Origin of the sequence: Tenacibaculum sp. SDUM215027 (assembly GCF_050566205.1) — a bacterium.
Taxonomy (GTDB): Bacteria; Bacteroidota; Bacteroidia; order Flavobacteriales; family Flavobacteriaceae; genus Polaribacter.
In genome coordinates this window covers 1-57,671 of sequence record NZ_JBNXUE010000007.1, presented here as the reverse complement: position 1 = coordinate 57,671, position 57,671 = coordinate 1, and the positions used below count along the sequence as shown (strand labels likewise).

The 57,671-nt window shown below is 32.1% G+C and carries 56 protein-coding genes and 1 riboswitch (1 of these 57 running past the window's edge); of the genes, 35 read left to right on the top strand and 21 right to left on the bottom strand.

The window, feature by feature from the left end; translation table 11 throughout:
• On the top strand, nucleotides 1-1,496 hold the 3' portion of the coding sequence (locus ACQYZ7_RS14995; protein ID WP_430730530.1) for an AAA domain-containing protein. 1,480 nt of this gene lie to the left of the window's left edge; 1,496 of the gene's 2,976 nt are visible here — the last part of the coding sequence; its start codon lies off the left edge, out of view; its stop codon occupies nucleotides 1,494-1,496.
• A 51-nt stretch (nucleotides 1,497-1,547) separates the two neighbouring features.
• Here the strand turns inward: ACQYZ7_RS14995 and rocD are convergent, their stop codons facing one another.
• Nucleotides 1,548-2,792: an ornithine--oxo-acid transaminase gene (gene rocD, locus ACQYZ7_RS14990; protein ID WP_430730529.1), complete on the bottom strand. Its 1,245-nt coding sequence runs from the start codon at nucleotides 2,790-2,792 to the stop codon at nucleotides 1,548-1,550.
• Nucleotides 2,793-3,043: 251 nt separating this feature from the next.
• On the opposite strand from rocD, the gene ACQYZ7_RS14985 reads away from it, so the two are divergent.
• Nucleotides 3,044-3,520, top strand: a complete 477-nt coding sequence (locus tag ACQYZ7_RS14985) for a hypothetical protein (protein WP_430730528.1) — start codon at nucleotides 3,044-3,046, stop codon at nucleotides 3,518-3,520.
• Between the two features lie 14 nt (nucleotides 3,521-3,534).
• Nucleotides 3,535-4,230, top strand: coding sequence for an OmpA family protein (locus ACQYZ7_RS14980; protein WP_430730527.1), 696 nt, complete (start codon nucleotides 3,535-3,537; stop codon nucleotides 4,228-4,230).
• A gap of 72 nt (nucleotides 4,231-4,302) precedes the next feature.
• Here the strand turns inward: ACQYZ7_RS14980 and ACQYZ7_RS14975 are convergent, their stop codons facing one another.
• Nucleotides 4,303-4,680: a DUF6768 family protein gene (locus ACQYZ7_RS14975; RefSeq protein WP_430730526.1), complete on the bottom strand. Its 378-nt coding sequence runs from the start codon at nucleotides 4,678-4,680 to the stop codon at nucleotides 4,303-4,305.
• Nucleotides 4,681-4,685: 5 nt separating this feature from the next.
• Nucleotides 4,686-5,231, bottom strand: coding sequence for an RNA polymerase sigma factor (locus ACQYZ7_RS14970; RefSeq protein WP_430730525.1), 546 nt, complete (start codon nucleotides 5,229-5,231; stop codon nucleotides 4,686-4,688).
• A gap of 136 nt (nucleotides 5,232-5,367) precedes the next feature.
• On the opposite strand from ACQYZ7_RS14970, the gene rlmD reads away from it, so the two are divergent.
• The 9 genes from rlmD (at nucleotide 5,368) to ACQYZ7_RS14925 (ending at nucleotide 12,359) form a co-directional block, all read left to right on the top strand.
• Nucleotides 5,368-6,819, top strand: coding sequence for a 23S rRNA (uracil(1939)-C(5))-methyltransferase RlmD (gene rlmD / locus ACQYZ7_RS14965; RefSeq protein WP_430730524.1), 1,452 nt, complete (start codon nucleotides 5,368-5,370; stop codon nucleotides 6,817-6,819).
• 6 nt (nucleotides 6,820-6,825) lie between these two features.
• On the top strand, nucleotides 6,826-7,302 hold the full coding sequence (locus ACQYZ7_RS14960; RefSeq protein WP_430730523.1) for a DUF6452 family protein: 477 nt from the start codon (nucleotides 6,826-6,828) through the stop codon (nucleotides 7,300-7,302).
• Entirely contained in the window at nucleotides 7,283-8,008 is a 726-nt protein-coding gene (locus ACQYZ7_RS14955) for a DUF6048 family protein (protein ID WP_430730522.1), read from the top strand. The genes ACQYZ7_RS14960 and ACQYZ7_RS14955 overlap by 20 nt, the downstream gene beginning before the upstream one ends.
• A gap of 60 nt (nucleotides 8,009-8,068) precedes the next feature.
• Nucleotides 8,069-9,016 (top strand): isopenicillin N synthase family dioxygenase, encoded by a 948-nt coding sequence (locus ACQYZ7_RS14950; RefSeq protein ID WP_430730521.1) that lies wholly within the window; start codon nucleotides 8,069-8,071, stop codon nucleotides 9,014-9,016.
• A gap of 5 nt (nucleotides 9,017-9,021) precedes the next feature.
• Nucleotides 9,022-9,345, top strand: a complete 324-nt coding sequence (locus tag ACQYZ7_RS14945) for a translation initiation factor (protein WP_430730520.1) — start codon at nucleotides 9,022-9,024, stop codon at nucleotides 9,343-9,345.
• Between the two features lie 147 nt (nucleotides 9,346-9,492).
• Nucleotides 9,493-10,437 carry a DUF1835 domain-containing protein gene (locus ACQYZ7_RS14940; protein WP_430730519.1) on the top strand — a complete coding sequence of 315 codons (945 nt, stop codon included), beginning with the start codon at nucleotides 9,493-9,495 and terminating at the stop codon, nucleotides 10,435-10,437.
• Nucleotides 10,438-11,307 carry a nucleoside phosphorylase gene (locus tag ACQYZ7_RS14935; protein WP_430730518.1) on the top strand — a complete coding sequence of 290 codons (870 nt, stop codon included), beginning with the start codon at nucleotides 10,438-10,440 and terminating at the stop codon, nucleotides 11,305-11,307.
• A complete protein-coding gene (locus ACQYZ7_RS14930) occupies nucleotides 11,308-12,168 on the top strand; it encodes a substrate-binding domain-containing protein (RefSeq protein WP_430730517.1) in 861 nt (286 codons plus the stop codon).
• 20 nt (nucleotides 12,169-12,188) lie between these two features.
• Entirely contained in the window at nucleotides 12,189-12,359 is a 171-nt protein-coding gene (locus ACQYZ7_RS14925) for a hypothetical protein (protein WP_170141643.1), read from the top strand.
• 267 nt (nucleotides 12,360-12,626) lie between these two features.
• Here ACQYZ7_RS14925 and ACQYZ7_RS14920 read toward each other — a convergent pair whose 3' ends face one another.
• Nucleotides 12,627-13,268, bottom strand: coding sequence for a protein-L-isoaspartate(D-aspartate) O-methyltransferase (locus ACQYZ7_RS14920; RefSeq protein ID WP_430730516.1), 642 nt, complete (start codon nucleotides 13,266-13,268; stop codon nucleotides 12,627-12,629).
• 219 nt (nucleotides 13,269-13,487) lie between these two features.
• Between ACQYZ7_RS14920 and ACQYZ7_RS14915 the strand changes: the two genes are divergently transcribed.
• On the top strand, nucleotides 13,488-14,453 hold the full coding sequence (locus tag ACQYZ7_RS14915; protein ID WP_430730515.1) for a Gfo/Idh/MocA family protein: 966 nt from the start codon (nucleotides 13,488-13,490) through the stop codon (nucleotides 14,451-14,453).
• A 145-nt stretch (nucleotides 14,454-14,598) separates the two neighbouring features.
• Nucleotides 14,599-15,486, top strand: coding sequence for a 3-hydroxybutyryl-CoA dehydrogenase (locus ACQYZ7_RS14910; protein ID WP_430730514.1), 888 nt, complete (start codon nucleotides 14,599-14,601; stop codon nucleotides 15,484-15,486).
• A 55-nt stretch (nucleotides 15,487-15,541) separates the two neighbouring features.
• Here ACQYZ7_RS14910 and ACQYZ7_RS14905 read toward each other — a convergent pair whose 3' ends face one another.
• A complete protein-coding gene (locus ACQYZ7_RS14905) occupies nucleotides 15,542-16,405 on the bottom strand; it encodes an MBL fold metallo-hydrolase (RefSeq protein ID WP_430730513.1) in 864 nt (287 codons plus the stop codon).
• Between the two features lie 133 nt (nucleotides 16,406-16,538).
• Between ACQYZ7_RS14905 and ACQYZ7_RS14900 the strand changes: the two genes are divergently transcribed.
• On the top strand, nucleotides 16,539-16,913 hold the full coding sequence (locus tag ACQYZ7_RS14900; protein WP_430730512.1) for a winged helix-turn-helix transcriptional regulator: 375 nt from the start codon (nucleotides 16,539-16,541) through the stop codon (nucleotides 16,911-16,913).
• Nucleotides 16,914-16,960: 47 nt separating this feature from the next.
• Here ACQYZ7_RS14900 and ACQYZ7_RS14895 read toward each other — a convergent pair whose 3' ends face one another.
• The 6 genes from ACQYZ7_RS14895 to ACQYZ7_RS14870 all read right to left on the bottom strand — a co-directional run bounded on the left by ACQYZ7_RS14895 (nucleotide 16,961) and on the right by ACQYZ7_RS14870 (nucleotide 22,559).
• The gene (locus tag ACQYZ7_RS14895; RefSeq protein WP_430730511.1) at nucleotides 16,961-17,407 is read right to left on the bottom strand and encodes a YybH family protein; all 447 of its coding nucleotides are present in this window, start codon (nucleotides 17,405-17,407) and stop codon (nucleotides 16,961-16,963) included.
• Nucleotide 17,408: 1 nt separating this feature from the next.
• Entirely contained in the window at nucleotides 17,409-18,362 is a 954-nt protein-coding gene (locus tag ACQYZ7_RS14890; RefSeq protein WP_430730510.1) for an AAA family ATPase, read from the bottom strand.
• Nucleotides 18,363-18,463: 101 nt separating this feature from the next.
• The gene (locus tag ACQYZ7_RS14885) at nucleotides 18,464-19,840 is read right to left on the bottom strand and encodes a peptidylprolyl isomerase (RefSeq protein ID WP_430730509.1); all 1,377 of its coding nucleotides are present in this window, start codon (nucleotides 19,838-19,840) and stop codon (nucleotides 18,464-18,466) included.
• The gene (locus ACQYZ7_RS14880) at nucleotides 19,803-20,663 is read right to left on the bottom strand and encodes a hypothetical protein (protein WP_430730508.1); all 861 of its coding nucleotides are present in this window, start codon (nucleotides 20,661-20,663) and stop codon (nucleotides 19,803-19,805) included. The genes ACQYZ7_RS14885 and ACQYZ7_RS14880 overlap by 38 nt, the downstream gene beginning before the upstream one ends.
• Nucleotides 20,664-20,669: 6 nt before the next feature.
• Entirely contained in the window at nucleotides 20,670-22,268 is a 1,599-nt protein-coding gene (locus ACQYZ7_RS14875) for a peptidylprolyl isomerase (RefSeq protein ID WP_430730507.1), read from the bottom strand.
• 9 nt (nucleotides 22,269-22,277) lie between these two features.
• Entirely contained in the window at nucleotides 22,278-22,559 is a 282-nt protein-coding gene (locus ACQYZ7_RS14870; protein ID WP_430730506.1) for a DUF493 family protein, read from the bottom strand.
• 116 nt (nucleotides 22,560-22,675) lie between these two features.
• Between ACQYZ7_RS14870 and ACQYZ7_RS14865 the strand changes: the two genes are divergently transcribed.
• From ACQYZ7_RS14865 to ACQYZ7_RS14845, 5 genes are all read left to right on the top strand, one after another.
• Entirely contained in the window at nucleotides 22,676-23,218 is a 543-nt protein-coding gene (locus ACQYZ7_RS14865; RefSeq protein WP_430730505.1) for an AAA family ATPase, read from the top strand.
• Complete coding sequence (locus tag ACQYZ7_RS14860) at nucleotides 23,211-25,097, top strand: RecQ family ATP-dependent DNA helicase (protein ID WP_430730504.1); 1,887 nt, start codon at nucleotides 23,211-23,213, stop codon at nucleotides 25,095-25,097. The genes ACQYZ7_RS14865 and ACQYZ7_RS14860 overlap by 8 nt, the downstream gene beginning before the upstream one ends.
• Nucleotides 25,098-26,042 (top strand): methionyl-tRNA formyltransferase, encoded by a 945-nt coding sequence (fmt, locus tag ACQYZ7_RS14855; RefSeq protein ID WP_430730503.1) that lies wholly within the window; start codon nucleotides 25,098-25,100, stop codon nucleotides 26,040-26,042. It begins immediately after the preceding gene.
• 187 nt (nucleotides 26,043-26,229) lie between these two features.
• Nucleotides 26,230-26,502, top strand: coding sequence for an HU family DNA-binding protein (locus tag ACQYZ7_RS14850; protein WP_430730502.1), 273 nt, complete (start codon nucleotides 26,230-26,232; stop codon nucleotides 26,500-26,502).
• 120 nt (nucleotides 26,503-26,622) lie between these two features.
• Complete coding sequence (locus tag ACQYZ7_RS14845; protein ID WP_430730501.1) at nucleotides 26,623-27,393, top strand: pentapeptide repeat-containing protein; 771 nt, start codon at nucleotides 26,623-26,625, stop codon at nucleotides 27,391-27,393.
• A gap of 72 nt (nucleotides 27,394-27,465) precedes the next feature.
• On the opposite strand, the gene ACQYZ7_RS14840 is transcribed toward ACQYZ7_RS14845, so the two are convergent.
• Nucleotides 27,466-27,642: a hypothetical protein gene (locus ACQYZ7_RS14840; RefSeq protein ID WP_164505156.1), complete on the bottom strand. Its 177-nt coding sequence runs from the start codon at nucleotides 27,640-27,642 to the stop codon at nucleotides 27,466-27,468.
• A gap of 145 nt (nucleotides 27,643-27,787) precedes the next feature.
• Between ACQYZ7_RS14840 and fumC the strand changes: the two genes are divergently transcribed.
• Entirely contained in the window at nucleotides 27,788-29,188 is a 1,401-nt protein-coding gene (gene fumC / locus ACQYZ7_RS14835) for a class II fumarate hydratase (protein ID WP_430730500.1), read from the top strand.
• A gap of 77 nt (nucleotides 29,189-29,265) precedes the next feature.
• On the opposite strand, the gene ACQYZ7_RS14830 is transcribed toward fumC, so the two are convergent.
• Nucleotides 29,266-29,514, bottom strand: a complete 249-nt coding sequence (locus ACQYZ7_RS14830) for a hypothetical protein (protein ID WP_430730499.1) — start codon at nucleotides 29,512-29,514, stop codon at nucleotides 29,266-29,268.
• Nucleotides 29,515-29,938: 424 nt separating this feature from the next.
• Between ACQYZ7_RS14830 and ACQYZ7_RS14825 the strand changes: the two genes are divergently transcribed.
• Together ACQYZ7_RS14825 and ACQYZ7_RS14820 are read left to right on the top strand one after the other, a co-directional pair.
• Complete coding sequence (locus ACQYZ7_RS14825) at nucleotides 29,939-33,127, top strand: LodA/GoxA family CTQ-dependent oxidase (protein WP_430730498.1); 3,189 nt, start codon at nucleotides 29,939-29,941, stop codon at nucleotides 33,125-33,127.
• An 8-nt stretch (nucleotides 33,128-33,135) separates the two neighbouring features.
• On the top strand, nucleotides 33,136-34,272 hold the full coding sequence (locus ACQYZ7_RS14820; RefSeq protein ID WP_430730497.1) for an NAD(P)/FAD-dependent oxidoreductase: 1,137 nt from the start codon (nucleotides 33,136-33,138) through the stop codon (nucleotides 34,270-34,272).
• A gap of 214 nt (nucleotides 34,273-34,486) precedes the next feature.
• Here the strand turns inward: ACQYZ7_RS14820 and ACQYZ7_RS14815 are convergent, their stop codons facing one another.
• Nucleotides 34,487-35,992 carry a hypothetical protein gene (locus ACQYZ7_RS14815; protein WP_430730496.1) on the bottom strand — a complete coding sequence of 502 codons (1,506 nt, stop codon included), beginning with the start codon at nucleotides 35,990-35,992 and terminating at the stop codon, nucleotides 34,487-34,489.
• Between the two features lie 217 nt (nucleotides 35,993-36,209).
• Between ACQYZ7_RS14815 and ACQYZ7_RS14810 the strand changes: the two genes are divergently transcribed.
• Complete coding sequence (locus ACQYZ7_RS14810) at nucleotides 36,210-36,683, top strand: nucleoside deaminase (protein ID WP_159616026.1); 474 nt, start codon at nucleotides 36,210-36,212, stop codon at nucleotides 36,681-36,683.
• An 86-nt stretch (nucleotides 36,684-36,769) separates the two neighbouring features.
• On the opposite strand, the gene ACQYZ7_RS14805 is transcribed toward ACQYZ7_RS14810, so the two are convergent.
• Nucleotides 36,770-36,979: an SHOCT domain-containing protein gene (locus ACQYZ7_RS14805; protein WP_430730495.1), complete on the bottom strand. Its 210-nt coding sequence runs from the start codon at nucleotides 36,977-36,979 to the stop codon at nucleotides 36,770-36,772.
• Between the two features lie 310 nt (nucleotides 36,980-37,289).
• On the opposite strand from ACQYZ7_RS14805, the gene ACQYZ7_RS14800 reads away from it, so the two are divergent.
• The 6 genes from ACQYZ7_RS14800 (at nucleotide 37,290) to ACQYZ7_RS14775 (ending at nucleotide 42,878) form a co-directional block, all read left to right on the top strand.
• A complete protein-coding gene (locus tag ACQYZ7_RS14800) occupies nucleotides 37,290-37,940 on the top strand; it encodes a class I SAM-dependent methyltransferase (protein ID WP_430730494.1) in 651 nt (216 codons plus the stop codon).
• 25 nt (nucleotides 37,941-37,965) lie between these two features.
• The gene (locus ACQYZ7_RS14795) at nucleotides 37,966-38,547 is read left to right on the top strand and encodes a Crp/Fnr family transcriptional regulator (RefSeq protein WP_430730493.1); all 582 of its coding nucleotides are present in this window, start codon (nucleotides 37,966-37,968) and stop codon (nucleotides 38,545-38,547) included.
• Between the two features lie 66 nt (nucleotides 38,548-38,613).
• Complete coding sequence (locus ACQYZ7_RS14790; RefSeq protein WP_430730492.1) at nucleotides 38,614-39,237, top strand: FMN-dependent NADH-azoreductase; 624 nt, start codon at nucleotides 38,614-38,616, stop codon at nucleotides 39,235-39,237.
• 364 nt (nucleotides 39,238-39,601) lie between these two features.
• On the top strand, nucleotides 39,602-40,771 hold the full coding sequence (locus tag ACQYZ7_RS14785) for an AlbA family DNA-binding domain-containing protein (RefSeq protein ID WP_430730491.1): 1,170 nt from the start codon (nucleotides 39,602-39,604) through the stop codon (nucleotides 40,769-40,771).
• 830 nt (nucleotides 40,772-41,601) lie between these two features.
• Nucleotides 41,602-41,808 (top strand): hypothetical protein, encoded by a 207-nt coding sequence (locus ACQYZ7_RS14780; protein WP_430730490.1) that lies wholly within the window; start codon nucleotides 41,602-41,604, stop codon nucleotides 41,806-41,808.
• A gap of 386 nt (nucleotides 41,809-42,194) precedes the next feature.
• Nucleotides 42,195-42,878 carry a sterol desaturase family protein gene (locus ACQYZ7_RS14775; protein ID WP_430730489.1) on the top strand — a complete coding sequence of 228 codons (684 nt, stop codon included), beginning with the start codon at nucleotides 42,195-42,197 and terminating at the stop codon, nucleotides 42,876-42,878.
• Between the two features lie 267 nt (nucleotides 42,879-43,145).
• Here the strand turns inward: ACQYZ7_RS14775 and ACQYZ7_RS14770 are convergent, their stop codons facing one another.
• Nucleotides 43,146-44,552: a glycosyl hydrolase family 18 protein gene (locus ACQYZ7_RS14770; protein ID WP_430730488.1), complete on the bottom strand. Its 1,407-nt coding sequence runs from the start codon at nucleotides 44,550-44,552 to the stop codon at nucleotides 43,146-43,148.
• A gap of 551 nt (nucleotides 44,553-45,103) precedes the next feature.
• Between ACQYZ7_RS14770 and ACQYZ7_RS14765 the strand changes: the two genes are divergently transcribed.
• Nucleotides 45,104-46,381 (top strand): pentapeptide repeat-containing protein, encoded by a 1,278-nt coding sequence (locus tag ACQYZ7_RS14765; protein WP_430730487.1) that lies wholly within the window; start codon nucleotides 45,104-45,106, stop codon nucleotides 46,379-46,381.
• 104 nt (nucleotides 46,382-46,485) lie between these two features.
• Here ACQYZ7_RS14765 and ACQYZ7_RS14760 read toward each other — a convergent pair whose 3' ends face one another.
• A complete protein-coding gene (locus ACQYZ7_RS14760; RefSeq protein WP_430730486.1) occupies nucleotides 46,486-46,911 on the bottom strand; it encodes a DUF3995 domain-containing protein in 426 nt (141 codons plus the stop codon).
• Nucleotides 46,912-46,960: 49 nt separating this feature from the next.
• On the opposite strand from ACQYZ7_RS14760, the gene hutI reads away from it, so the two are divergent.
• The 3 genes from hutI to ACQYZ7_RS14745 all read left to right on the top strand — a co-directional run bounded on the left by hutI (nucleotide 46,961) and on the right by ACQYZ7_RS14745 (nucleotide 49,714).
• Nucleotides 46,961-48,193, top strand: a complete 1,233-nt coding sequence (gene hutI, locus ACQYZ7_RS14755) for an imidazolonepropionase (protein WP_430730485.1) — start codon at nucleotides 46,961-46,963, stop codon at nucleotides 48,191-48,193.
• Between the two features lie 169 nt (nucleotides 48,194-48,362).
• Nucleotides 48,363-48,665: a GIY-YIG nuclease family protein gene (locus ACQYZ7_RS14750; protein ID WP_430730484.1), complete on the top strand. Its 303-nt coding sequence runs from the start codon at nucleotides 48,363-48,365 to the stop codon at nucleotides 48,663-48,665.
• Between the two features lie 41 nt (nucleotides 48,666-48,706).
• Complete coding sequence (locus ACQYZ7_RS14745) at nucleotides 48,707-49,714, top strand: formimidoylglutamase (RefSeq protein WP_430730483.1); 1,008 nt, start codon at nucleotides 48,707-48,709, stop codon at nucleotides 49,712-49,714.
• Nucleotides 49,715-49,850: 136 nt separating this feature from the next.
• Here the strand turns inward: ACQYZ7_RS14745 and ACQYZ7_RS14740 are convergent, their stop codons facing one another.
• From ACQYZ7_RS14740 to ACQYZ7_RS14725, 4 genes are all read right to left on the bottom strand, one after another.
• Complete coding sequence (locus tag ACQYZ7_RS14740) at nucleotides 49,851-50,639, bottom strand: PhzF family phenazine biosynthesis protein (RefSeq protein ID WP_430730482.1); 789 nt, start codon at nucleotides 50,637-50,639, stop codon at nucleotides 49,851-49,853.
• Nucleotides 50,640-50,901: 262 nt separating this feature from the next.
• Nucleotides 50,902-51,858: a methylenetetrahydrofolate reductase [NAD(P)H] gene (metF, locus tag ACQYZ7_RS14735; protein ID WP_430730481.1), complete on the bottom strand. Its 957-nt coding sequence runs from the start codon at nucleotides 51,856-51,858 to the stop codon at nucleotides 50,902-50,904.
• Nucleotides 51,859-52,096: 238 nt separating this feature from the next.
• On the bottom strand, nucleotides 52,097-54,772 hold the full coding sequence (metH, locus tag ACQYZ7_RS14730) for a methionine synthase (protein ID WP_430730480.1): 2,676 nt from the start codon (nucleotides 54,770-54,772) through the stop codon (nucleotides 52,097-52,099).
• Nucleotides 54,773-54,775: 3 nt separating this feature from the next.
• Nucleotides 54,776-55,795: a homocysteine S-methyltransferase family protein gene (locus tag ACQYZ7_RS14725; protein WP_430730479.1), complete on the bottom strand. Its 1,020-nt coding sequence runs from the start codon at nucleotides 55,793-55,795 to the stop codon at nucleotides 54,776-54,778.
• A gap of 50 nt (nucleotides 55,796-55,845) precedes the next feature.
• A riboswitch (SAM riboswitch) is annotated at nucleotides 55,846-55,950 on the bottom strand.
• 337 nt (nucleotides 55,951-56,287) lie between these two features.
• On the opposite strand from ACQYZ7_RS14725, the gene ACQYZ7_RS14720 reads away from it, so the two are divergent.
• Nucleotides 56,288-57,358, top strand: a complete 1,071-nt coding sequence (locus ACQYZ7_RS14720; protein WP_430730478.1) for a hypothetical protein — start codon at nucleotides 56,288-56,290, stop codon at nucleotides 57,356-57,358.
• The last annotated feature ends 313 nt before the right edge of the window (nucleotides 57,359-57,671 follow it).

Here is a 57,671-nt window from a genome sequence, read left to right as displayed (position 1 = left end):
TAAAAACAGCTGCAAAAGACACTGATTTTATTGATAAAGTAAAACACTATTTTATTGATGAAGCTGCGTTTGAAACAAAAAATGCTGAACATATTTTTAAGACTACTGCAGAAACATTATTAGATGCTAAAAAAGCAGCTGCATACATAAAAGAATGTACAAATAATGTAAACCTGTTATTGCAATCACATTTAAGTCTAAAAAACTGGAAGTATGAAAACAACATTAAAGGATTTCCTTTTGTTTCTGAAGAACAAATGTGGGCATACGAATATGAAAAAATAAACTCTAACGATGCAACACAACGTTTCTTTTATGATGAATTAGATATCGATTTACGTCACAAAGCATTCTTATTAGCAACCCATTATTGGGAAGCTCGCTGGTTACTAGAAACCAGAGAAATGTTAGAAGAGAACACCGAAAAAGGAACAGGAGAATATGCTATTAAAGCAAAATGGAAACGAAGAGCCATGCTTACTCCTTGCTTTGTAGCTACCTTTTACACAGCACCAAGTCACTTTTTATACAGTCAATTTCAAGGAGAAAACGAAAACGGGAAACCTATTTTTGAATATTTACCTTTATTCAACTTTTTAGATTTGTTAATTATTGATGAAGCAGGTCAGGTTACGCCAGAGGTAAGTATTCCAATATTTTCATTAACCCAAAAAGCCTTTGTAGTAGGTGATTTACAACAAATTGAGCCTATTTGGTCTATTCCTAAAAAAATTGATCAGGGAAACTTAACAAGCCTTGATATTATTGAAAATCAAAATGATGCACATTTAGACGAATTAGGTTTTTTAGCTTCTAGCGGAAGTATTATGAAAATGGCTCAAAATGCCTGCGAATTTGAAACACCATTACCCGCAAAAAAAGAACAAGGATTAGTTTTATTGGAACACAGACGATGCAATGATGAAATTATTAGTTTTTGCAACGAATTGGCGTACGATGGTATTTTAAAACCTATGAAAGGAAAAGCAAGAGAAAATCAGGCATTCCCATCAATGATGGCATATCATATAGAAGGAGTTAGTGAACGTAAATACAACAGTCGTCAAAATAGTAGTGAAGTAAAAGCCATAATTTCTTGGTTACAACAAAATAAAGAAACCATTCAAGAAGCATACGATGTAGACGCTATTGAACCTGTTTTAGGAATTATTACCCCTTTTGCAAGCCAAAAAGGAGAACTATCAAAAGCCTTAACCGATGCAGGTTATAAAGTAAGCGATATAAAACTAGGTACGGTGCATGCTTTACAAGGTGCAGAACGAAACATCATTTTGTTCAGTTCCGTATATTCTAATAACGATGAAGGAACTCTTTTCTTTGAAAGAGACAACAAGCCTAACATGTTAAATGTAGCAGTGTCAAGAGCTAAAGAAAGTTTTATTCTTTTTGGTGACACCCGAATATTTGACGAAACAAAAAACACGCCATCTGGAATTTTAAAAAGGCATTTAAACATTTATGAAATGGCCAACTAGCAAAAAAAAAGGAGCGATAAATCGCTCCTCTTTTTATTCTTATACTGAGTTTTACTTTTTAAACTCAGTAATTGTTTTCTTAATAATTTCAACACAATCTCTTAATTGCTCTTCGTTCATCACTAAAGGCGGAGCAAAACGAATAATGTTTCCGTGTGTTGGTTTTGCTAACAATCCGTTATCACGTAATTTTAAGCAAATATTCCAAGCAGTATCACTTTCTTCTGAATCATTTATTACAACTGCGTTCAACAACCCTTTTCCTCTAACTAGGTTTACCAAATCATTCTCTTTAGCAAACTCAGCTAATTCTTCTCTAAAAATCTTTCCTAAACGCTCAGCATTTTCAGCTAACTTCTCTTCTTTAACTACTTCTAAAGCAGCAATTGCAACTGCTGCTGCAACTGGATTCCCTCCAAAAGTAGAACCGTGGTTTCCAGGTCTAATAACATTCATAATGCTATCGTTTGCTAACACCGCAGATACTGGATATGCTCCTCCACTTAACGCTTTTCCTAAAATTAAAATATCTGGTTGAACATCTTCATGGTTTACCGCTAATAACTTACCAGTACGCGCAATTCCTGTTTGTACTTCATCAGCAATAAATAACACATTATGCTTTTCACACAATGCTTTAGCTGCTGCTAAATATCCCTCAGAAGGCACATATACTCCTGCTTCTCCTTGAATTGGTTCAGCCATGAAACCAGCAATATTATCGTTGTTCTCTAATGCTTCTTCTAATGCTTGTAAATTATCGTATTCAATTTTAATAAACCCTTCAGTAAACGGACCAAAGTTTTTACGAGCTACAGGATCGTTTGAAAAAGAAATAATTGTAGTTGTTCTTCCGTGGAAGTTATTTTTACAAACAATAATTTGTGCTTCGTTTTCATTAATTCCTTTTACTTCATACGCCCATTTTCTACAGATTTTCAAAGCAGTTTCTACAGCTTCAGCACCCGTATTCATTGGTAATAATTTATCAAAACCAAAGTATTCAGTTGCAAACTTTTCATACTTCCCTAACATATCGTTATAAAAAGCACGAGAAGTTAACGTTAATGTTTGTGCTTGGTTTACCATTGCACCAACAATTTTTGGATGACAATGCCCCTGGTTTACTGCAGAGTAAGCTGATAAAAAATCATAATATTTTTTTCCTTCAACATCCCATACATATACTCCTTCTCCTTTACTCAATACTACTGGTAATGGATGGTAGTTATGGGCTCCGTATTTGTTTTCTAAGTCAATCGCTTGTTGCGAAGTTAATTGGTCTAAAACAGCCATTTTTCTTAATTTTTTAAAATTTATAAAATAACCATTCCTTATCTACCTTTATCCTTTCGAAAAAGAAGTTTCGAAAATTCAGCGTGGGAAAGAAATCATCCCTAACTACAAAAATATTAAATTTAGGTGACTTTCTTAGATTTTAGTGGGTCTAAAAAAATAAACTACTTTAACTTTTTATATGGTTCACAATAAAACTTGAGTTAATTAGTTTTTTTTATCTTTAAAAGAAATTAACTAAATATCATTTTATGAAAAAAATCTTTTTTTTATTACTGCTTTCTTTAGCTGTAATCGGATGTAAATCCACATCTGTAACTAACACTAAACTTGACAACAAAACTGAACGAATGCTAAAGGGTAACTGGACCATTACTGCTGTAAATTTCCCAGGTTCTAACTACCTAAAGGTAAATTCTTTTAATTTAGAAGATTCAAACTGCTTTATTGGCAGTGATTGGAGCTTTATTTCAAACAATAACAAAGGGCAAATGAGCTTAAACAATCCAAGTACAGATTGTAAAGATTTTAGCTCTCCTATTACTTGGTACGTTAATAAAGATGGAAACTTTGTGTTAAAAATTATTAATGACTACAAAGCTAAAAACGTTAATAGCGGGTACATTTTAAGATTAAATAACGTTACTGAAACTAGTTTTGACTTAATTGACAAAGTTAACGTTGCAGGACAAGTAAAAGAAATTACATATTCATTTCAAAGACAATAATTAATAAAAGCATTATGAAAAAATCAATTATTTATAGTTTATCAATTTTATTTTTAGCCGGTACTATTTTCACCTCTTGTAAATCTATCCAAAACGCTAATAACACTCAAAAAGGTGCTGTTATTGGTACCACAGCAGGGGCTGTTATTGGAGCTGTTATAGGCAACAATGTAGGTAGCGGAAACAACTCAGAACTTGGGGCCATTTTAGGCGGTGTTGTAGGTGGTGTTGCTGGTGGTGTAATTGGTAACCAAATGGACAAACAAGCTCGTGAGATTGAAGAAGCTTTACCTGGAGCAGAAGTTGAAAGAGTTGGTGAAGGTATTAAACTTACTTTAGGCGAAAATGCTGTTCGATTTGCTACTAACAAAGCTACTTTAACATCTACTGCTAAAGCTAACTTAGATAAATTAGTACCTGTTTTTAAAGACTATGAAGATACTAACATTGTAATTTACGGTTATACAGATAGTACAGGTAGAGTTGAATACAACCAAACTCTTTCTGAAAAAAGAGCTAACTCTGTAAGAAACTACTTAGCTAGTAAAGGATTAAACAACAGTCGTTTTGAAACTAAAGGGCTTGGTGTTAAAGATCCTATAGCAACAAACGATACTGCTGAAGGAAGAAGTAAAAACAGACGTGTTGAGTTTGCTATTGTTGCAAACCAACAAATGATAAAAGAAGCTAAAAAAGAAGCAGGCCAATAAAAAAGCCTTCACAACAAGATAAAAGACTACTCAAATTGAGTAGTCTTTTTTTATTTATAAAACTACCTCCTTTTATACTTTACCTGATAAAGAAGACACTTGTAATTCTAATCTTTTTATTTCTCTAATAATTGCTTTTTTATCCATTTGCATCCAAGCAAAAACCTTTAGCATACTTACTCCTACTAAAAAAACTACAGTTCCTGTAGCCCACTTAATTAACTCTTTAGTTTCTTCTGCCTGAAAAAAATGTACAATACAATAAATAAACAGCCCAAAAAACACCAAGGTAACAACATTCATCAGGTACATAATCCATTTATTTTTTCCTTTAAACAACCCTCCTACCATTTCTAAAACATTTTGCTCTTCTAGTTCATCATAAAATTTTGCTTCTTCTTCTGATAATGTTTCTTTTATTAATGCATCAATATCTTCTAATTTACTCATGGTTTCTATTTTTTAATAATTAGTTTTAATTTCTCTCTTGCATGAAACAACCTTGATTTTGCCGTTCCTACTGATATGTTTAACAACTCAGCTATCTCTTTTAAAGAATAACATTGTTTGTAAAAAAGCTCGATAACTATTTTTTGATTCTTAGGAAGCGATGCTATTGCCTCTTTTAGCTTTTCCTTATAAAAAGGAACATCACTATCATCTTCACTAATGTTTGTACTAAATTGCTCTTGATGATATTTTTTTAAGTTTTTAGCCCTTCTTTGATTTAACCGCAAATAATCTATCGATTTTCTATTTACAATGCTTATTGCCCAAGATTTAAACTTTGTTGGGTCTTTTAAATCGGTAAGATTATCGAAAATAACCTTCCAACTTTCTTGTGCAATATCTTTAGCAACATCAGCATCTTTTACCATCCAAAAAGCAAATTTGCAAAACTGTAAATGCCATTTTTTCACCAAAGTATTAAGTACTTTTTTGTTTCCTGATTGATATGCTAAAACCAATTTTGTATCGGCTATATTCTCCAAGTTTTTCATAATTGATTACACCTCATAGACGTAGAAAAAATAAAAAGGTTCAATTTTCTCTTAAAAATAAGAATTAATGTTTGAGTTTAAAGTTACACAAACCATATCTTTTCCTAATTTTGCACACTATAAATCATAGTATAGAATGCCAAGAAGAGAGCGAAATAAATTTGTAAAAAGAGGACAAGTAATTGAAATATTAATTGAAGATTATGCCTTTGGCGGAAAAGGAATTGGAAGAATACGTTCTGAGGAAGGTGTTTTTGTTGTTTTTGTTCCTAACACATTACCAGGACAATTGGTAAAAGCACGTGTAGATAAATCAAAAAAGAAATATGCTGAGTGTAAGTTAATTGATGTTTTAAAACATTCTGATGATGAAGTAACTGTTCCATATCAAGATATTCCTGGAGCACCTTACATTCAATTACCAATTGAGTTACAACATCAATACAAGCAAGAAAGTACTTTATCTTTATTTAAACGCATTGGTAAAGTTGAAAATATTGAAGATTTGTTTGATGAATTTATCGCTTCTCCTAATGTATTTCACTACCGAAATAAAATGGAATACGGTTTTTCTGCTATTGGTTATGACCGTGAAAACAAAACTGATATTGACGAGTTTACTTTAGGCTTTAAACGTCGTGGCGTTTGGTGGATGGGTGATAACCTTGAAAAAGACTCTGGTTTATTTGACAAACATGTTGAAGATAACATCAAAAATATTAGAGAGTACTGTGTAAACACAGGGTTAGCACCTTGGCACGGACCTAAAAAAGAAGGTTTTTTCAGATATTTTGTAGTACGTAAATCATACAAAACTGATGAGTTACTATTTAATTTAGTAACCACTTCTCACGATTTACCTAAATTCGATTTAGAAAAATTTGCTAACTATTTAGTAGAGTTATTTGGTGATAGAGTGGCCGGTTTACTGCACACTATTAATGATGAAACTGGTGATAGAACTATCGCAACTTCAGGAAGCATTGACTTAGTTTACGGAAAAGATAAAATTGTTGAAGAATTATTAGGCTTAAACTTTGAAATTAGTATGAAAAGCTTTTTTCAAACCAACCCTAAATCTGCCGAAAAACTATATACCAAAGTAGTTGATTATGCGTTAGAAAACAAAGAAGCTATAGATAATACTGTAGTAATGGATTTATTCTGTGGAACGGGAACCATTGGCCAAATTATTGCTTCAAAGTCGAGTAACACAAAGATTGTTGGTGTAGATATTGTAGCTTCTGCTATTGAAGATGCTAAGAAAAATGCAGAACGAAACAACATTGATGGGTTACAATTTTACGCTGCTGATGTAGGTAAGTTTTTAAACGAACACCCGCAGTATAAAAACAAAATAAGAACTATTATTTTAGATCCAGCTCGTGCGGGAATTGCGCCAAAAACACTTAAGAAAATCATAAACTTAAACGCTGATAGAATGGTTTATGTATCTTGTAACCCAGCAACACAAGCTCGTGACACGGAAGAATTGATGAACAACGGATATCAATTAAAAAAGATTAGTTTAGTAGATCAATTTCCACATACATCACATATAGAAACGGTTGTTTTATTTGAAAAATAAATATTGATGAAAAAATATATTGCTCTATTCATACTCATAGCGGGTTTAACTGCCTGTGAAAAAGATGATTTCTGTACACAAAACCCTGTAACACCTAACTTAATACTTCGCTTTTATGACAAAGATGAAAACAATGAATTAAAAAAAGCTGAACGTCTTTCCATCATTGCAGAAGGTAAAACCGATAGTCTTTTTACAAATATAACTAATGATAGCATTGCTATTCCTTTAAATAGTTTATCACAGAAAACAGTCTATACCTTAAAGATGAATGATGTAGATGGTAACATAGCAAACAATCAAGTTGCTACACTTACTATTGAATACAACCCTGAAGAGGAGTATGTGTCTCGCTCATGTGGTTTCAGAATATTTTTTGAAAATGTAACTCTAAACCATACAGGGTGGATAGATAGCTTATCAACTACAGAAATTCCTTTAATCAATAATCAAATAAGCGCCCATGTACAAGTATTTCATTAGTCTATGTTTCGTTTTTGTATTTGTGAACGGATATTCACAAGTAAATACATCTAAAGAAGAAACCAAAGAAAAAAAAGATACCGTTACATATAAAACAGGATATGGCTTACGTATCGGCTTAGATATTAGCAAACCTGGTCTTGCTATTATTGATAAAAGTTACAGCGGTCTCGAATTAGTGGGTGATTATAGAGTATCTAAAAAATGGTATATCGCTACAGAATTAGGGTATGAAGATGAAACCACTTATGAAGATTTTTCTTCTTCTACCTCAAAAGGAAGCTATATTAGACTTGGTGCTAATTATAATGCTTACGAGAATTGGTTAGACATGAATAACGAAATTTTTGTTGGTATGCGTTACGGTTTTGCTATGTTTGATCATACATTAAACAGCTATCACCCTAATGTATCTTCAGGTACTGAAAACATCCCTCCTTACTTTCCTTCAAACCCTGTAACAACACCTATGTCTGATAGTGGACTTACCGCTCATTGGACTGAATTACAACTAGGTATAAAAGCCGAAACTTTTAAGAACTTGTTTATAGGTTTTAGTTTTTCGTATAAAATAATGCTAAGTGTTGACGATCAAACTGGCTTTAAAACGTTATATACCCCTGGTTTTAATCGCATTTTTGAAAGTAGTACAGGATTCGGATTTAATTATACAATATCGTACTTAATCCCTTTTGTTAATAAATAAATTATCAGCATACGCTTGATTTCACTAACTTTACTACCTGAATAATAAAACTTATTAACAATGAATAAAATTCCAAGCGTAAACTTAGCAGATTTTTTATCGGACGATACTGAAAGAAAGCAAAAATTCATCAATCAAATTGGTGACGCTTACGAGAATATAGGATTTGTAGCATTAAAAGGACACTTTTTAGACGATGAACTAGTAGGCAACTTATATGCTGAAATCAAAAAGTTTTTTGATTTACCTACAGATGTAAAAGAGAAGTATGAAATTCCAGGCATTGGAGGTCAAAGAGGATATGTTTCATTTGGTAAAGAAAGTGCTAAAGGAAAAAAAGAAGGAGATTTAAAAGAGTTTTGGCACTTTGGACAGTATGTTGATGCAGACTCAAAATACGCAAAAGAATACCCAGAAAACGTAGTTGTAGAAGAACTTGCTAACTTTAACAAAGTTGGGAAAAAAGCTTACCAAATGTTAGAAAAAACTGCAAAATACGTTTTACGCTCATTAGCATTACATTTAGGATTAGAAGAAACATATTTTGATAATTACATCAAAAACGGAAATAGTATTTTACGCCCAATTCACTACCCTCCTATTACTACTGAACCTAAAGGAGCTGTAAGAGCAGCTGCTCATGGTGACATTAACTTAATTACTTTGTTAATGGGAGCTCAAGGAAAAGGATTACAAGTACAAAACCATAAAGGAGAATGGATTGATGCTATAGCCGAAGATGATGAATTAATGATTAATGTTGGCGATATGTTATCTCGTCATAGTAACAACAAATTAAAATCAACAATTCACCGTGTAACCAACCCTCCAAAAGAATTTTGGGGAACATCACGTTATTCAATTCCGTTTTTTATGCACCCAGTTTCTGATATGAAATTAGATGTTTTAGATAACTGTATTGATAAAAACAACCCTAAACAGTTTGAAGATATTACTGCAGGTGAGTTTTTAGATGAACGTTTACGCGAGTTAGGATTGAAAAAATAAATCTAATGGATTTACAAGATCAATTAAAAAATTTATTTCCAGAGCATCAGTTTGAAGAAAAACCTGAAGAAAAAAAACCTGATGTCTGGCTACAAGAAGAACCAATTCTTTGTAAGTATGAAAAACGAAAAGGGAAGCCAGTTACCATTATAGATGGGTATAATGGGGCTACTCAAGATTTTAAAAAGCTTGCTAAAGAAATAAAAACTAAACTAAGTGTTGGCGGTAGTTTTAAAGACAATAAAATCATAATTCAAGGAGATTATAGAGATACTATAATGCAACTTCTAAAAGATAAAGGATTCAACGTAAAACGCGTTGGTGGATAAGTAAAAATGTCGAGAATTTTATTCTTCGACATTTTTTTTATATTTACATCTTTTGCAAAGTGTTAAATATCAACCAATAAATAATAACGTATAAAATAAACCGTTTATTTTATATAAATAAAGAAATCACCAATTCCCTAAAAAATCATGAAACATTCTTTATTACACATAACTAATGGAGACGCTACAACTCAAAGGCTTCAAAAATTAAACATTGAAGGCGATATTATTACATGGCGTGAAATGTTGTGTGAAGGAAAAACGTCTGTAGATGTAGGTAGCGAAGCCTTTTGGAAAACACGTTTTGACTTTTTAAAAACTACGTATAAAGTTACCAAAAGGAAGTTTATAGACTATACTCTTAAAGAATATCGTAACCTTTGTAACCAAAAACAACAAGACGAAATTATTTTATGGTTTGAATATGATTTGTTTTGTCAAATAAACATGCTCGCTGTAATAAGTTGGTTAAAAAGATATCGTAAAAACCATAAAGTATCTTTAGTTACTAGTGGCAAAATAGACAACTCTGGAAAATTATTTGGTCTAGGTGAATTATCTGACACGCAATTAACAGAACACTTTAATAATAAAATTGAACTTTCTCAAGACGATATAGAATATGCCGATTATATTTGGCAACTATACTGTTCTGATAGTCCATTACCTCTTGAAAACGCACATAAATTCAATACAGAATCTCCATTTGTGTATTTAGAAAATGCTATAAAAGCACATTTACTACGTTTTCCTTCTATTGAAAATGGATTGAATCACATTGAAAATAATATTTTAAAAATAGCTAACGAACATACTTTTGCCAACCAAAATGAATTCGTAGCTAATCTTTTAACTCACCAAGAAAATTACGGATTCGGTGACATTCAATACATTAACAAACTTGAAAGCCTTAAAAAGCTATTTACCTCTTTTGATCCTGTAAAACTTAGCAAAACAGGAAAGAAAGTATTGCAAAACCAAACTAATTATTATGCAAAAATTCGTTCTGATTTTTCGTATCTTGGTGGCGCAAAAAAATACAGCTATCTCTATGTAAACTCTACTGATAAGCTGTTAAAAATTACATCGTAAATGAGTATACAACATTCTGAACTCATCTTAAATCCAGATGGTAGTATTTACCATTTGAACTTAAGACCTGAACACATTGCTACCGATATCATTTTTGTTGGAGATCAATATCGTGTTGATAAAGTTACCAAACACTTTGATACCATAGAGTTTAGCACCCAAAAGAGAGAATTTAAAACCACTACCGGTACATATAAAGGAAAAAGAATTTCTGTAATTTCTACAGGAATAGGTCCTGATAATATTGATATTGTTTTAAATGAGTTAGACGCTTTAGTCAATATCGACTTAAATACACGTCAAGCAAAAGAAAAACATACTCAATTAAACATTACAAGAATTGGAACTTCTGGTTCTTTACATGTTGATATTCCTGTTGATAGCTTTTTATTAAGCTCTCATGCGTTGGATTTAAACGGAATGCTACAATCCTATCAAGTAGATGAAATTTCACATCCTGATATTGAAGAAGCTTTCATAAAACACACTAATTGGAGTACAAAAAAATCATATCCATTAATTATAGCTAACGGAAAATCTTTAGAAGATAAATTATTATCTGATGAAGTATATAAAGGAATTACTGCTACTGCTGGTGGATTTTACGGGCCTCAAGGACGTGTTTTACGCTTACCTTTGCAAGACCCAGATTTAAATACAAAAATAGATAGTTTTAACTATAACAACAATCGAATTACTAACCTAGAAATGGAAACCTCCGCTATTTACGGATTGGCTAAATTACTAGGCCACAATGCTGCTTCAATGAATGCTATTATTGCTAATAGAGCAAATGGAACATTCAGTGAAGATCCATATAAAGTAGTAGGTGATTTAATTGTATATACTCTTGACAAATTAGTTGAATAAATGCTGAAGTTAAAAATAGGTGGTGTTCCAGAACACTTTAATTATCCATGGTACATCACTCTAAAAAATAAAGAATACACCAAAGAAGGAATAAACCTACGTTGGAAAGATTACCCTGGAGGTACAGGAGCCATGTCTAAAGCTTTACGTTCTGGTGAAGTAGATATTGCTTTAGTGCTTACTGAAGGAATTATAAAAGATATTATTAACGGAAACCCTTCAAAAATTACGCAAACCTTCGTTAAAAGTCCACTTGTTTGGGGAATTCATGTAGCTGCCAATTCTAAATTTAAAACTATTGACGATTTAGAACACGCAACTGTAGCTATTAGTCGCTTTGGTTCAGGTTCTCAACTTATGGCAATTGTAAATGCTCATAACAATGGTTGGGACATTAATAAATTACAATTTAAAGTAGTTGGAGATTTGCAAGGAGGAATTGATGCTTTAACTAACGGTGAAGCTGATTATTTTATGTGGGAACACTTTACTACTAAACCATTAGTTGATAAAGGTACTTTTAGAAGAGTTGGTAACTGCCCTACTCCATGGCCATGTTTTGTAATTGCTGTTCGTGATGAAATATTAGAAAATCATTTTGAAGAAGTAAAAAAAGTGCACAATATTATTAATGATTGTACACAAGATTTTAAAGACTTTGATAATATTGATGAAATTCTTGCCAACAGATACGAACAACAAATAGAAGACATTCAAGAATGGTTATCTATTACTGAATGGAATGATGGTGAAGCTATTTCCGAAAATTTAATTACGGATATACAAAATAAAATGGTAGAGTTTAACGTTATTGAAAAGAAGGAAAATTCTGGTGACTTAATCAGAAATATGTATATTTGATTTTTATAAAACTGAAAATGATGAAAAAAGTAGTATTTATTGCAATTTGTACTGTTAGTTTATTAGGTTTTTCTTCTTGCGGAAGTACTAGTCCTTGCGGTTTAGCAAAAACTAATCAAAACAAACAAAAACAACATCAACAACAAGAAATAGTGGTTGCAGATGCAACTGAAGTAGCTATTGCTGAATAAGTTGATGTTTCTTTATTCAAATTCAATAAATCCGCTTTTTTAGGCGGATTTTTTATTTTGAATAATTTTCACAAAAAAATCCTTTTCTATTTAGAAAAGGACTTGAAATTGTATTTATATAATCTTTTACTTTGCTATAATTTCTCCCAGTAACTCTCCTTTTTCAAAAGCAAACACCATTACCAATGATAATATGATTGCTGCACCTGTAATAACATAATACATTGTTTTATTTTCTTTTTTCATAATATAGTTTAGTTTTAATAATTAATTTTTCTTTTTTAACATAGGTACAAATCTAAAATCTCCCAATTCGTGTTTTTCAAATTCTTTAGGAGATTTTCTAATAAAAAGTGTCATCACTTGTTCTTGATCTCCCACAGGAATCAACAACCTACCTCCTACTTTAATTTGTCCTAATAATGCTTTTGGTACATAAGGAGCTCCAGCTGTGACAATAATTTTATCAAAAGGAGCCTCCTCTGGCAACCCTTTATAGCCATCTCCAAAAATAAATCTTTTTGGCTTATATCCTAACTTTGGCAAAAACATCGAAGTTTTTTTAAACAATTCATGCTGTCGTTCTATTGAATACACCTCTGCATCCAACTCTAACAATACTGCTGTTTGATAACCAGACCCTGTTCCAATCTCTAATACTTTATCGCCTGGTTTTATTTCTAATACTTGTGATTGAAATGCCACAGTATAAGGCTGAGATATTGTTTGTTCAGCAGCAATAGGAAAAGCTTTGTCTTGATATGCATGTGCTTCAAAACTACTATCCATGAACAAATGTCTTGGAATTTTTCTAATAGCCTTTAACACTTTTTCATCGTTAATTCCTTTTGCTTCTAAAACGTTTGCTAATTGATTTCTAAGTCCTTGATGTTTGGTTGTATCCTTCATTCTTACATTAATCTACCAATAGGTATTACTAGCTAAATTACTATAAAACCTATAATTTCTTATTTAAAACACCCATTATGGGGCTCACTAATTATAAAATTTCGGCAGGATAAAAGTAGTAATAAATCTGTATAAAAGTGTATCTTTGTTTGCGTTGATTTTTTGTAGAAATGAATTCTTTTTCAACAAACCAATCAAATAACTAATAATCTTTCACTTATGTTAAAAGCTGGAGTTTTAGGCGCAGGTCACTTAGGAAAAATCCATTTGCGTTTGTTACAACAATCAAAAAAATATGAATTAGTAGGGTTTTATGACCCTTTTACAGAAAATGCACAAAAAGTAGCTGATGAACTTGGCTATAAATTATTCGATTCAGTAGAAGCATTAATTGATGCTGTTGAAGTAGTTGACATTGTTACACCTACTCTTTCTCATTTTGATTGTGCTAAACAAGCTATTGAAAAAGGAAAACATATTTTTATTGAAAAGCCTATCACCAACACAGTGTTAGAGGCTGAGGCTATAAGAACCTTGGCTAGTCAATACCATGTTCGTGGTCAAGTTGGGCATGTAGAGCGTTTTAACCCTGCTTTTATGGCTGTAAAAGACTTGATTGACACTCCTATGTTTATTGAAACACACCGTTTAGCTGAATTTAACCCTAGAGGAACAGATGTTCCTGTAGTTTTAGATTTAATGATTCATGATATTGATATTATTTTATCAGTTGTAGATTCAAAAGTAAAGAGTGTTCATGCAAGTGGAGTATCAGTTATTTCAGAAACTCCTGATATTGCCAATGCTCGTATTGAATTTGAAAATGGATGTGTTGCCAACCTAACGGCAAGTAGAATTTCTATGAAAAACATGCGTAAGAGTCGTTTTTTCCAAAGAGATGCATATATCTCAGTAAACTTCTTAGAAAAAAACTCGGAAGTTGTTAGAATGAAAGACGTACCTGAAAAACCTGATGAGTTTGCGATGATTTTACAAAATGCAGAGGGAGTTAAAAAGCAAATTTATTACGACAATCCTGAAGTAGTAGCCAACAACGCTATTTTAGATGAATTAGAGTCGTTTGCAGATGCTATTAAGAATAACACTACTCCTATTGTTTCATTACGCCAAGGCACTGAAGCTTTACGTGTAGCACATCAAATTATAGACTGTTTTAACGTATAAAGTAAACAATTAATAACCGCGTTAGGGATTGCAGTGAAAATCCTTTTTTGTTATTCTGAGTGAATCGAAGAATACAACAAAAAAGATAGTAACGGAAAGTCCGACCCACAGGGGAACGCCCATATAAATACCAAAACACAACAACATGAAAAATATCGCCGTAATTGGAGCAGGAACAATGGGGAACGGAATTGCGCATACGTTTGCTCAATTTGGATACAATGTTCAACTTATCGACATTTCGCAAGCTGCCTTAGATAGAGGGCTAGCAACCATTACTAAAAACTTAGACAGAATGGTAGCGAAAGAAAAAATTACTGAAGACGATAAAAATAATACCTTAAATAATATTACTACACATACCTCTATTAAAGAAGGTGTTCAAAATACTAGTTTAGTTGTTGAGGCAGCTACTGAAAATATAGATTTAAAACTTAAGATTTTTAAAGATTTAGATGAAGCTTGTGCTGAGGATACTATTTTAGCTACCAACACTTCATCAATCTCAATTACTCAAATTGCTGCGGCTACAAATCGTCCAGAGAAAGTAATTGGAATGCACTTTATGAATCCTGTGCCAATTATGAAATTGGTTGAAATTATTAGAGGCTACAACACTTCTGATGAAGTAATGGACTTTACCGTTGATTTAACTAAAAAGATTAACAAAGTTCCTGTTGAAGTAAACGATTATCCTGGTTTTGTTGCCAACCGTATTTTAATGCCAATGATTAACGAAAGTATTGAAACATTATATAATGGCGTTGCTGGTGTTGCAGAAATTGATACCGTAATGAAATTAGGAATGGCACATCCAATGGGACCATTACAATTAGCAGATTTTATTGGACTAGATGTTTGTTTATCTATCTTAAACGTAATGTACGACGGATTTAAAAACCCTAAGTATGCTCCATGTCCGTTATTAGTAAACATGGTTACTGCAGGTAAATTAGGAATTAAATCTGGTGAAGGCTTTTACGATTATTCAGAAAGTAGAAAAGCTGAAAAAGTAGCGAAGATGTTTTCTTAAAAGCTACCATAGTTATATATAAAAAAGAAGCCTAAAATAGGCTTCTTTTTTATTTTTATAATTTTAATACATCTCCTTCATTAGGTACTAAAATTTTATCTTGAATAAGTTTTTCTTTCTCTTGTAAAAATAAACGAAATTGATCTTTTGTTAATCCGCAGTGATTTATTGCGTCCATGTGAATTGCAACTACTATGGCTTCATTATTGGTAGCTATACTCAATAATTCTTCTTTAGTTAAAGTCATATATTTACCTGGTTCTAAAACAGGATTTGGTTTACTAAAAGTACATTCTCCTGTATTTGCAATTATATGGGTAGGTTTTTCACTCTTCAAAGCCTTCTTTAAAAGGTTATCTAATACAGCATCACCTGTTATAAAAATCGTTTCTTCTTTAAATCTTAAAGAAAAAGAAGATGACTCACCAAAAGGCATTGCTCCTGTTGCTCCTTCATGATGATGTGCCTCATAACGTTTTATCGATATACCAGACCAAGTTACAACCTCTTCTATGCTTTGTAAGTTTGTAAAACCTTTTGATTTTAATTTTTCTACATCGAAAGGCTGGCAAAAAATAAGTATATCTTTAGGAAGTAATTTTTCAGCGTCGGCATCAAAATGATCTGGATGATAATGTGTTATCAAAACAGCATCTGCTTGTTGTATAATTCTATTTTTTGATATCGGTAAATCATTCATCGGAATCCGTTTTTCGTTAGAGAAAGGAATTGGGTCTTGTCTTCCTTTATCTGACAAAACAGGATCTATTACTATTTTTTTTGAATTCACTTCTAAAAGCACAGTAGCTTGTCTTATATATTGTAGTTTCGTTACTGTCTCTTTTATAGCATTATTCGTTGTTTTACATGAACTAATTACAGTTAAAATTACTATTAATAGTTGATTAAATTTCTTCATTTTTTTATATCTATTTTCTTATTTAACTACGAAACTAAAGCACTTTTTTACAGGAAACAATACGTTACATTTTTGTACCTTACGCACCTTTTGGTTAGTTTTTTTAGTACCAAAAAGATAGAATTGAAAAAAAATGAAAAAATTTTCACCTTATTATTGCCCATTAACTTACGCTACAAAAGTTATAAGTGGAAAATGGAAGTTATTCATCATTTCTAGACTTGTTGAAAAGCCACTCAGATATGGGCAAATTAAGACTGCGTGTGAAACGATTTCAGAAAAAATGTTAACTAGCCAATTAAAAGAGTTAGAAGCTGATGGAATTATTACTAGGAAAATATATGCTGAAGTACCTCCAAGAGTTGAGTATTCTCTTACTCCATTTGGTAATAATTTAGTTGATGCTTTAGCCCCACTACATACTTGGGGAATTGATTATATGGCACATAAGAAAATTCCTTTTCCTGAACATAACCAAAAAGATGATTACAAAACATCATCAAAGTAAACTAAAGGTTATGTTCCTAATTATAGATTTATTTTAAAAAAATTAGGTTAACACGAAGTATCAGCGATGATTTTCCATTCGCCCTGTATCTTCTTGAAAAGAATCATAAAAACTCCGTTAGCGTCTCCTACAGTTCTTTTTAAGTGATATTTTCCCATCACAGAGTATGCTCCTTTGGTAATTTTAGAAATATCATTAATCTTAAAAGTTAACGTTCCTGAGTGTTCTTTTGTTGGATAGCCTTTTTTATAATTATCTAAGGTTTTTTGCCAACCAAAAGTAATTCCGTTACGTCCATAAAACTTTAATGAATCACTCTTCCAATACCCTTGCATAAAACCTTCTAAATCATGGTTAGACCAAGCTTCTTCTTGCGCTTTCATGACTGATAAGATTTCTTGTTTTTCAGTGTCTTCTGATACAACTTTAGTAGCTTCTTGTTTACACGAAATGAGTAGTATAGCTAAAAAAACAATACTTAATAACTTTTTCATTTTAGAATAATGAGTTTATAATTTCTTTTACAGTAACTCCTTCTGCTTCTGCTTTATAATTTTTCACAATTCTATGTGATAAAATGGGAATAGCTACTGCTTGAACATCTTCAATATCTGGTGAATATTTTCCATGTACAGCTGCGTGTGCTTTAGCCGCTAAGATTAAGTTTTGTGAAGCTCTAGGTCCTGCTCCCCAATCGATATATTTTTTGATTAACTCAGTTGCTTTATCAGAATTAGGCCGTGTTTTACCTACCAATTTAACCGCATATTCAACTACATTATCTGCTACAGGAATTTTACGAATTAGTTTTTGAATAGCTATAATCTCTTCCGAAGAAAAAATAGCGTTTACTTTTTGATCAATTATTGAGGTAGTATTTTTTACTACTTGTACTTCTTCTTCAAAACTTGGATATTCTAAATTAATTGAGAACATAAAACGGTCTAATTGAGCTTCTGGTAACGGGTAAGTTCCTTCTTGCTCAATTGGGTTTTGTGTAGCTAACACAAAAAATGGCAATTCTAACTTATAATGATGTCCTGCAATAGTTACCGATTTTTCTTGCATTGCTTCTAACAGCGCTGCTTGTGTTTTAGGCGGTGTACGGTTAATTTCATCCGCTAAAATAATATTCGAAAAAATAGGACCTTTTATAAATTTAAAATGACGTGTCTCATCTAGTATTTCACTACCTAAAATATCAGAAGGCATTAAATCAGGTGTAAACTGAATTCTATTAAAGTTAAGGCCTAATGCGCTAGAAATTGTATTTACTAACAAGGTTTTTGCTAATCCTGGTACTCCAATTAACAACGAATGTCCACCACAAAAAACTGACAGTAATGTATAATTTACAGCTTCTTGCTGTCCTATTATAACCTTACCTATTTCTTGTTGTAGTTGACTATATTTTTCTACAAGTGTGTTTACTGCTGTTACGTCAGACATAAATCAAAGTTTTTCTTTGTTCAATAAATTTAATTACAAACTTTTATAAAAATGAAATTCCCGCTTTCGCGGGAATGACAATATACTAATTTTATTATTTCTTATTTGTTTTCTTTTTTCCAATCTTTCTTAAAAGTACACTTCTTATAATCGTTACTTAACTTTAAGTAAGTTTCTTGGATTTTTTCTTTCGTCCATTTTGTAATTTCTTCTTCTTTTTTCTTGGCTAAAGCATACTGCTGCATTCTTACATAATCTTGAACTAAATCTGCTGTATGATTATCCGTTTTATCTTTCATCAAGATTACTCCATACATTTTTTCACCTTCACGTGTTTCATCATAAAATATCTCTGATAAATCACCTTTATTTAATTCACTAATTCTTGGATATAATTCTGGAGGCATTCTTGTTAATTCAAAAGTAGGTTCCTGTGTATAGGGATTCATAATTATACCTGCACTATTTTTTGTTTCTTCATCCTCAGAATACTTCTTAACTGCTTCTTCAAAAGTTATCTTTCCTTCTTTTATATCAGCAACTATCTTTTCAATTTGTTCTTTAGTTTCGTTTAATTTTTCGTCAGAAACTTCTGGTTGCATTAAAATATGTGATACTTCTCGTTGGTTACCTTTTACTTTATGTAACTGAATTATATGATATCCAAAAGCAGATTTAATTGGCTCTGAAATTTGATCTACATCCAATGAAAAAGCAGTTTCTTTAAATTCTTTAATAAATGGACTATCTTTTGTTATAACATATTTTCCTCCATTTTGAGCTACTCCTGGATCTTCTGAATTAATAATTGCTTTTAGCTTAAAACTCGCACCGTTTTCAATCTCTTTTTTGATTTCTTTTAACTTGTTAACAACACGTTCTTCCTCTTCTTTGGTTGGCTCTGCTTTTACTATTAATTGTTGCAATTGAACTTCGGCTGGTATTTCAGGTAATTCTTTTTTATCTTGTAAGCCTTTGAAATAGATACGAATCTCTTCTGGAGTAACATCAATATTTTCTGTGATTTTTTGTTGCTCTTTTTCTATTAATAGATTCTCTCTTTGAACTCTTCCTAACTCTTTCTTTAAATCTTCAATATCATTAAACCCATAAGCCTCAACTACTTTTTCTTCACTTCCATATTCTTGTGAAAAGAAAGCAATACTTCTATCTACTCTACTATCTATTTCTGATTGAGATACTGTAGCACTATCAATTACTGCATGGTGAGCTAATAATTTTTGCTGCATTAATTCTTCTAACATTTCACAGTCAGAAATCTTTACTTTTCCTTCACTTCTTAACTCTACTTCTTGCTTAAACTTATCTATATCAGAATCTAAAACAATGTTTTTACCCACCACAACAGCAACACCATCAATCTTTTTACTCTGTGCGTTTAATGTTGTTAAGCCTGCTAAAAACAACGTAAATACTATACTAATATTCTTTAAAGTTCTTGTTTTCAATTGCATCATTTATCAGCGTTTTTTCAATATCTCGTATTAATTCTAATTTTCTTTTATGTAAAATAATTTGTTTTATCCTAGGGCCTACATAGCTTAATGGAGCCGTAGCATTTTGTGGTAACATATTTTTTACAGCGACCAAATATACTCCTAAACTATCTTCTTTTTGTATGAATTTTGATATTTTTAACAAATTCTCCTTGGTTTCAGTACGTAAAGGCGGTATTTTTTTCTTTAAATAATCAAAAGTTACCCAAGTTGAATCTTGCAAGCGATATGATTTAAAATTTAACAAATGTCTTTCTAAATCTTCTTTGTCTTCTTCTTTTTCTGATTTAAATTGCTTTATTGTTTCTTTTTTATCCAAATAGTTTTCACCAAAATGTACATATTCAAACTGTACAAGCTCTTCACTTACCTTAAAATTATCTTTGTTTTCGTTATAATACAAGGCTATTTCTTCTTCAGTAACAACAGTATCTAATTGTTGCTTAATCAGGCGCTCTTTGTAGCCGTTAATGTATAAACTTTTTTTATAGTCATTAACTAGACTTTGTATTTCTTCACTGTTTACTTCTGATATGTTTTCTTCAGCCTTTACATACAATAACTCTTGTTTTGCCCACGAGTAAATTAACCCTTTAACTATAACTAAACTGTCTTTAGGTGAAAGATTCTTAGGTAACAACCCAGCAATATCTTTCTTATACAAATGTTTATTGTATACTGTAGCTATCGGTCTTTCATTTGTTACCTTTTTAGTTTTTAAACTTATAAGGTCGCATGAAACTACTACTAATAATGATGTTATTAAAAAAATATTTTTTCTCACTTTATACTATTGGTTATACGTATTCTTTAATTTTCTTAATGCCCCTTTTCTTACTCTAACCATATTGTTGTTTCGTAGCTTTTTAACCCATTCTTTTTCAAGTTCGTCTTGATAATCACTTATTACTTGTCCCCTTATATCATCAAGTTCTTTGCCATATTTTACTTTGTTTGCAATATAAAAAGATTTTAAACCTAAGGTGTCTTTTGAAGCCTTATTCCATATCTTTTTTTGCATTAAGTCAAACAATAGCAAACCTTCTTTATACTCTAACAATGTATTTCTATACTCTAGATTTGTATGAAACAAATTTTCTTTAAAATAATTTAGTAGTTCTTTCTTTTTAAAGTCGTTAAAATTTTCTGTTATTGTTTTGTTTTTAAATTTTATAAACTTTAAAAAATCTTTTTGAGTAAACTTTTTCTTATTTACAGAAAGTATGATAGCATTTAACTCATTTACTTTTAACTCCTCTTTTTTCTTTTTCGCAAAAACTGTCAATGCCTCAGGATATTCTTTAACTTGATATTTAGCTATTAGTTTACTCAATAATGCCTTATCTGATATCTTAATCCTTTTAGATTTCTTTACTCTTCTAGTTAACTCGTTTTTCATTTCTGAAAAAGATGATACTGGATAGTTTTTTATAAGTTCAACTATATGCCAACCATATGCTGTTTTAAAAGGCTTACTATAATTTCCTGGTTCTTTTAAGTTTCTTACATTATTTTCAAACTCATCTACCATTTTTCCTGTTCCAAATTTTGGTAGTCTGCCTCCTATCTTGGCTGTATTAGCATCTTCTGAATGCTCTTTCGCTACTTCTTTAAACGGTTTTCCTTGTTCTAAGAGTTTATATAGCAAATTAACCTTTAACTCGCTCTTTGGTGAATTCCTAACCAATATATGGGCTGTTTCAAACTCTCCTTTAGAAGGTCTTACGTCTGTTACTTTTACAATATGCCAACCAAATTTTGTTTTAAAAGGCTTAGAAACTTCTCCTTTTTTTGTTTGGTATACAGCAGTTTCAAAAGGATACACCATTTGAAATGCTTTAAAATAACCTAAATCTCCTCCATTAGTTTTAGCAGAAGGATCTTCAGAAACTTCTTTAGCTACTTTTGTAAAATCTTCTCCTTGTAAAATACGATTTCTATATCCCTCAATCTTGTTTTTTAAAAACAACGTATCTACAGCTAATCTATCACTTGGAAATTTTACTAAAATATGACTAGCCTTAATTTCATTTTTAGTGCGATAATAGGCTTCTTTTACTAGCTTATTTAGCGTTTTTGTATCATACAAATAAGGTGCTAGTAATTGTTTTTTGTAACTTTCAAGCTCTTCCTTGTAAGACTTTACAGTATCTAACCTCAAATTATAAGCTTCTTTTACTTTTAACTTATAATTAATAAACAGTTCTAAATAACTCTCAATATTGTTAGCCTCTTTATCTTCTGCAATGGTTAAGTTCTTTTCATACATCTGCTTAAACTCCGACACCATTATTGGAGTATTGTTAATACGGAATAACTCCGAATCTTTTTGACTAAAAGACGGTAGTATACCGTAAAAAACAGCAGCTATGAAAAATATTTTTTTCATGCTATAAATTTACAAAGAAATAATTCCTTTTATAGCTTCTGCCTTTTTATAATATGAAATAACTTCATCTGAACTTTTAACAGTTATATGTATTGATACACTTACATACTTTCCTGTTTTAGATTTTTTTGTTTCAATAACTGCTCCTCCATTATCAAATAAATCTTGTACTTCCTGTACCTGATTGCCATCAGTAGGAACAATAAATTTATATAAATACTTAGCAGGAAACGTTGTGGTATCTTCTAACTGTGATTTTAATTTTGCGTAAAAAGCTTCTCTATCTTGCATAACTCAAAAATTACTATTTTTATTAAAATTCATCAAAAAATATAGAGTATATAATGATGAAGCACAAAATTACACTATTTATTATATTTATAACTTGAAACTTTTATTTTTGCCCCATGCAACAAAAAATAGTTTTAATAGGTGGTCCTGGGACGGGTAAATCCTCTATTTTAAGAGAATTTATTAAACGAGGATATGAATGTATGCCAGAGATTTCAAGAGAGGTTATACTAAAAGCTCAAAAAGATGGGATTGACCAACTTTTCTTAGAGCAACCTTTATTATTTAGCCAACTATTATTAGAAGGAAGAGAGCAACAGTACTTAGAAGCTCATCAAAGCGATGCAGAAGTCATCTTTTTTGATAGAGGAATTCCTGATGTACATGCTTATATGAATTATTTAGGATCTGACTACCCAGAGGTTTTTATTGAAAAAAGTAATAAATACTTATACAGTAAAGTATTTATGTGTTCGCCTTGGGAAGACATTTATAAATCTGATAACGAGCGTTATGAAACTTTCGAACAATCAGTAAAAATAGATACCTTTTTAAAAGAAGCTTACAAGGAAGTAGGCTATAATATTATTGACGTTCCTTTTGGTTCGGTACGAGAACGCTGTGATTTTATTTTACATTCGTTAAAATACGATGTATGATGAATCGTTAGAAATATTAAAACATTATTGGGGCTATAATTCATTTAGAAAGCCTCAACAAGAAATAATTACTGACGTTTTAGCAGGAAACAATGTTGTTTCTTTACTTCCTACAGGGGGCGGGAAATCTATATGCTTTCAAATACCTGCATTAGTTAAAGAAGGGGTTTGTATAGTGGTTTCTCCTTTAATTGCCTTAATGCAAGACCAAGTTTCAAACCTTACAGATAAAGGTATAAAAGCAACTTTAATACCTTCGGGAAGCACGCAAGATGAAATTATTACACTTTTTGATAATATTAGGTTTGGTAACACCAAGTTTTTATACATTTCTCCTGAGAGATTACAATCTCGTTTCATTCAAGAAAAAATTAAACAGTTAAATGTAAACTTAATTGCTATTGATGAAGCACATTGTATTTCTGAATGGGGACACGATTTTCGTCCGTCCTATCAAAATATTACTATTTTAAAAGAACTACAACCGACTGTTCCGATAATTGCTTTAACAGCTACAGCTACTCAAAAAGTAATTTCAGATATTATTTCTTCTCTTGAGTTAGAAAAACCTACTGTATTTAAAAAATCTTTTTTTAGAAAAAACTTAGCCTATCAAATTTTTAAAACCGAAGACAAACTTGGTAAACTCATTCAGATTTTTACTAAAACAAAAGCTTCAGCAATTATATATGTAAATACTCGTAGTAAAACGAAAGAAATTAGTAGCTATTTAAATGCACAAGGTTTTAAAAGTTCTTTTTACCATGGTGGTCTTTCTTCTATAGAAAAAAAACTTGCTTTTGAAAATTGGATGTCGGAGAAAACTCCAATTATTGTTGCTACCAACGCTTTTGGTATGGGCATTGACAAGCCCAATGTTCGGGTAGTTGTTCATCTTAGCTTACCTTCTTCTATTGAAAATTACATCCAAGAAGCTGGTCGTGGTGGACGTGATGGGATTAAATCTTTCTCTGTAGTATTAACAAATAATAGTGATGTTTCTTTAAGCAGTGAATTACTCGAAAAGTCATTGCCAACAATTGAAGAAATAAAAATTGTTCATCAAAAACTGTATCAACACTTTCAAATCGTTAAAGGAGAATTGATAGAAACTGCTTTTGATTTCAATTTTTTAGGTTTTTGTAGTAAGTACAATTTTATTCCTAATAAAACATTTAATACACTTCAAATACTTAACAATAATGGTGTAATAGAGCTAAATCATAATTTTCAACAAAACTCTACTATTCAATTTTTAGTTTCAAGTAAACAAGTTATATCACATGCTAATCAAAACTCTCAAGTAAAAAACTTTATTCAGCAAGTTTTACGTATGTATGGTGGTGTATTTGAAAACCCAGTAAAAATTGATGAGTTTTATATCGCTAAAAAACTAGGAACAACTTCTTGGTTTGTAATTGACACTTTAGAAAAATTAGCTCAAAAAGAATTGATTGCTTATACCAAAGCAACAAACAATGCAGAACTTTTTTTTCTATATCCAAGAGAGGATGATAAAACCATCAACCGAATTGCTGTAAACATTCAACAATACATCAAACAAAAAAAACAGAAGAATAGAGATTTACTTCAGTTTATAGAAAACAATTCAGTTTGTAGAAGTGTACAACTCCTCTCCTATTTTGGTGAACATCACACTCATAATTGTGAAATTTGTGATGTATGTTTACATAAAAAGAAAGCTCCTACAGTAACCTTGAAAGAAGTTTTTTCATTATTCAGAAACGAAGAAAGCTTTACAGTTACTGAAATCTGCTCGCTATTAAATGAAAAAGAAGCTAACATTTTAATACTTTTGCGAGAACTTCTTGCTGAAGAAAAAATACACACAAAAAACAATAAATACTTTTTAAGATAAATGAGAGATTTACGCGTCGTTTTTATGGGAACTCCTGATTTTGCTGCTACTATTTTACAGCATTTAGTGGAGAATGATTATAATGTAGTAGGAGTTATCACCGCAGCAGACAAACCTGCTGGTAGGGGTCGTAAGCTTAATCAGTCTGCAGTTAAAAAATATGCTTTATCTCAAAACTTACCTATCCTTCAACCTAAAAATTTAAAAAGCGAGGAATTTCAAGAAGATTTAAAAAAATGGAATGCCAACTTACAAGTTGTAGTAGCTTTTAGAATGTTACCAAAATCGGTTTGGGCAATGCCAGAATATGGTACATTTAACTTACACGCATCATTATTACCAGAATATCGTGGTGCTGCTCCTATTAACTGGGCTATTATTAATGGAGAATCAAAAACTGGTGTAACCACTTTTTTTATTGATGATAAAATTGATACAGGAGAAATCATTTTACAAAGTGAAGTACCTATTAAAGAAGATGAAATTGTTGGAGAATTACACGACAGATTAATGCGCTTAGGAGCTAAATTAGTTGCTAAAACCTTAGACTTAATAGCAAAGGGTGATGTTATAACCACTAAACAACCTGAACTAGAAGAAAAATCTGCTCCAAAATTATTTCCGCATAACTGTAAAATAGATTGGTCTAATCCTTTAGATGATATTTATAATCATATCCGTGGATTAAACCCATATCCTGCAGCTTGGACAACCATTTTAAATGGAGATGAAGAAGTATCAGCCAAAATATATGGAGTTAGTAAAGAACTTTCTTCACATAGCTTTGATATTGGTAGTATTATCACCTCTAAAAAAGAGTTAAAAATAGCTGTTACAGATGGTTACTTAAATATCCATCAAATTAAAATTTCTGGTAAAAAATTAATGGATGCTCAAAGTCTATTAAATGGTTATCAGTTTAAAAAAGAAGCAAAAGTGCTGTAGCCCTTTGTTTATAAGGTTTTAGCGTTTTAAACAAAAAACAACTAGTGGTTATTAACAATTCATAGCAACTTATTAACAAAAGAGTATTTTTTTTGAGTCAAATCTTGCACAATCCCGCATTCCGTCTATATTTGTTGAGCTATTGAAGCAAAAAAAACATTAATTAATTTTAAAATCTATTTAAATTATGAACAAATCAGATTTAATCGATGCGATGGCTGCTGATGCAGGAATTTCAAAAGCTGCTGCTAAAGCTGCATTAGACTCTTTAACTGCTAACGTAACTAACACTTTAAAGAAAGGTGATAAAGTTGCTTTAGTTGGATGGGGAACTTGGTCTGTTTCTAAGAGAGCTGCTAGAACTGGTAGAAACCCTCAAACAGGAAAAGAAATCAAAATTGCTGCTAAAAATGTAGTTAAGTTTAAAGCTGGTGCTGGTTTAAGCAATTCAGTGAACTAATATTTTCCACGAAACATATTAAAAGCAGCATTTAGGCAACTAAATGCTGCTTTTTTATATATAAGTGTCACAAAAAACAAATACTGGTTGTCTATTATATAGAACTTAAAACCATTCAAAATGAAAAATATAGTTACTGTTATCGGACTTTTATTCTGCCTTTCAACTGCTTTTGCACAAAAAACTATAAATGCATCTGATATTATGAAAGATGTTAAAAACGGAAAAGCAATACAGATTTCAAACGCTACTATTAAAGGTGTATTAGACTTTACTTTTATGGATGAAGCCTTACCTAAATTACCTAAAAGGAAAAGTTGGTGGAATAATGGCGGATCCAATACTGTTGAAAAACAAATTACCAATAATGTTTCTTTTGTTAACTGTGTTTTTGAGGATGATGTATTAGCTTACATTCCTCATGAAAAAAGCGGATACACTTTTGTTGCTAACTTTGAAGATGTAGTTGTATTTAAAGACTGTACTTTTGAACAAAAAGCTATGTTCAAGTATTCTGATTTTGAAAAAGATTCTAATTTTTCTAACACTAAATTCAAAGGAGATTCTACCTTCAAATATGCGAAGTTTAATAGAGATATTACTTTTGAAAACACTTCTTTTGAAGAACCAGCTACTTTTAAATATGCAGACTTTAAGCGTTTTGTTAGTTTTAAAAACTCTGTTTTTAATGAAAGTGCTATTTTTAAATATACTGAGTTTAAAGATGGTGTATCATTTAGAAATGTAAAATTTGAAGAAGACTTAAATATTAAATATACTAAAGTATCTGGTGAGTTTGATATTACTGGTATGGAAGTAGCTTTTGATATAGACTCAAAATACACTAAAATAAACGGAAAAAACTTTAATAAGCATTTACTAAAGAAATAAATGTTGTCCTAATTGTATACATAAAAAAGGCTCGCAATAATTGCGAGCCTTTTTATTTTATTTTATAAAAAACTACTTACCTTCCTCAGCAGCTTTCTTTGCTTCTCTCTTTAATTTCATGTTTTCCCAGATGGTTCCACCAATCCAGTAAGGAACTACAAATGTTAATAAGAAAATTAACAACCAAAATCCAGCTGTAAAAATAAACATGAATAATACCAATCCTGAAAATTCTGAAAAATCTAACATTTGTTTCTTATTAATAATTGTTATGCGACAAAATTATAACTATTTTTCTTTTCCTCCAATAAAATCTGATAAAAATCACTATTAAAAACTATAAGAATTTGTAATTTTGAACATCAATAATTTTTAGCCTTTTAAATCATTTAAAATGACAAAATACAGAATCGAAAAAGATACAATGGGACAAGTAGAAGTTCCTGCTGATAAATATTGGGGAGCACAAACAGAACGTTCTCGTAACAACTTTAAAATTGGTCCTGCTGCCTCTATGCCTTTAGAAATAGTACACGGATTTGCATACTTAAAAAAAGCAGCAGCTTACACTAACGCAGAGTTAGATGTTTTAGCTCCTGAAAAACGTGATTTAATTGCACAAGTATGTGATGAGATTTTAGCAGGAAAGCACGACGATCAATTCCCCTTAGTAATCTGGCAAACAGGTTCTGGTACACAGTCTAACATGAATGTAAATGAGGTAATTTCGAACCGTGCACACGAAATTGCAGGAAATGTAATTGGTGAAGGAGATAAAACCATTCAACCAAATGACGATGTAAACAAATCACAATCGTCTAACGATACTTTCCCTACCGGAATGCACATTGCAGCTTATAAAAAGATTGTGGAAGTAACGATTCCTGGTGTTGAACAATTACGTGATACGTTACAAGCAAAATCAGAAGCATTTAAAGACGTGGTAAAAATAGGTCGTACACACTTAATGGATGCTACTCCCCTAACCTTAGGACAAGAGTTTTCTGGATATGTAGCGCAGTTAAACTTCGGATTAAAAGCCTTAAAAAACACCTTAGCACACTTAGCTCAATTAGCTTTAGGAGGAACTGCTGTTGGAACAGGATTAAACACTCCTGCTGGTTACGATGTATTAGTTGCTAAGTATATCGCTGAGTTTACAGGATTACCATTTGTAACTGCTGAAAATAAATTTGAAGCTTTGGCTGCCCACGATGCCTTAGTTGAAACACACGGAGCTTTAAAGCAATTAGCTGTTTCGTTAAATAAAATCGCCAACGATATTCGTTTAATGGCATCAGGACCACGTTCTGGAATTGGTGAAATCATTATTCCTGCAAACGAACCAGGTTCTTCTATCATGCCTGGAAAAGTAAATCCAACCCAAGCAGAAGCTATTACAATGGTATGTGCACAGGTAATGGGTAACGATGTTGCTGTAACTGTTGGTGGAACACAAGGTCACTATGAGTTAAACGTATTCAAACCTATGATGGCTGCTAATGTATTACAATCAGCTCAATTAATTGGAGATGCTTGTGTATCGTTTGATGTAAACTGTGCAGCAGGTATAGAGCCTAACCAAACAAGAATTACTGAGTTATTAAACAACTCATTAATGTTAGTTACTGCCTTAAATACCAAAATAGGCTATTACAAAGCTGCTGAAATAGCAAACACAGCACATGCTAACGGAACTACTTTAAAAGAAGAAGCGGTACGTTTAGGCTATGTAACTCCAGAACAATATGACGAATGGGTAAAGCCAGAAGATATGACAGGAAGTTTAAAGTAATTACTTCTTTCACATAAACATAAAAAACCACAACAAAATGTTGTGGTTTTTTATTTAACGAACTTTTATAAATTATATTATATTTCTTGATATGTGTATGTTTTAGCTATTTTTTTTATTCTTTCAGGAGTAACAATTCCTTTTTGAACTTCATAATCTTCAGCAGTTTTTCTTGGTATATGAATTGCACCGTTAGATAACTTTACGGTGTATCCAAAATGTTCATTTATAAAATGCTCTTTATACGAACCAATATTCTTATCTATTAAACTTGCTTGTTTGGTAATACCTATTACTCCTTTCTTATTTTTCTCTGTCCTTGTCATAATTATTTATTTAAATTTTTAATAGTTTCTTTTTACAATTATTATTTGTGTTTTAAAAACACATAAATCACGATAATACACCATTACGCTTATACGTAGTGTATTCTTAATTCAATCAAAAAATTAAAAGGAATATAGTAAGGATTACTTTTGCTTTTTCAAAGTTTGAAGGTACGGATAACTAATAGCACTACAAAAAGATATACGTTATAATATAAAAAAGATTTCTATTTCTTATAATAGTATAAAGCTATCAGCACCTGTCATTTCTAGTTATCGTGAATTTTTATGAGGATTCTCTCAAGTCAAAATACCAACAATTAATACCCAAAAACTAAACACTTAAGAATTTCTTAAAACCAACTCTAACTTATATTCCTTATTTTTAAAGGTATATAATATCAAACTTAAACTAACCAAAAAAATGACAAACCCCTCACAAGACAAATCTTCATCATGCTGGAACTGCGATGGAGACATTACCCAAGTTACACAACGTTTAAAAGAAATGTTTGTGGAAATGGGGCAAAAAACACGCATTGAAAACGGACAACAGCCTGCCGAAAGAGCTGTATTTAGAAAACAACACGGTATTGCTTACGGTCGTTTTGTTGTAAACAAAGACATCGAAGAAAAATTCAAAATCGGAATTTTTGCTGGTGATACTTACGAATGTGCTGTTCGTTTTTCAAGCGATACTGGGCCAACTTCTCCCGATTTACATTCTACCTTAGGGGTCGGCTTAAAACTCTTTGGTGTGGAAGGTCCTAAGTTATTAGGAGACGGTACCAATGCCGATTTTATCTTTCAAAACATCGACCGTTTCTTTGCTCGTGATGCACAACAGATGTGTAGCTTTACCACTGCTGGTGTTATTGACCGTGATTACGATTCGTACATAGCCAAACATCCTGAATTAGCTAGTATTTTACAGGCGATGACCAAAGAAGAAGCTAGTGTATTAAGTGCTAGCTACTGGGCAATTCTTCCCTTTAAACTAGGCGACTCTCAAATTGTAAAATATCGTTTGGTTCCTGAAGACACCTATAAAGGAACGCCTTTTAACGATAACAATTACTTAGGTATTGATTTGCAACAACGTTTATTAACCAAAGAAACTACTTTCCGTTTCGAAATACAATTACGTACCAATGATGCTACTATGCCGTTAGATGACGCTCAAGTAGTATGGAGCACGGAAGAAAGTCCGTATATCTGCATTGCTAAATTACACTTACCTCAACAAGATGTGGCTAGTATTGGGCAAGCCGAATTTGGGAGTAACTTAGCCTTTAATATTTGGAGAACCTTACCTCAACACGAACCATTAGGATCTATTGCACAAGCAAGAAAAGTAGTATATGCTGCTAGTGCCGAAGCACGTCATCAAGCTAACGGGCAACAATTACAAGAACCTAAAGAAATCAATCCGCAGTTTGAAGGAAATACTGATGAAAACAGCGATTGTATCGTAAAAGCAGGCATCTACCCTCCTATTGGCGTAATGCGTGTAGGAAATAGTGAACACGAATACTTTATCGGTCCGTTAGTTGACAATCCTGAACCACAAACCGATCCGTATGCCTATCGAGATAAAACAGGTGCCTTAAAAAGACAAGCGGCACAGTTTAGAGTCTACGGATTCAATGCTGCAGGAAAAGCGGTAAAAGAATTAACTACTGAAAATGCAAAAATTACATGGCATAGCCATTTAGCCAATCAAAAATCGTCTTGGTATCAGTTTAACATAGCCTTAGATATTCCTGAAGCGGCCGATATGCCACCTTCTATGTTACGTAATATTGATGTAAAAGATCGTAACTCTTTATTAATTGATGGTGGAGCAAAGTCTATTACTGGTACCAATGTTACCGAAGGGCCTTTCTTTGAAGGTGAATTTCTTTCTAAAAAAGTGTACTTAGGTGAAATGCGTACCGATGAAAAAGGACGCTTGGTGATGTTAGGTGGACACGGAAAATCTGAAAATATCAACGGTGATATTGCCATTACCTTTGCGAATAACGAAGGTTGGTACGACGATATTTCAGATGGACCTGTTACTGCTGAAGTTGAACATGAAGGTGTAAAATTAAAAGTAGACCCAGCTTGGGTTATTTGTGCACCGCCAGATTATGCCCCTATGCAAAAATCGGTACGTACAATGTGGGATTTAATGCGAGATGTAGCCGTAAAATCTAAAATGTTAGTACGTCCATCAAGACCTTCTTTTACCAAAGATATTTTACCTATTTTTCAACGTATGACCGATTTACAGTGGGTAAATGCAGGTTTTGCAGGAGCTTTTGGTTTTGGTGGTCAGTTTGATTATACTACCAACGAATGGATAAAGCGATTAGGAAATCCATCGCCTGCTTATATGGAAATGCGAAGAACGATTTCTAACAACTTCCGTCGTTTTGATGTGTCTGGAGCAGAAGCACCACAATTATGGCCTTGGTTGTATGGTGATGCGATTAGTATCCCTGCCACAGGTTCTGTACGCCAACACGCTACTTTATCAGACTTACAATTGGAATTTTTAGATCAATGGGTTGAAGGTGATTTTGAGGGTGATTATGTAGACATGACAGGATGTCCTCATATTCCAAAACCACCTACGATAGATGAACTTCCTGTTTCAGAACAACCAGATATGTTGACTAAAGCTTCTATGGAATTTTGTTTGGCTGATGCTTTTCACCCAGGTTGTGAAATGACATGGCCTATGCGTTCATCAGGAATGTACATGGCTCCATTTAGAATTAAACATGCACCTAAAACACCGCCTGTTAATACTACATATTATGGACCGATGATGAATAATGATATATTACCATTAGCGAAAGGTCCTATTTTGGGCGGACAAGTAGCTGGGGGAATTACACGTTGGATGGCAATACCTTGGCAAACTGATACGGCAAGTTGTAGAGATGGATACACTAGTGAATATGATCCGTATTTACCAACGTTTTGGCCTGCGAGAGTACCTAATAATGTCTTAAATGAAGAACGCTATAAGGAAACAATAGATCCTAATTTATCAGAAGAAACAAGGATTCAAGCCTTTAATTTCCGTTCCGATTGGTTAGACAACCTTCCTTTAGATGGTGAAGCACCAACTTATACGAATCAAATTAATAGCATGATTAAGTATTTTGATAAGTTAGCGGTGGTTCAAAAGCGTCCAGGAGTTCAGCATGACCCAAATTTCCCTGAAGAAATGCAAGTGGGTATTACTCCTACTCCAGAACAAGAAGCTGCATTATTAAAAGCTACGATACAAGATTTACAAGGTGTTTTAACAGCTAAACGTACACTAAAGAAAGGAGTTCAAAATACAATAGATACAGCTGTAGAAAAACTATCACACGATAATTTATTAAACGAGCAATTTGTATTGGAAGATGCTCAGCGTAGTTTATTAAGCTTAACGGAAGATGAACTAGAAAAAGACTTTAAAGCAACACCAAATGTTATTAAAACCATACATTTAATTGCTTCTAAGTTACATCACATGAAACAGTCTGATTCACATCAAGAAGCAGCTCCTAAAAGAGTTGAAGTTGGTATTCCTGAGAAGATGACACGTTTTTCAAGATATATTCCTAAATAATATACGAATTGAAAGAATATAATAGTACTACTGACATACTAATTATAGGTGGTGGCATTGCAGGTTGCATTGCCGCCATTTCTTTAGTTAATTATTATAATGTTACCATAGTAGATAAACAGCTTGAACCTGTTGATAGAATTGGGGAATCGTTAGCTCCTGCTTCACAACGGATTTTAAAAGAGTTAAATCTATTAGAAAACGAATCAGATGTTATAAAACAAACAATATTCCGCAACAATTTAGGAATGCAATCGTATTGGGAAAGTAACCAACTTCAAATTGTTGATTATTTAAGAAATCCCGATGGCTTCTCTAGAAGTTTAAATAGAAAGAACTTTGAAAGTTATCTAAGAAAAGTTGCTACTGAAAGAGGTGTTAATTGTATTTGGGGAACACGTCTTTCTAATACTTCATACGAAGATAACTACTGGAAAGTAATAACAAAGTCTGATGATTTAAAAAACAGAACTACACATACCATTCATGCTAAGTTTGTAATTGATGCTACTGGTAGGCAATCTCATTTCACAAAGAGCTTAGGTATTCAACGTACATCGTATGATAAGTTAATATCTTGCTGGGTGAGCTTACCTAATACACAAGAAAATACCATGAGTACCATTGTTGCTGATGAATTAGGTTGGTGGTATAGTGCAATCGTTCCCAATAATAAAAGAGTGATCGCTTTTCAAACAGATGCTGATTTAGTAGATAGGAATACGTTTAAACATCTAGATACTTTTCTAGCTTTTACCAAACAGCGCAAACTCATTCAGTCTTTGGTTGAAGGTAACGAAGCTAACATTAACTTTCATGGTACGGTAAGTGCTAATTCTACTCGTTTAGAACAGGTAGCTGGCAAACAATGGATTGCTTTAGGCGATGCTGCTATGAGTTTTGATCCGCTTTCTTCTCAAGGTATGTTTAATGCTATGGCAAATGCGGTGCAACTCCAAAAGTTACTTATAAATGTTGATTTTATTAAGGATTTACACCCTGATAAGATGGAACAATTCAATATGTTGTATAGTCAGCAAATACAACAAATTTGGAATCATTATCTAAAACATAAAAACTTTTTTTATAGTACTGAAACTAGATGGAAAGAGTCTCCTTTTTGGAAAAGGCGTAGTAGTCATTAACTGTTGATTTCCTAGCTTTTAGAACCAAGAAAAAAGACCGCTTTGCTGTTTGTTTTTAGCTCCGCTACACCTTTTGGTTTCCAATCATTGCCTTCTTCGGAGTGACTATGATTTCAGATAAAACATGTCAACAACTAACAACTAGTAAAAATAAAACCTCCCCAGTCATAAAACAAACTAGAGAGGCTTCTTAGTAAAGTCAATCTTAAAAACTCTACTTTAAGCTATTTTTCATAAAGTCTTCAACTTCTTGCTTGGCTTTTAAAGCTTCAACTTCATTAAATGTTTTTCCTTCTCCTCTTAATAAGTATGCGTTAAATATATGACTTATATATAGTGGTGATTTCTTATTAGTTGAAAAGTTTACAGCGTTATGACAACTAAAACAGTTTGCTAAATTCGCTGCATTAATATCTTTTAAGCTACTTTTAAAAGTTTGTGTATACGTTTCCATAGTAACATTAGCACAGTTTACTGATCCTCTCGCTACCGAAGTACTATCAGGTGTTGCCTTTCCTATATTTCCACCTAAACTATTTATTGTTGCTGTTTGTTCTTCAGGAGTCAATCCATCCGTATCAATCCAAAGAGAACCATTGTAAAAATAATTCTTCCATACATCAGTTAAATTTTCTTTTACACAGGTATTAAGATTCTCTATGTTATTAAAGTTGATAGGTTCTGATTGACTTGTTTTCATAAAGTTCCCTACGCTGTCTCTTGGAATTCCAAATTTAAATAAATCATATGCTTTGTATGGTAACTTCGCGCTACCATTGCTCCATGTAATTCCGTCAATTCCTGTAGTAGTACCCTCAGCAAATAATAATTTATTGGTAGTTGAAGTCGCTTTGTTTTCTTTCCAATTATAGTTTGGTGCTAAATCGTCATGCTCAAAAGTAGCCCAAATAAACTCTGGATGATTCTCTACAATCCCTACAACATGCATTCCTAACAATGCTACTTCTGTATTAGTGTACGTTGTCCCATCTGTACTCAATGCCGCTACCGTTGTATAGTAGTTGTCAATTTCTTCTTCAGCAATAGCCGTAACAGGTGTCCATGATACTTTTAACTCTAACGAACCTACAGGGAAAGATGCTTGATTATCTTGACTCAAAGTTCCGTTAACTATAGAATCTCTATACTTTCTTGATGCCTCTCTCATTGTAGAGCTTATGTGAATTGAATAAAATACCGTTTCTGATACCCCTTCTTTGTTATACCCTGGATTTGTTTTTAATATTCCTCCTGAACCTGCTTGGGCTGTGTCTTCTAATACTACAGCAGCTCCTTGTTTAGGAACTACATCTTGCATATGAGCTGTTACTTGGTGCATTTTCTTAGGATTTAAAAATAACGGTAACATTTCTCCCACATACAGAGGAACTTCCTTTCCTTCTTGTTTTACTAATAATTTTTCTATTTGATATTCTGGTTTGGTTAGCCATAAAAACTTTTGCCAAGACCATTGGTGAAAAATTGCATTGGTTGTACTCGATACATCAAACGGACTTCCTTTTCCTTCGGATGGTGCTGGGGTTTGTGTGTGAGGGAACCAATCACTTTCACATAAACTTTGGGTTGCTGTTTTGTTGTAAGCTACTTCTTCTACTTGCTCTACAGCATCATTTTCTTTTTTCTTCTTTTTACAAGAATTAAAAAACACAACACTCATTACAAGCATTGTATTTAAAATAAGTTTGGTTGTTAATTTCATGATTGATTAGTTTTTGATAATAGTTACAAATTAGCGAATATTTTAGTAGCTTGTTAAAAAAGAAGGCATAAACTCTTAAATTATAGTTATAAAAAGCTGTTTTTTGATGCCAAGTGTATATACCCTTTATGCCCTTACTTTAAAAAGTGTTTTATTTCGTAAATTGAATCAAAGAAAAGACTTAGTTTTGTAACCCTTTTTTATTAAAAACTAAACAATGAATACACACGAAGAATATATGAGTGAAGCTGTAAAAGCAGCTTTAAAAGGAATGCAAAATAACGAAGGAGGTCCTTTTGGATGCATTGTAGTAAAAGATGGAGAAATCATTGGACGAGGAAACAACAAAGTTACCTCTACCAACGACCCTACAGCCCACGCAGAAGTAACTGCTATTCGTGATGCTTGTAAAAATATTGGCTCTTTTCAGTTAGACGGTTGCGTTGTATATACCTCTTGTGAACCATGCCCTATGTGTTTAGGTGCTATTTACTGGGCGCGTCCTGATAAAGTTTTTTACGGTAGTAACCAACAAGATGCTGCTAACATTGGTTTTGATGATGAATTTATTTATAAAGAAATTCCGTTACCATACGAAAAGAGAAGTATTCCGTTTGAGCAAATAGGACGTGATATTGCCTTAGAGCCTTTCCAGAAATGGTCTGAGAAAGAAGATAAAATTGAGTATTAGAGTAAATAACCTCGAGATAATACCCTTTGGCGGTGCCAATAAAGTTCCCTTTGTAGTTTTTACAAAGGGTTTCTTTTTTATTACACTTAAGAATCTAATACTTTTTTAGCCTCTTCATATTCTTCTTTGGTGATTTCACCTTTTGCAAAACGTCTTTTAAGTATTTCTAACGGAGATTCTTTTTTTGTTACTTGGAATAAAGAACTATAAAACAAGAAAAAGAATACTCCTATTACTATCCAAACAATCCACCATACATAGTGCATTCCCCAAAAATGTCCGTCGTGATAATGCATAACTATTTAGTTTTTATATTAAATCAACACTAAACTACAAGACTAAACACCTAAATAACAACTAAATACATTTTTAAATATAAGTTTTGCAACATGTCTTTTCCCTTTTTGTCTTTAGTTATATAACTAAAAAGATTTTTTTCTGAATGGGTAAATGACAAATAAAAAAGATATATCAGTATTATTCCCCCTATCCTTTTTAAAAAAATTAGGTTCTTACTTTTTATACCCTCGGTTTATCTTGTTTTCAAGTTCAATTTTCAATAATTTAGTTTTTTAATATCCCACTATTAATCTTAACCAAAAAGCTATGCAATTAACACAAGAAGAAATTAAGGAATTAGAAAAACAATTAAGCTGCCCTGATGGTAAATTAGGCGTTGAAGTTGGAAAGAACATGAACGAGACTAATATTAACATGACTTTAAGTACTATTGATTCTTTAAAGTTAGAAAACAATAACTCAGTTTTAGAGCTTGGTCATGGTAATTGCGGACATTTACAAAAGTTATTAGTCACAGCTAACAATATAGATTACTTTGGGTTAGAAATTTCTAAAACAATGCACGAGGAAGCTAAAGCTATTAATACAACTACACAGGCTGAGTTTCTTCTTTACGACGGAGAAACAATTCCGTTTAAAAACAATTCTTTTAATCGTGTTATGAGTGTAAATACAATTTACTTTTGGTCTAACCCTCAAAAACTGATAACTGAAATTGAACGCGTTTTAAAACCTAATGGTGTATGCGTTTTAACTTATGCCGATAAAGAGTTTATGAAAAACTTATCTTTTGTGGGGGATAAGTTTCAGCTTTTTGGCACAAAAGAAATGGAAACACTTGTTAGTGCTTCTCACTTAAAAATTGACGAGCTTATCCATAAAACTGAACAAGTTACAAGTAAAACAGGTGATTCTGTAGAACGAACCTATACCCTAGCCAAATTAAAAAAAGAGTAATATGTTTTCTTTAACGGTAAATTAAATGAAAGATCCATTAATCACATCAATTTCAAAATACATCAAATTAACTTCAGAAGAAGAGAGCATCATTAAAAGCTTTTGGACTGAGAAAACTCTTGAAAAAGGAGACTATCTTCTAAGAAACGGTGATGTATGTAGAACCGATAATTTTGTAATTAATGGAACCCTTAAAGCCTTTTATATAAACGCTGCTACAGGAACAGAAGAAGTTTTATATTTTGCCATAGAAAACTGGTGGGCTACAGATATTGATAGCTTTCAAAAACAACAACCTTCTATTTACAATATTCAAGCAATAGAAAAAACCAACTTGTTACAAATACGTTATGATTCTTTTCAGGAAATGCTAAAGCAAGTACCTAAACTTGAACGCTTTTTTAGAATTATACTCGAAAACTATCTTGGTAGCTTGCAAAGAAGAATTATTCACAACAATGTGTATGATGCAGAACAACGGTATCTTGATTTTATAAAAGATTACCCAAAAATATCAGGTAAAGTTCCTCAATACCTAATAGCCTCATACTTGGGTGTAACTGCTGAGTTTTTAAGCAGAATTCGTAAAAAACATAAGTCATCTTAAACTAGATCAATTTTTTTTATTTCTTCTACAACGACCTTTGCCATATCATGTAAACTATATTAAGATATGAACAAGGTACTTATCATCAATGCAAGTGTAAGAAATGAAAAATCGCATAGTAGGCAATTAACCCAACTCTTTGTAAAGAATTGGCAAAAGAAGCATCCTAACGATACATTTTCATACCGAGATGTTGGATTAAAAGAAATACCTCCCATCAATGAAAAATGGATTGCTAGTGCCTTTATTAAACCTGAAGACAGAACAGCAGAAAATCAATCAGGTGTTAACTTAAGCGATAAGCTAATTAAAGAATTTAAAGAACACGATGTGTATGTTATTGGAACACCTATGTACAATTGGTCTATACCCAGCGGATTAAAAGCTTACATCGATCAGCTTATGAGAATTAATGAAACATGGAAATTCCGTTCAGGAACACCCGATGGTGATTATGTAGGGTTACTGAAAAACAAAAAAATGTTTATTCTATCTAGCCGAGGGGATACAGGTTATGGTAAAAATGAAAAAAACGAGCATATGAACTTCCAAACGACCTATTTGAAGTTTGTTTTTGAAGTTATGGGTATTCAAGACATTACCATAATTTCTTTAGATAATGAGGAGTTCGGAGGTGCTATTTTTGAAAGTTCTAAAAAGAAGATTTATCAAGAAATTGGAGAGGTTTAAAGTACACCCTCTACAAACGAGCGCTGTTAATACTTATGTTAACAGCGTTTTTTAATGCCTCTTTATATAACACAGCACCTAACAAACATTTTTCTACACACGCACCTATTTTTTATCTTTTTTGTTGTTTGGTGTTGCTCCCCTTAGCCAGTGAATAACACTCCCCTTAGGCAAGCAGTGTTGACCCGATTAGGCTTGGGGTGTCGACCCGATAAAAAAGTGTAACTTTTTTATCTTACTTTTTTTATATTTGGGAGGATAAAATTACTGAAAGTTCCGCTTATCCTTCCCTTAAGGGGATATAACAGTAATTTTATTACGTATATAAACAAGTTGCAACAAGCTAAAAAAACTGAACAATTAAATGTATATTTTAGGAATTAGAGCAGATAAAATACAAGCAGCTGACATAAAACGTCTAGTAGAAAACCAAATTCAGGAAAGTTCAAGTTTGGATTACAAAAAGGAATTAGCGATTTCAAAAGACAAAGACAAAAAAGAATTCTTGTTTGATGTAACTGCTATGTATAATACTGATGGAGGATGTTTGGTTTTTGGAATAGAAGAAGAGAAAGATAAAAACAACCAAAATACAGGAAAACCTAAAGAGATTACAGGAATTGAAATTCAGAATTCGGACAAACTAATTCAACAAATTGAAGACATAATAAAGAACTGTACTGAGCCAAGTATAAATCAGTTAATAATTAACGAATTAAAAGTTGATGGGGAAACTGTATTGATTTTAGGAATTCCAAAAGGTTTGGGATTACCATCAATGGTAACTTATAATCAAACAAATAAGTTTTACAAACGCAGAAACAGTGGAAAGTTCGCAGTTGACGTATATGAACTTAATAATATGTTTATGCAAAATCAAGTATTAAAGGAAAAGGCAAACGATTTCAGAAAAGACAGAATTAAGGCTGTTTTAAACCAGGAAAACATACCAAATTTAGAAATTGAGAATTCATTTTTTGTTCACATAATACCTTTTGGTTTTTTGGACAATCAAATTGTTGATTTTTCTAAAGCAGAAAAGGATAGAGTACTTGATATGCGACCTCTTTATTCAAATGGTTGGGATAAAATGTATAATATAGATGGCTATGCCACATTTGCTACATCTTTTGATAGACAAAAAGTAACTTCTTACAATCAAATTTTTAGAAATGGTGTTTATGAAGTTTATACGTCTGAACTATTTTACGAAAACAGAAACGGAAAAAAAGCATTTGATGGAAGGTCAATGATTGAGGAAACAATTCGAAGTGTGGATGAAGGACTAAAAGTTCTCAACGATTTACAGTTTGAACCACCGTTTTTAATTTCTTTCAGTTTTCATAACGTATTAGGAAAAGTATTAGACAATGATAGAAGTTATTACAATAGAGAGTTCAAACAAAATGAAATAGCTTTTCCACTAATCTTGGTTCCGACTTACGAAACTGATATTTATAGCTCATTAAAACCGAATTTTGACATATTATGGCAATCTTTCGGATTTGCAAAAAGTATAGAAATTAATAAATAAAGTCAGTTGCCAACAATGGCTATAAGTAATTGCTTGTTCTTGCCTATTTCTGAAAATCCTCGCGGATTTTCAGTTTGGTGCATACTTGCAAAGTTAACTGCTAACCCACGCAACTACTCATAGCCGAGACCGTTGGTAATAATTGCCTACGGCACGTAGAAACCGTGTTTTAACAAACACTCCTTTTCTACTAATTATTATCAACGCTCTAGGTTAATTGCACCTCTAACAATTATATTGTGTACCTTTAGACTTCTTCGTGAACTACACACGAAACTATAAACAACAAAATGTATAACGAATGAGGCACAATTATGGCTCCTCATGAGGCTGTACCTCACACCCCATACACCTAGAGCGTTGCCAACCATTTCGATTAAACTCACTAATATCAAATTAAAATTAAATCGATAAAGGGCAAAAAAGACAATCCAATACCTATTAAATTATTAGACATATGAAAAAATAGTGGATACTGAAATCCAAAGGACACTCTAATATACCCATAAATTAAACCACTCATCAATTGTGGTAAAGTAAGAATCGGAAGTAAAAGAATATTCGTCAAGTTTAATTCATACTTCGATATATGTATCCAAGCAAAAAACACACAAGTAATATAATAAATACTTCGAAAGTGTATATTCCAAAATTTAATCAATTTCTTATTTACTGATTTAATATTGATTATTAAATAAAGAACTATTCCTAAAAAAAATGAGATAACTACCCTTATTAAAAAACTTTCATCTATAGCGCTAATTTTTGTATGAAAAATAAATTTAGTCAATATATAATAGCAGAATACACTTGACGATAAAGTCAAATAAATGGGTTTAAATTTTAATGAAAGTCTGAACGCAACTTCTTCAACAAATGGTAGAATCACTCCACCCACTAATAAAAAAACAAGTGGAGTAAAACGCTCAGACATATTTCCTTTTTGTATGTTTTCTGGGTCATATACAATTGCAAAAAATAAAACAACCGGAATTAAGAATATTAACTTTAAAAAGTACAATCCAATAGTTTCATAAATTTTAGACTTCACTGATTTATCGAGATTTTTATCAATTCTAGGATTTTTAATAAAACTTACAATTTCTTTGAATATCGAGAAGTAATATTTCGGTTTAATCAAAGGGTATTTCATACTTATCTGTTTTATTGAAAGACGACTTATAATGCTATTTGTTACTATCTGACTTAAATAGTTTTGAAAATGAAAAACGGTTTACTAACTTAGGATGTATATAAAACATTGCTAGTGTTTGCTTAAACACTATTTTTGTTTCTTTACAAAACAAAAGGATACTTGAAAGGTAGCTTAATTAAACGTAACGGTTTCATATACTTTACCGTTGGTAAACATAAAGAGCATGTCTATCCAAACATTTTATAACAAAGAAATATTGAATATAATATGGATTTAAAAAACCCCTTTACTTTTTTTTCATTACTAATAACAGCAAATATTATTGCGTATGGATTAACTATTGTTACTAGTAAGTTGTGGAATAAGATATATAATTATCAAGAAAATCTACTAAAAAAGGAAATAATAGGGTCAATACTTATTTTGTGTATAAATATTATAATAGCTATACCTGGTTATATTTTATGGATTAAAGGTGTAATTCTATTTTCTGAATCTAATATCTGGCTCTCTTTTGTTGGTATATTCTTATTAATGGATTTTTTAATGTATGTTTTACATTATTTATCCCATCGCATAGGCTTATTAAAAAAAATTCACGCAAAACATCACGAACATTCGAATAAGTTTAATTGTGTCAGCTTATATTATATGTCTCCTTGGGAATCTATATTTTTTGGATTGTTACTAACAATAGTAACCATTTTGTTTCAGTTTAATATTTATGGTTTTATTCTGTTTTTATTTTTCAATTGGTTGTATGGCTTAATCACACATTTAAATGGAAACACCTACAAACCTTTCTTATTTATTTTCACAACAAATACATTTCATAAAGCTCATCATAAGCTTAATAGTAGAAATTTTGGATTTTATACATTTTTTTGGGATAAATTGTTTAGAACAGAAGCGAAAGTTGAAATACGTTTGCTAACAAAATATAAAAAATAATAAAGGTTTAGTAGTTGGTACATTATAACAAAGCCCACCAAATCTAAAATTTAACGGTTAATAATAAAACAATAGACACTGTTATTTATGAATAAAAGACAAACTTAAGAAGTGTATAATTAATTGCTTACTCTCACCTAATTGCTTTACTATTTACTAAAAAAACTTATAGGGTAAATTGAAATAATAGTAAGGCTATGCGCCGCTTTAAAGACACATAGCCCATGTTATTTATTCTATGCTAAAAGTATTTTATACTACTAAAACTTAAATAGAAAGCGTCTTTTCGTTTATTTTCTGAGCCACAAAAGGCTTAGCAAAAACAGCATTTAAGCTAGCAATAATTTCAGTATGACTACCATTTGCCAACGGAACTGTTATGGTAGATCCTTTAAACGCTACTAAACTTTGTCCTGCCTCAGCAGACTGCTTAAAAGGTGTTTGCATAACTGAACCATTCATAGTTCCGTAAGGACCATAAGAAGCTCCACTTTTACCTGTTAAAGTTATTTGCAATACACATTGCCAACCATACCATACACCAGTGTAACCAGAAACAGCTACGATTGGGTCGTTTAGAGGAATATCTATCGTCTTAGCTACTCCACTATTTCCACCATGTTGTGGTAATGTATAAACACCAGTATTTCTATTCTGAGTACCTGTATTATAAGGTCCAGTTCCAGTATTTACAGTCTGAATAGCATCTAGTACATTACCCGAACGAATCGTTATTTGCGTTATATTTGGATTCCCCGCAGCTCCAACTATCGCAGTATCATCAAATGTATTACTTGTTATTGGATTAGCTAATTGACTAAGAATCATAAATTGGGCTTGCTCAAACTGGAAGTTCCCAGAGTTGAAACGCCACATAAAAATATCCTGATAATCATAAGAAGCCCCCTTACTAGTAAACCCATCAGAAACCTGGCTCCAAACTTGTTGAGCGCTAGAGTTAGGTGCTGCATTTCCTGGTTCAAATTGCGCTCCATAGCCAATTTTTTCAGGTGATATTCCAGCACCTATAAAGTCAGATAACGGTGTACCGTCGTAGAACTGCGGTGATACAAAATCGAAGGCGCTATTTACAGTTGGATAATCAATCGAATTTGTTGGCCATGCTGGAGTAAACGACAAGTAATATTTTACTTGCTGCTTATCAAATACAGAGCGAATCGTAGAAAATAAAACTTTAAATTGAGATTGGGTCATGCGTATAGATACATCACCTTCCCAGTCAACATCCAATCCGTTCATTCCATTATCTTTCAGATAAGTAACTAGGTTATTTGCAAAATTAGTAGCCTCTTCTTGTTCGTTTCCACCTGATGAAAAAATAGATGCTAGCGTGTTGTCTCCCGAATAAACCATGGTTGCTAAAAACTTAATATTCGGGTTTACTTGGCGAGCATCTTTCAATACAGAGTTCAAATAATCTTGATTCGTAAGTCCATCCGGGTGCGATGAATCACCAATTTTAATGGTAGAGCCTTTGGTAGCTGGAACTACCTCAAAAAAAGCTATTCCAAGAGATGCTGCGCTGTTATATACGTTGTATTTAATAAGTGATTGAAAGCAACTATCAGGACTATTATAGTTGGTCTTTGGTGGTTCATCTTCATTTAAAAAGATCCAAGCATTAATGCCGTAGGGGAATTGAGAATTTTTCATAATATATTGTATTTAATATTTACTAAGTTATTTTCGACAGCAGATTAAAAACCTAATTAAATACATTATGTATCTAACAAACCTAGGCATCACCTTAGTACGAATACTGTTTTTTTAAGTCCCCCACTACACTTATTATTTTGATTTTATACCATTTGCTATTATAAAGTTGAGAAATTAATAAACATGGTTTCTAAAAAAGGTAGTAAACGATTGATAATCAATCACGAACATATGTTTTATGTGTATAAAAGAAAAACACATAACTAACTGATGTACAATACCTTTAAAAGCATACGGCATACTATGCTAACAAACATTTTTCTACACACGCACCTATTCGTATCCCTTTACTTGTTTGAAGTTGCTCTTCTTAGATATAAAATGTTGTACCTATAAAAGTCGCATCCTTTCTTGTGTTTATTTTTTTATATTTGGGAGAGTGAAATTGCTATGGTTTCTGTTTATTTTACTATTTGAGGAATTTATTAGTGATTTTATAATATATCTAAAATAGATAGCTGCTAGCTAAAATAAATTATAATGAAAGTATGATTAAAAACCTTCTAAAATTTGTCTATTTTATAATTATACTTTCTATTTTTTTATTAGTTATTTTTAAAATAAGTATAGTTAAAGAATATTTTGAAGCTTTTTCTAAATGGCTATTTCCTGAAAACCCTAATAGAAATGGGGAATTATTTAAAATTGTTTTGAGTATTTTAGGGGCTTTAGGTATATTATTTGGTCTCTATATTTCATTACGAAGAGCAAAAGCTATTGAGGAAGGTGTTAAAAAACAAGGTCTAGCCATAAACCTTCAAAGTAATCAAATAGAACTTTCAAGAAAATCACAAACAGATGAGCGTTTTAAAAATGCAGTTGAACATCTTGGCAGTGATAGCGAACCTATTATTTTAGGAGGAATAGCAGAGTTAAATCAAATTGTAAAAGAATATCCAGCAGAATATTCGGAAATAGTTTTTAATATCTTAAACAGCTATATAAGATCAAATGCTAAAAAAAATAAAAACACTACAGTTTTACAAACTATAATAAATAGTTTGTTTAAAAACTCAAAAAAAAATCCTTATAAGAACTATAAAGGTAATTTAAGAGGAGCTGATTTAATTGGTGTAGAGTTTGATAATTTAATACTAGACAATTCTGATTTATCCAGATGCAAATTATCTAACTTAAAAAACTCTAGCTTTAAAAACGTAGACTTACAATATTCCTTGTTCTTTTTTGGAGAAGTGGAAAATATAGATTTTTGTAATACAAAAATGCATAAAACATATTTTTATGGAGGTAGACTTAAAAACCTACAATTAAATATAGATTCTGAATTTGGAACTCTAGGTTTTTTTAATATTAACTTTAATGATGTGAGTTTCGACAGTTGCAATATTCATGATTGGTCATTTATTGCTTGCAACTTCAACAAATGTACTTTCTACAGCACCCATATTCTTCATTCAAAGTTCTCATTATCAAATTTTAACGAAGTGGTATTTAAAAACTTAAACTCTTTCAGTAATAATGACTTTAGAGCGGCTTTTTTCAATTCTACAACAATGGAGAGCGTGATAATAATACATTCAGATTTTAGAGGCCTAAGAAACGAAAGTGAATTCAATATACACTTCAGAAATGAAATCAATGAATTATTAAAATATGAGACAGATTACAAAGGTATTGATTTAAAAAATGTAGAATTTTTTAAATGTCAAACAGGTAAAATTAGTCAAGAAGATATTGATGAAATTTTAGTGATTTTAGATAAATATGAAAATATTGTTTTTGATAAAAAACAATCCAATAAGTAATAAATATAATTGGAGTTTACATAACACTCCTAAGAATATTAGACTAGTCTTATGTAAAATTAAATATCTTTTTAATCTAAAAAAACAAGGTCAAATTGTCTAAACTAAATCAACAGTATTAACAACCCAACTACTCCTAAGAACAAACACAGTGGAGAAAAATACTTGGTATCGTTTATGGCAAACTCTGTCGCTTTAACTTTCTTAAAAAAGCCTACATACTTAAAATCTCCTATCGCTCTAATGAGAAAAATACTGGCTACAACATAAAGTCCATACTCTTTTAGCCATGTGGGCATTGAACTTAACGTAAAGAACTGTATTTTTTCTGCATATATAACAGCAAAACCGCTGATAACCATAGCCACTACAAACGTTAGTGCTTTAGGTGGATTCATCGCTTTTTCATTTGCTGTTTTAGTAGGTATTACAGCATCTACCCATAAAGTTCCACCAAAAGCCCAATAAACATGAATTAACGAAATAGAAAAGAGTATTAAAACACAAATCACTCCTAAAAAATGTATCATAAATTGTAGTTTTTACCGTAAGTTTGTCTAACAAATTTAAGCATTCAACATGACAACTTTATTCATAAACATCAAAGAATTAATCCAAATTAGAGAAACAAGTACTAAAAAAGTATCAGGAGCTGCGATGAACATTTTACCTACCATTAAAAATGCTTTTTTAATGGTTGAAAACGGTATTATTACTGACTATGGAAGCATGAAAAAAGCCCCTACTTCTGCTGATAAAACGGTGGATTGTACTGGTAAAATGATGTTGCCTACTTGGTGTGATTCGCATACACATATTGTATATGCAGGCAATCGTGAACAAGAGTTTGTGGATAGAATTAACGGATTGAGTTATGAAGAAATTGCCAATCGTGGTGGTGGTATCGTAAACTCTGCAAAGAAGTTACAAGGAACGTCGGAAGAAGAGTTGTACCAACAATCGGCAAAACGATTAGAAGAAGTTATTGCATTAGGTACTGGAGCAGTTGAAATAAAATCAGGATACGGTTTAACTGTAAACGCTGAGTTAAAAATGCTACGTGTTATAAAAAAGCTACGTGAAAACTACAACATCCCTGTAAAAGCCACTTTTTTAGGAGCACATGCCTTCCCAACCGAATATAAAAACAACAAAGAAGGATACATCAATGTAATTATTGAGGAAATGTTACCTAAAGTTGCTGAAGAAAACTTGGCGGATTTTGTAGATGCTTTCTGTGAAACTGGATATTTCTCGGTGGAAGATACTGACAGAATTTTAACCGCTGCACAACAATACGGATTAACACCCAAAGTACACGTAAATCAGTTTACAACTATTGGTGGTGTACAAGTGAGTATAAAACACAATGCATTGTCAGTAGATCATTTAGAGGTAATGAATGCAGAAGACATTGAAGCATTGAAAGATACACAAACCATGCCTGTAGCCTTACCATCGTGCTCGTACTTTTTAAGTATTCCGTACACACCTGCTCGTGATATTATAAATGCAGGATTGCCATTAGCCTTAGCTACCGATTACAATCCAGGATCTACTCCATCAGGAAACATGAACTTTGTAGTAGCAACGGCTTGTATTAAAATGAAAATGACACCGGAAGAAGCCATTAATGCAGCTACAATTAACGGAGCGTATGCAATGAATTTATCTGATGAGGTTGGAAGTATTACTAAAGGGAAAAAAGCAAATTTAATCCTAACGAAAGAAATTCCTTCGTATGGATTTTTACCGTATTCCTTCGGAAGTAACTTAATCGATTCAGTATTTATCAACGGAAAAGAGGTGTAAATTACAAGCTATCATTCCGAGTGATAACGAGGAATCTCTTTAAGGTGAGTAATAAATTTAACTCTACTCAACATTAAGATTTCTCCTTTCGTTACACTTCAGTTCGAAATGACATTTTAACAAAGCTTGTCATTCCTGCGTAGGTAGGAATCTCTTAGAGGATATTAAGATGTATAAAACCAATCATCAATATTATATTTATATCATTACAAACAAAAAAGAAGGTGTTTTATATATTGGTGTTATTAACAACCTTGAAAGAAGAATCTTTGAACATAAAAACAAACTTGTAAAAGGTTTTTCTTCTAAATACAACCTGGATAAATTAATTTACTTTGAAGAGTACCAATTTATTGAGGAAGCTATAAAAAGAGAGAAAAACATGAAAAAATGGAAAAGAGCTTGGAAAACAAATTTAGTTATTAAAGAGAACCCTAATTGGGAGGATTTAGCTAAAAACTGGTATAACTAACAAAAAGATTCCTGCCTACGCAGGAATGACAATACAACAATATGCTAACAATATTCAACGAAAAAGACATACAAGAGTTTGTAACCCCACGTGAAGGTGAAACAAAATTAGGTGAGTGCGTTGCAGTTATCAACTCTAAAAAAGAGCTACAAGAAGAACTTAAAAACTCAACTGCTTCTTTTGTTATTTTAGGAGTTCCCGAAGATATTGGTGTTCGTATGAATGGAGGAAATGGTGGTGCACATACTGCTTTTGTTCCTGCTTTAAAAGCATTTTTAAATACACAGCAGAATCAGTTTATTGACGGAAATAACATCATAGTTTTAGGATATTTAGATTGTTTAGACGATGTATATAGCTTTGACGTTAACGACAGAGAGAAAGGTGATTTATTAGTAAAAGCAATTGATAAAGAACTTTCTAACCTTATCAAAGTCATTGTTAAAAGTGGTAAAACACCAATTATTATTGGTGGAGGTCATAACAACGCTTACGGAAACATTAAAGGACTTTCTGAAGGTAAGGAACAACCTGTAAATGTGATTAATTTAGATGCGCATACCGATTTACGTCGTTTGGAGGAACGTCATAGTGGTAACGGATTCTCGTATGCGTTGCAAGAAGGTTTTATTAAGAATTACTTTATGTTTGGATTGCATGAAAACTACACGCCTCAGTATGTTTTTGAAATGATTCATGATAGTTTAAACTTAGAGTACAACACCTTTGAAGAGTTAGAAGTATATCAATCTACTTCTTTTGATGGAGAATTACAACGCGCTAAAAATTTTATAAAAAACACTCCTTTCGGAATTGAAATTGACTTGGATTGTATACAACACTTTCCTAGTAGTGCCATGACACCTAGCGGATTTACACCACAGCAAGCACGTAGATTCACACATTATTTTGGAAAGCTACAAAATGCTTCTTATTTACACATTTGTGAGGGTGCTCCAGCAGTAGTTAAAGATGACATTGCTAACGGACAAGTAGGAAAATATATCAGCTATTTAATTTCTGATTTTATTAAGGTTAAGAGTAATTAATTATAAGTTATTTCGAACCGAGTGAAATGAAGTGTGAGAAATCTTAAGAATGTTTGTAATTAACTTTAATGAGATTTAGCTCCGCTAAACCTTACGGTTTCTCCTTCGGTTCGAAATGACGATTCCTTTAATCTATTTACTCTATCCACAAGTTTCCTTCTGAATACGTTTTAGCTTTACCACTAATTAATATTCTATCCTTTTTATTTTGACACTTTAATATTCCTACTCTTTCAGAAACCTGTATTGCATCAAGATTATCTTTATCCAATCGAGAACTCCAAAATGGTACCAATGAACAATGAGAAGAACCAGTAACAGGGTCTTCTAAAATAGAAGATTGTGGTGTAAAATATCTTGACACAAAATCGGAATTATCTCCTACAGCTGTAACTACTACCCCTCCTGGATCTAAATTTATTTGATCAAAGGTCTGCCTATCTACTTTTATATTCTTTATTTCCTCTTCAGAATCATATACTAATACATAATCTCTAGATTTTAAAACCTCTTTAGGCGCTATATTTAAAGACTTCTGAATAATTTCAGGTAACTCAGAAGCAACAGGCATTCGAGAGGGTAAATCCATAGAATAAAATTTTTTTTCAATCTTAATAGTTAAATCACCACTCAGCGTTTCAAATACTATTTCGTTATGAGGATAGTTTAAAATTGAGTGTAAGCAGTGAGCAGTAGCAAGTGTTGCATGTCCGCATAAATCCATTTCAATTTCTGGAGTAAACCACCTTAAATGTATCTTCTCTCCTTTATCAACAAAAAATGCTGTTTCTGCCACAGCATTTTCTTTTGCTATTTTTAAAAGAACTTCATCAGGAAGCCAATCTTGTAACGGAACAACACAGGCAGGATTTCCTCCAAATACTTTATCTGTAAAAGCGTCTATTTGATATAATGGTAATTTCATCTTTTTCTTTGTTTAATTATGTAAATATATTGCTTTCAGTTTTGTTGCATAAACAAGATAACAATAAGAAATTTACTAATGTCATTACTGTAAATGTCAACAAATTAGTTAACCTTTACAATTTCGACCAAAGGGAGAAATCTCATTAAATATGAGTTACTCATATTTAATGAGATTTCTCACACTCTGTTTCACTCGGTTCGCAATGACGGTTAGTAATAAACTACCTCAAGGAATAAAAATATTGGCTATCGACCTACTACTAAAAAACTGCCTTAGCAATTTGTTGAATGTTTGTAGACCTTCCCATTGAATAATAATGTAAAATAGGAACTCCTCTTTTTTGTAACTCTTTGCTCTGAGTAATGCACCACTCTACTCCTACTTGTCGTACTTCTGCATTATTTTTACAATTCACAACTCCTTTTACCAAAGCATCTGGTAAGTCTACCTTAAATCGGTGTGGAATTAAATTCAACTGTTTTTTGGTCGAAATAGGTTTTAAACCCGGAATAATAGGAACTGTAATACCTTCTTCTCTACATTTTTCTACAAACTCAAAATACTTTTGATTGTCAAAAAACATTTGAGTAATCACATAATTCGCTCCGTTTTTGATTTTCTTCTTTAAAAAGTGGATATCAGAATCTAAACTTGGTGCTTCCATGTGTTTCTCAGGATATCCTGCTACACCAATACAAAAGTCAGTTTTTGATGAGTTTTGTAAATCATCATCCAAATACCTTCCTTTATTTAAGTTTTCTATTTGCGTAACCAACTCACTAGCGTATCCGTGCCCCTCTTTTTCTGGTTTAAAATAGGTTTCGCTTTTTACAGCATCACCACGCAATGCAACCACGTTATCAATTCCTAAAAAGTCGAGATCAATTAAAAAGTTCTCGGTGTCTTCTTTGGTGAATCCTCCACATAAAATATGCGGAATGGCATCTACTTGATATTTATTTTGAATCGCCGCACAAATACCTACAGTACCTGGACGTTTTTTTACAACTTGTTTTTTCAATAGTCCATCCCCTAACTCTTTATACACGTATTCTTCACGATGGTAGGTTACGTCTATAAAAGGAGGATTAAACTCCATTAACGGATCAATATTTTTGAATATTGACTCTATTGTATCTCCCTTTAGCGGTGGAAGTATTTCAAACGAAAACAATGATTCTCCGTTAGCTTTTTCTAAATGTTCTATTACCTTCATAAGCGTATCTTATAAAGGCGTATTTAACTATACCAATGAAGCTGCAAATAACGATATTGCTGCCATTACTAGTAACTGTATTGCAAACCGAATCTCTAAATTATACTTTTTCATTTGTCTAATTTTATTGATTTTTTATAGGGCAATATTACTACTGTTTTGTAGTTTTTAGTTTACCTAACTTAAAACTTATTGTTAATTAAATACGCTCTTTTGTTTATTTATTTTAAAGTTATTATTAATTATCTGAAATATTAGAATGCAACCATTTTCTGGCTTTTTCTAAGGCTATATTTTTTCTTTCTGCGTAATCTCTTACTTGGTCGTCTGTTATTTTTCCTAAGCCAAAATATTTAGCTTCTTCATTAGCAAAATAATACCCCGAAACTGCTGCTGCTGGCCACATAGCTAAACTTTCGGTTAAGGTTACTCCTATGTTCTCTTCTACCTGTAAAAGCTCCCAAGTGGTCTCTTTCTCTAAATGATCTGGACATGCAGGATAACCTGGTGCTGGACGAATTCCTTTGTAGTCTTCTTTTATTAATTCATTATTGGTTAAATTTTCTTCGGAAGCATAGCCCCAATGTTTGGTTCTAACTCTGTGGTGTAAATATTCTGCTAAAGCCTCTGCAAAACGGTCGGCAATGGCTTGTGCCATAATTGCATTGTAATCATCGTGATTTTCTTTGTATCGTAATGCCAGTTCATCTGCTCCAAAAATAGCTGTACAAAAAGCTCCCACATAATCCTTTCTCTTTGTTTCTTTAGGAGCAATAAAATCTGCCAATGCAAAACTAGGTTTCCCTTCACGCTTTTTTAACTGCTGACGTAAGGTTCTAAACACAACCACTTCCTTTCCTTTCTTTTGTACAGAAATATCATCATCGTTAATAGAGTTCGCTTCAAACAATCCAAAAATAGCTTTGGGTTTCAAGGCTTGCTTTTCTATAATTTGTTGCAACATTTCTCGTGCATCTTTATATAAACTAGTTGCCTCTACCCCCACTACTTCATCTTCTAAAATATCTGGATATTTCCCGTGTAAATCCCAAGAACGGAAAAACGGACTCCAGTCAAAATACGGTACTAAATCTTTTAAACTTACCTGTTCTAACTTTTGTACACCTAATTCTTTAGGCTTGGTAATATTAGTTGTTTCCCAATCTATTTTGAATTTTCGCTCTCTCGCTTCTGCAATAGGTATGTAATGCTTTTGTTTTCCTCGTTTTAAAAACTTATCACGAAACTCTTCATAATCTTTCTTTAATTTGGCTACATATTCATTGGAGGTTTCTTTGTTTAATAAATCTCCTACTACTGTTACCGCTCTTGACGCATCATTTACATGTACTACTGCATTTTTATACTGCGTATCTATTTTGACTGCAGTATGTGCCTTTGAAGTTGTTGCTCCACCAATTAATAATGGAATCTCCAAGTTTTGACGCTCCATTTCTTTCGCTAAATACACCATTTCATCTAACGAAGGTGTTATCAATCCGCTTAAACCAATGGCATCTACCTTTTCATTTTTAGCAGTTTCAATAATTTTCTCTGGCGGAACCATCACGCCTAAATCTACTATTTCGTAGTTATTACAACCTAAAACAACAGATACTATATTTTTACCGATATCGTGCACATCTCCTTTTACAGTTGCCATGAGTATTTTCCCTATAGCTTGCTGTTCTTCGCTTTTGTCTGCTTCTATATACGGATTTAAATAAGCTACTGCTTTTTTCATTACTCGAGCAGATTTTACTACCTGAGGTAAAAACATTTTTCCTTCTCCAAACAAATCTCCAACCACGTTCATTCCTGTCATTAAATGTCCTTCAATGACGTGTAATGGTTTTGTTACACTTAAACGAGCTTCTTCTGCATCCTCTTCAATAAAAGCATCTATTCCTTTTACTAATGAGTGTGTAATACGTTCTTGTAGCGGTAAACTCCTCCACTCTAAAACTTGCTCACTAGTTTCTTTTTTATTTCCTTTTACCGTTTCAGCAAAATCTAATAATCGTTCGGTGGCATCATCTCTTCTATCAAGAATAACATCTTCAATATGCTCTAATAAATCTTTTGGAATATCATCATAGACTTCTAACATCGTCGGATTTACAATTCCGATGTTCATTCCCGCTTTAATAGCGTAATAAAGGAATACGGAATGCATTGCTTCTCGTACCACATTATTTCCTCTAAATGAAAAGGAAACATTGCTCACCCCTCCACTAACACTAACATGAGGTAAATTTTTACGAACCCAACGGGTTGCTTCTATAAAGTCGATTGCATTTTTTCGATGCTCATCCATTCCTGTTGCTACAGGAAATATATTTAAATCGAAAATAATGTCTTCAGGAGCAAAGTTTACTTTATCTACCAATACCCTGTAAGAACGTTCTGCGATTTCTTTTCTTCGTTCATAGGTATCTGCTTGTCCTGTCTCATCAAAAGCCATGACAATTACTGCGGCTCCATATCGTTTAATCTGCGTAGCTTCCCAAATAAATTTTTCTTCCCCTTCTTTTAAGGAAATCGAATTAACCACTGACTTCCCTTGTACTACTTGTAAACCTGCTTCTATAATCTCCCATTTTGAGCTATCAATCATAATAGGCACACGACAAATATCAGGTTCAGCTGCTATCAAATTTAAAAAGCGCACCATGGCTTCTTTTCCTTCAATTAAACCATCATCGAAATTAATATCAATAATTTGCGCACCTCCATCTACTTGATGACGAGCTATAGCTAAGGCTTCATCAAATTTTTCTTCTTTTATCAATCGAAGAAATTTACGAGACCCCGCAACATTTGTTCGCTCACCTACATTGATAAAATTACTTTCGGGCGTAATAATTAACGGTTCTAAACCAGATAATCGCATATATCTTCTCTCTTCACTCATCTTCTAATTATTTGACTGTGATACTGCTACAAATTCAGCATGACGTGGTTTGTACTTAGCTGCTACCTCTGCAATTGCTGAAATATGTTTAGGCGTGGTACCACAACATCCTCCTATGATATTTATTAAATTTTTCTTTAAGTATTCTTCTATCTGCTCCGCAGTTTCTTCTGGGGTTTCGTCATATTCTCCAAAAGCATTGGGCAATCCTGCATTGGGATGTGCCGAAATAGCAAATTCTGTTTTAGAGGCAATTGCTTCTAAATGTGGTTGCAATAAATTGGCTCCTAACGCGCAATTAAATCCAACAGACAGTAAAGGAATATGTGAAATAGAAATCAAAAAAGCTTCTGCTGTTTGCCCAGATAAAGTTCTTCCTGAAGCATCGGTAATGGTTCCTGAAACCATGATAGGAACTTCAATATTTCGTTCAGCTTTTACCTCTTCAATAGCAAATAATGCCGCTTTGGCATTCAACGTATCAAAGACAGTTTCTACTAACAAGATATCCGAACCTCCATCTAACAAAGCTTCTACTTGTTGCTTGTAAGCTATTCGTAACTCGTCAAACGTTACGGCTCTGTATCCTGGATCATTTACATCAGGCGACATGCTTGCGGTACGGTTTGTTGGACCGATAGACCCTGCTACAAAACGAGGTTTATGAGGTTCTTTCGCTGTAAATTCGTCAGCTGCTTCTTTAGCTATTCTCGCTGATTCATAATTTAGCTCATACACCAAATTTTCCATTTGGTAATCGGCCATAGCAATGGTAGTACCCGAAAAAGTATTGGTTTCTACAATATCTGCCCCAGCGGCAAAGTATTTTCTATGGACTTCTTTTACCGCCTCAGGTTGAGTTATGGATAATAAATCATTGTTTCCTTGTAACGGAGTTGGGTAATCTTTAAAGCGCTCTCCACGAAAATCTTCTTCAGTAAACTTATATTCCTGAAGCATGGTTCCCATAGCACCATCGAGTACGAGAATTCGTTTTTGTATTTCTTGATAAATGTTTGACATTCCTGATATTTAGTGTAATGTTATCAGGAAAAGAGGAAGTAAAATTCTTTTCGTTATCTCCCTGCCGAAGCAGTAGAATGTAGCACCTTCTTTGTTTGCACAAAGGGTTGCTAAGGTTTCAAAGGGTCTATTCCCTCCACCTTTCTTGATAACATCAATACGTTAATGAACGGGGCAAAGTTATAGTATTATTTTTTAGTTACCAAAACTAAAAATAAATAAAAGAAGAAAGACCGCTTTTGCAGCTAGGTAACAACATAATTTTGTTTTATCTTGGATGCTTGAAACAAGAAGAATAAAATTGCTAAAAATTTCACTTATCATGTTTAAATACACGGATAAAAGAAGTTATAGTTCTTTTATAACGAGTTGCAAGTAATAGAAAATCGAAACCCTGAATTCAAGAACTTAACGCACCAAATTATTACAAGAAATAACTTGACTAAAATTTTTATTTAACTTAAACCAATAGTAAAATTCTGAATTAAAAGTATGGGAACTTCAACAAATAAATGGATTAAAATAATTACTTTATTATTAATTATGTTATTATGTATATGGGACGCCAATGATAGATTTAGTAGAAGGGATACTGATTCTGGAATGTTTTTTTCTTTTGCTGCAATTACTTTTGCAATAAGCGCTATATTTTTCTTCTTTCACAAGAGGACGTTTAAGCCAAAAGAGCGGACAAAAGAAGAGGAGATAATAATTTCTGATAAAACAATTTTATCTATGTTTATAACGATAATAATTTTGTGTTTTACTATATTTCAACTATTCACCAGAATAAATGATTTTTTTGATAAAAAAGCAGAAAGAGAACAAGATAGAAAAGACAAAATAGAGAATTATCAAAGGTGGATTAAGGAAATGACATACAATATTGACAATTTATCCAAATTTCATTATCTGAAAACAACGTATTTAAAAGAAAAAAGTTCTTTTCAAAATTTTTTGAAAGTTATTGAAATAGACGATTCAGAAGTTAAACTGGTTAAGTTTCGTGTAGGAGCTTATAATCCAATACCACGTCTTATTCAGGAAAGTTACATTAAAGATAATAAGAAAGACACAATAACATTAACGATAGAGAAACTCAAGAACACCATTTTTAGTAACTCAAAAATAAGAGAAAACACTTATACTTATCAAGATAGCCTTAGAAAAGAAGGTCTTTTCTATCTTATAGAAGATATGTACTATATAAACGGTCCTTCTTTGTCTAGACAATACGAAATGGCAACTAGTAAATATGGAGAAGGAGATACTATTTTTTTTAATTTTGAAAATTTAAATAAAAAAGCTCATTTAACAAAAATTGTTAATATTGCAGGAGACTTTGAATGGCATAGTGTATTACCAATACCTATAAAGGGTTTTAAACTTAATTCTAATAGAAACGTGGAATTTGAATTAAAAGCAACTAATGTAGATTTTAAAAAAGATTATAAATTTAAATTATACTTTGAGGATTCTCTTAAAAACAAACATATTTTTTTAGTAACCAAAAGATTTCAAGATCAACCATATTTTTATGAAAGTAAGAGAGTCTTTGATTAATAATTTTTATGGTTTTGAAAGATATTTAAAATTTGATAAAAAAGCTACCACTTGCAACAATGTATAAAAAATATAGGGCGTTTTTTGGTAAACCGAAGAGTTTGTGAATATTTACAAAGTCCGCTAAATATAAAATTTGGCATTTATAGAAGAAAATATAAAAGCAAAATATTTATATTTAGCTAAGTCATAAATCGAAACGATAGTGCTTATCAAATGCCCTACATTTCTTATACTCAACGTTGGTAATAATTGCCTGCGGCACGTAGAAACCGTGTTTTAACAAACACTCCTTTTCTACTAATTATTACCA

Coding starts and splice junctions, on each gene's coding strand:
- rocD (WP_430730529.1), bottom strand. CDS start 2,792: ATGGCTGTTTTAGACCAATTAACTTCGCAACAAGCGATTGACTTAGAA.
- ACQYZ7_RS14985 (WP_430730528.1), top strand. CDS start 3,044: ATGAAAAAAATCTTTTTTTTATTACTGCTTTCTTTAGCTGTAATCGGA.
- ACQYZ7_RS14980 (WP_430730527.1), top strand. CDS start 3,535: ATGAAAAAATCAATTATTTATAGTTTATCAATTTTATTTTTAGCCGGT.
- ACQYZ7_RS14975 (WP_430730526.1), bottom strand. CDS start 4,680: ATGAGTAAATTAGAAGATATTGATGCATTAATAAAAGAAACATTATCA.
- ACQYZ7_RS14970 (WP_430730525.1), bottom strand. CDS start 5,231: ATGAAAAACTTGGAGAATATAGCCGATACAAAATTGGTTTTAGCATAT.
- rlmD (WP_430730524.1), top strand. CDS start 5,368: ATGCCAAGAAGAGAGCGAAATAAATTTGTAAAAAGAGGACAAGTAATT.
- ACQYZ7_RS14960 (WP_430730523.1), top strand. CDS start 6,826: ATGAAAAAATATATTGCTCTATTCATACTCATAGCGGGTTTAACTGCC.
- ACQYZ7_RS14955 (WP_430730522.1), top strand. CDS start 7,283: ATGTACAAGTATTTCATTAGTCTATGTTTCGTTTTTGTATTTGTGAAC.
- ACQYZ7_RS14950 (WP_430730521.1), top strand. CDS start 8,069: ATGAATAAAATTCCAAGCGTAAACTTAGCAGATTTTTTATCGGACGAT.
- ACQYZ7_RS14945 (WP_430730520.1), top strand. CDS start 9,022: ATGGATTTACAAGATCAATTAAAAAATTTATTTCCAGAGCATCAGTTT.
- ACQYZ7_RS14940 (WP_430730519.1), top strand. CDS start 9,493: ATGAAACATTCTTTATTACACATAACTAATGGAGACGCTACAACTCAA.
- ACQYZ7_RS14935 (WP_430730518.1), top strand. CDS start 10,438: ATGAGTATACAACATTCTGAACTCATCTTAAATCCAGATGGTAGTATT.
- ACQYZ7_RS14930 (WP_430730517.1), top strand. CDS start 11,308: ATGCTGAAGTTAAAAATAGGTGGTGTTCCAGAACACTTTAATTATCCA.
- ACQYZ7_RS14925 (WP_170141643.1), top strand. CDS start 12,189: ATGAAAAAAGTAGTATTTATTGCAATTTGTACTGTTAGTTTATTAGGT.
- ACQYZ7_RS14920 (WP_430730516.1), bottom strand. CDS start 13,268: ATGAAGGATACAACCAAACATCAAGGACTTAGAAATCAATTAGCAAAC.
- ACQYZ7_RS14915 (WP_430730515.1), top strand. CDS start 13,488: ATGTTAAAAGCTGGAGTTTTAGGCGCAGGTCACTTAGGAAAAATCCAT.
- ACQYZ7_RS14910 (WP_430730514.1), top strand. CDS start 14,599: ATGAAAAATATCGCCGTAATTGGAGCAGGAACAATGGGGAACGGAATT.
- ACQYZ7_RS14905 (WP_430730513.1), bottom strand. CDS start 16,405: ATGAAGAAATTTAATCAACTATTAATAGTAATTTTAACTGTAATTAGT.
- ACQYZ7_RS14900 (WP_430730512.1), top strand. CDS start 16,539: ATGAAAAAATTTTCACCTTATTATTGCCCATTAACTTACGCTACAAAA.
- ACQYZ7_RS14895 (WP_430730511.1), bottom strand. CDS start 17,407: ATGAAAAAGTTATTAAGTATTGTTTTTTTAGCTATACTACTCATTTCG.
- ACQYZ7_RS14890 (WP_430730510.1), bottom strand. CDS start 18,362: ATGTCTGACGTAACAGCAGTAAACACACTTGTAGAAAAATATAGTCAA.
- ACQYZ7_RS14885 (WP_430730509.1), bottom strand. CDS start 19,840: ATGATGCAATTGAAAACAAGAACTTTAAAGAATATTAGTATAGTATTT.
- ACQYZ7_RS14875 (WP_430730507.1), bottom strand. CDS start 22,268: ATGAAAAAAATATTTTTCATAGCTGCTGTTTTTTACGGTATACTACCG.
- ACQYZ7_RS14870 (WP_430730506.1), bottom strand. CDS start 22,559: ATGCAAGATAGAGAAGCTTTTTACGCAAAATTAAAATCACAGTTAGAA.
- ACQYZ7_RS14865 (WP_430730505.1), top strand. CDS start 22,676: ATGCAACAAAAAATAGTTTTAATAGGTGGTCCTGGGACGGGTAAATCC.
- ACQYZ7_RS14860 (WP_430730504.1), top strand. CDS start 23,211: ATGTATGATGAATCGTTAGAAATATTAAAACATTATTGGGGCTATAAT.
- fmt (WP_430730503.1), top strand. CDS start 25,098: ATGAGAGATTTACGCGTCGTTTTTATGGGAACTCCTGATTTTGCTGCT.
- ACQYZ7_RS14850 (WP_430730502.1), top strand. CDS start 26,230: ATGAACAAATCAGATTTAATCGATGCGATGGCTGCTGATGCAGGAATT.
- ACQYZ7_RS14845 (WP_430730501.1), top strand. CDS start 26,623: ATGAAAAATATAGTTACTGTTATCGGACTTTTATTCTGCCTTTCAACT.
- ACQYZ7_RS14840 (WP_164505156.1), bottom strand. CDS start 27,642: ATGTTAGATTTTTCAGAATTTTCAGGATTGGTATTATTCATGTTTATT.
- fumC (WP_430730500.1), top strand. CDS start 27,788: ATGACAAAATACAGAATCGAAAAAGATACAATGGGACAAGTAGAAGTT.
- ACQYZ7_RS14830 (WP_430730499.1), bottom strand. CDS start 29,514: ATGACAAGGACAGAGAAAAATAAGAAAGGAGTAATAGGTATTACCAAA.
- ACQYZ7_RS14825 (WP_430730498.1), top strand. CDS start 29,939: ATGACAAACCCCTCACAAGACAAATCTTCATCATGCTGGAACTGCGAT.
- ACQYZ7_RS14815 (WP_430730496.1), bottom strand. CDS start 35,992: ATGAAATTAACAACCAAACTTATTTTAAATACAATGCTTGTAATGAGT.
- ACQYZ7_RS14810 (WP_159616026.1), top strand. CDS start 36,210: ATGAATACACACGAAGAATATATGAGTGAAGCTGTAAAAGCAGCTTTA.
- ACQYZ7_RS14805 (WP_430730495.1), bottom strand. CDS start 36,979: ATGCATTATCACGACGGACATTTTTGGGGAATGCACTATGTATGGTGG.
- ACQYZ7_RS14800 (WP_430730494.1), top strand. CDS start 37,290: ATGCAATTAACACAAGAAGAAATTAAGGAATTAGAAAAACAATTAAGC.
- ACQYZ7_RS14795 (WP_430730493.1), top strand. CDS start 37,966: ATGAAAGATCCATTAATCACATCAATTTCAAAATACATCAAATTAACT.
- ACQYZ7_RS14790 (WP_430730492.1), top strand. CDS start 38,614: ATGAACAAGGTACTTATCATCAATGCAAGTGTAAGAAATGAAAAATCG.
- ACQYZ7_RS14785 (WP_430730491.1), top strand. CDS start 39,602: ATGTATATTTTAGGAATTAGAGCAGATAAAATACAAGCAGCTGACATA.
- ACQYZ7_RS14780 (WP_430730490.1), top strand. CDS start 41,602: ATGGGTTTAAATTTTAATGAAAGTCTGAACGCAACTTCTTCAACAAAT.
- ACQYZ7_RS14775 (WP_430730489.1), top strand. CDS start 42,195: ATGGATTTAAAAAACCCCTTTACTTTTTTTTCATTACTAATAACAGCA.
- ACQYZ7_RS14770 (WP_430730488.1), bottom strand. CDS start 44,552: ATGAAAAATTCTCAATTCCCCTACGGCATTAATGCTTGGATCTTTTTA.
- ACQYZ7_RS14765 (WP_430730487.1), top strand. CDS start 45,104: ATGATTAAAAACCTTCTAAAATTTGTCTATTTTATAATTATACTTTCT.
- ACQYZ7_RS14760 (WP_430730486.1), bottom strand. CDS start 46,911: ATGATACATTTTTTAGGAGTGATTTGTGTTTTAATACTCTTTTCTATT.
- hutI (WP_430730485.1), top strand. CDS start 46,961: ATGACAACTTTATTCATAAACATCAAAGAATTAATCCAAATTAGAGAA.
- ACQYZ7_RS14750 (WP_430730484.1), top strand. CDS start 48,363: ATGTATAAAACCAATCATCAATATTATATTTATATCATTACAAACAAA.
- ACQYZ7_RS14745 (WP_430730483.1), top strand. CDS start 48,707: ATGCTAACAATATTCAACGAAAAAGACATACAAGAGTTTGTAACCCCA.
- ACQYZ7_RS14740 (WP_430730482.1), bottom strand. CDS start 50,639: ATGAAATTACCATTATATCAAATAGACGCTTTTACAGATAAAGTATTT.
- metF (WP_430730481.1), bottom strand. CDS start 51,858: ATGAAGGTAATAGAACATTTAGAAAAAGCTAACGGAGAATCATTGTTT.
- metH (WP_430730480.1), bottom strand. CDS start 54,772: ATGAGTGAAGAGAGAAGATATATGCGATTATCTGGTTTAGAACCGTTA.
- ACQYZ7_RS14725 (WP_430730479.1), bottom strand. CDS start 55,795: ATGTCAAACATTTATCAAGAAATACAAAAACGAATTCTCGTACTCGAT.
- ACQYZ7_RS14720 (WP_430730478.1), top strand. CDS start 56,288: ATGGGAACTTCAACAAATAAATGGATTAAAATAATTACTTTATTATTA.